The following is a 57,671-nucleotide window of genomic DNA, read 5'->3' on the forward strand; positions in this document are numbered from 1 at the left end:
AAAAGGGTGCTTTTTTATGTGCATTTTCATCGATTAATTTATCGACTTTTTTGAATAATCATGGCTTAATCAGGATTGAAAATAGGGAGAATATTGGTTTTAAGTGTAATAAACATACAAAACTGCACTTAAGTCTAATTTCGGCATTTCAAAAACTTAATAAACTACTAAAGAGCATTTTGTAAATTGATAATGCCTGGGCCTTGAGCAGTATTTTATTTGGTAGTTTGTATACTTTATTAAATAAAAAATGATCACTATTTCGCACGGTGATATTACTATTCAGCCAAGTTTAAATCGGTATACTAGAATCTCTTGTATAAAAAGTAGCAATATCAGGAAAGACAATGACTGCACGTATTCAAAAAGGCAAGTTAGCGATTGCTAAAGAACTTTACGATTTCATCGAAAATGAAGCACTTCCAGGTTCAGGTTTGGACAGTGAAACTTACTGGAAAAACTTTGAACAAGTCGTTGTCGATCTTAGCCCAAAGAACAAAGCACTATTGGCTAAGCGTGACGACATTCAAGCGAAGATCGATGAATGGCACCGCAACAACAAATTTGAACTTGGAGCTTACAAAGCTTTCCTTACTGAAATTGGCTACTTAGTACCAGAAGTAGAAGATTTCCAAATCAGCACAGAAAATGTAGATGAAGAAATCGCATTATTGGCTGGTGCGCAATTGGTAGTACCTGTGCGTAATGCACGTTACTGCTTAAATGCTGCAAACGCGCGTTGGGGCTCTTTGTACGACGCACTTTACGGTTTTGACGTGATCCCTGAAGACGGTGGCGCGGAAAAAGGTAAAGGCTATAACCCTGTACGTGGCGACAAAGTTATTGCATTTGCGAAAAACTTCTTAAATGAAACCTTCCCATTAGCAAATGGTTCGCATGTTGATGCGACAAAATATGCAGTTGAAGGCAAAAAGTTAGTCGTGACGTTAAAAGACGGTTCGACATCGACTTTGGCTAAAGAAGCACAATTTGTTGGTTTTAATGGCGAAGAATCTGCTCCAACAGAAATCGTACTTTTAAACAATGGCCTACACGTTGTAATTGAAATTGATGCGAACAGCCCAATTGGTAAAACAGATGCCGCTGGCGTAAAAGATTTAGTTCTTGAAGCTGCTGTAACGACTATTCAGGATTTAGAAGATTCGATCGCTGCTGTAGATGCAGAAGAGAAAGTTGAAGGCTACCGTAACTGGTTAGGTTTGATGAAAGGTACACTTTCAGAGTCTATCGAGAAAAATGGTAAAACCGTTACGCGTACTTTGAATAAAGACCGTACGCACAAAAACTTGATTGGCGGTGAAACAAAACTTCATGGTCGTTCATTGATGCTTCTTCGTAACGTGGGTCATCTCATGACCAACCCTGCGATTCTTGTAGATGGTGCTGAAATCTACGAAGGTATCATGGATGCATTAATCACTCCGCTATTGTCTTTCGCAGACATTAAAGGTGAAAACGAAAACAAGAACTCTCGTAAAGGTTCAATGTACATCGTAAAACCTAAAATGCATGGCCCTGAAGAAGTTGCTTTTGCTGTTGAGTTGTTTGAGCGTTCAGAACAAGCGCTTGGCTTGCCTGCAAAAACTTTAAAAATCGGTATCATGGATGAAGAACGTCGTACTTCTGTAAACTTGAAAAACTGTATTGCTCAAGCGAAAGACCGTACGATCTTCATTAACACGGGTTTCATGGACCGTACTGGAGATGAAATCCATACCTTTATGGAAGCAGGTCCATTCGTTCGTAAGGGCGAAGTGAAATCACAAATTTGGTTCCCAGCATATGAAAACCGTAACGTGATGATCGGTCTTCAAGCGGGCTTACGTGGTAAAGCACAAATTGGTAAAGGCATGTGGCCAAAACCAGATATGCTTTTAGACATGTACAAAACCAAGATTGAACATCCAGAAGCGGGCGCAAGCTGTGCATGGGTTCCTTCTCCATCTGGTGCTGTCATTCATGCGATTCACTATCACCAATGCAACGTGTCTGAGCGTCAAAAAGAATTATTGAATACAGAGCCTTTATCATTAGATGATTTGTTAACACCACCTTTAGCGACAGATACCAACTGGACTGAAGAAGAGAAAACCAAAGAGCTTGAAAATAACCTTCAAGGGATCTTGGGTTATGTTGTGCGTTGGGTTGACTTGGGTGTAGGTTGTTCGAAAGTTCCAGACATCAATAACGTGGGTTTAATGGAAGACCGTGCAACTTTACGTATTTCATCTCAACACGTTGCAAACTGGTTACGTCATGGCATCGTATCTGCGGCGCAAGTTGAAGAAGTGATGCAGCGTATGGCGAAAATCGTTGATGAACAAAACGCAAACGATCCGCTTTACACGCCTATGGCACCAAGCTTCGATGGTTATGCATATAAAGCAGCGTATGACTTAGTGTTTAAAGGTGGTGAGCAGCCATCAGGTTATACAGAGCCACTTCTGCATGCTGCACGCTTGAAGTTAAAAGGTTATACAGGTGACTAATCTGTAAATCTAAAAAAGCCTCTTCGGAGGCTTTTTTATTGGCTGAAATAAGTCGTACTGCGTTTATATAGGAAATGAATAAGACTGATTTAATTTTGGGTAATGGTGATCTATAGATTGGGCTTACTCAAGGCTATGAATGGGCTTAAGAGTCGGGCTAAATCAGTATCTCAACTAGACGATGCGGATAAAAGCCTTATACAATTCGCTATATAAATCTCGTCATACTATTGTTAACCATCAAGTTAGATGAAAATCCATGTGTGCTAATTTTAAACCTCTAACCCTTGCTCAAGTACAACAGTTTGGTCTACCTGAAATTCCGTTTGATTATGTCGAAGAAGTCTATCCTGGTTATGAGCTGCCTTTATTGTTCAAATCAAATATAGGTTTTGAGTGGCGTAAGGTACATTTTGGTTTAATACCGAAATGGGCCGAAGATAAGAGTATTGCAACGAAAACCTATAATGCTCGAAGTGAGACACTCTTGCAAAAGGCTAGTTTTATTGAGGCCACTTCCAAATATCAGTTTGGTGTGATCCCAGTTTTTGAATTTTATGAGTCCAAATATATAGAACAAAAGCCGCAGAGATGGGGTGTTAGACGACAGGATAGTCAAGTGATATTTGTTGCTGCACTTTATGAAATCTGTCGTATAGCAGGCGAGGTAGTGCGTTCAGCAACCATGCTTACAATGGATGCTATAGACCACCCAATGATGCGGGAGTTTCATGAGCCGGGTGATGTGAAGCGTTCAGTAATCGTGATTCCACATGAACGCTTAGAGGAGTGGCTCAGCTGGAAATCACCAAATATTCAATCCTTTGTACAAGGCTTTCCTGTTAAAGAGTTTGAATGTTCACATGTGCCGAAAATAAAAGTCGAAAAAGAGAGTCCCCAACTCAACTTTTTCGACTTTTAAGCGGTTTAGCGAGCTAAATTTTTAAACACGTGTTTTAAGCTTTCCATCATTTTTTCAATTTGCAAAGGTGTTAAGCCTTCAAATGATTGCTCAAGGACAACACTGGTGAGATCATTAATCTTATTGGTCATTTCAACACCTTTTTCGGTGAGAAGGACGCGGGTGATACGAGCATCGTCTTCACAAGAATAAGTTTCAACCAATCCTTCATCTTTTAAACGATAAACAATTTTGGTGGTTGTCGACATTTTAGAGACCACCATGTCAGATAAATCAGAAACACTGGCATGTGGCTTTGAATCTAGAGCTAGTAAAATACGACGACGTGAGTTATCTAAACCATACTTTTTTAAAGCGTGATCGACATTGAGTACATACTGTGCATGTACTTGTGTTACCCAGTAAAATGGAAAACTTTCTAAAGAAAAATCTTCAGAACCTGGTAGGAACTTACTGTACTTTTTGGTCATGTGACGGATTCCCCGTGAATCGTATTTTTATTTTATAGATCATTTGAACACATTTTATGTGAACACTCATACACTTATCAATACAAAATTACTGGATTTATCACCATAAACGAAATTTGTTAATGGATAACCTTGGCCAGTAATCAAGAAAATTTAAGCGTGGCTGTTTAGAAGAGACAGGGCATAACTGTCTTTATCCTGATGGAAGCTCACAATACTTTGCGCAAATTGTACAACTTCATCTTCGACTTCAGCATTCTGGTGAGAATCCAAAGAAAGTTTAGCCATCGGAAAACCGTCCTGTAGAACGATAGGCAAGTGCATTTCAAACTTTTGGTTATTATGCGAAACCACAACTTTAACTTGATGCTGATCAAATGAGGAGTCTAAATGCAGATATGCGCCTTCATAGCTAGTATTGGCAAGCATTTTTGACGTTTTATTGAAGGTCAATGCTTTTTCATTGTTCATAGCGATGAATCCTGTCTTCGATTACTTTGATCGGATTGTCAATCCGCGCATCCTTGGTTTGGGTAATTGACCACTTTTACATTAATGCTGGTCGTGTTTCATTTTAGTGAAAAAAATGGATTTGTGAACTAGTGTTTTTAACAAAAAGTGTCATTCTTGGAAATCATAATTGTAGTGAATTGATATTTTTTAACTATTATTAAAATAAATAATTAAATAAAAACAATAATTTGAGTTTTATTTAAGATGTGTTTTATTAGAAAAACTAAAAAATGACCGCCGCGTCTAATCTTTATAGAATGCGACAATTGGCATTAAGTGACAAAATTTCGAACAGAGATTTCGATATTTTTATGTATTTTTTGCATAATAAGTGGTCGAATATTAAAATTTTGTTAAAAACTATAAAAAAATTATTACAACCCAAACATCTCAGGCATAATTATTTCATCTTTAGTTGAACAGGTCACAAATATGGATCCGTCGCCGTGCAGGTCTATGCTTTTAAAACAGAAACATAATTCTGGGGTAATAAAATAATGGAATTTTTATTAGATCCGGGAATATGGGTAAGTTTACTTACACTGATTATATTAGAAATAGTTTTAGGTATTGATAACCTAGTCTTTATTGCCATTTTGGCCGAAAAACTTCCTCCTGAGCAACGTGATAAAGCGCGTGTCATTGGTCTGTCGCTTGCACTTTTAATGCGCTTGGGCTTGTTGTTTATCATTACTTGGTTAGTCACGTTGACTCGACCGCTGATTACGGTATTGGATTGGACATTCTCTGGGCGAGATCTGATTCTTTTATTTGGTGGATTATTCTTAGTTTATAAAGCCGTTACCGAATTGCATGAAAAAATTGAAGGTAAGCCCGAAGTTAAGCTGACCACCAATGTAGTCTATGCAGGTTTCACCGCAGTTGTGGCACAGATTGTGATCCTTGACGCGGTGTTCTCACTGGATTCGGTGATTACCGCGATTGGTATGGTCGACAACATTAATGTGATGATGGTGGCTATGGTCGTTGCCATGGTGGTGATGCTGTTAGCGTCGAAACCATTAATGACTTTTGTAAACCGTCATCCGACTGTGGTCATCTTGTGTTTAAGCTTCTTACTGTTGATTGGTATCAGCCTGATTGCGGAAGGTTTCGGCTTCCACATTCCTAAGGGTTATATCTATTCAGGTATCGGCGTTGCCATTGCGATTGAAGCCTTTAATCAGTTTGGTGAGCGCAATGCGGCAAAACATGAAGCGAAAATTCCACTGCGTCACCGTACTGCAGATTCTATTTTAAAACTCATGGGTGGCAAGATCCAAGCAGAAGACCCTGATCAGCTTCAAGCGCAAGAAACTTTTGCGGATGAGGAACGTTATATGATTGGTGGTGTACTGACATTGGCCGAACGTTCAGTCGCGTCGATCATGACACCACGTAGTCAAATTTCATGGGTCAATCTTGATGATTCACCTGAGAAAATTCGTGAGCAGGTATTGTCTGTGCCGCACAGTTTATTTCCTGTGTGCCGTGGTAGCTTGGATAAAGTGATCAGTATTGCGCGCGCCAAAGAATTGCTCGATGTTTTAGATGATGAAGAGCAATTGAAAGACTTGATCAAACGTCATCGTCCAATTTACATTTTTGAAAAAATGAAAGTCATTGATGCGATTAATACGTTAAGAACGTCTAAAGGTTCATTGGTTTTGGTGAGCGATGAGTTTGGTAATGTGCAAGGACTCGTTTCACCGCTTGACGTATTTGAGGCGATTGCTGGTGAATTTCCCGATGCAGATGAGCAACTTGATTTGGTGAAGGTTGATGATCAGACGTGGAAGGCAACAGGCATGCTGGATTTATATCAGCTGGAACTGGAACTTGGCATGATCGATTTGGTTGAAGAAGATGCAGGCTATATCAGTGTTGCCGGTTTAATCCTAGATAAAACTCATGGTGATGTACACGTTGGAACTCAACTGGACTACCGTGGTGTTCACTTTGAAGTGCTTGAGTTGGATTCAAATCGAATTAAGACAGTCAATATCACCTATCGTACTGCTTAATCCTTGCAAAAATAGATTGTGAGAAAAATGTCAGCCTCGTGCTGGCATTTATTTCTGCTTATAAAATAAGCGCTATGCACTTAAATAAAAAGCAGTTATTCTATGCCCGCAATTGGGGTGTTGTATTTGGTTCTTGACGTTATCGGTTTGGTGAAGACATTTTTTCTATACCTATGGTGGTCAAAGCATTGCATTTAGACCATGACAGTAAAACAAATGATTAAAATAAGAATGGAAACACTTCATGCAACTTATGGAAAATGTCGTTGATTTTAATAAACTTTCAGTAGAGAAAAAACAAGTTCTATTTGAAGAGCTTGAAACTTTTGATCGACAAATTTTCCCAAATGCAATCCCAGCAGAACTGCATCAATTGTTGTATAACCCTGATGTAGTGGCATTGCCAATTATTCGTTTTTATCATCGCGGAAAAATAGTTGGGCAAAATATTATTGCCATTTTGAAGCTTAAGACAGCGCATCAACCCTTATATATTATTAGCTCGCGAGCAGCTTTTTTACCTGACTACCGAAATCAAAACAGAACACTTTTATCCGCAATTCGAGTGACCTTGGGTTATCGTTTAAAATATCCTACGCGTCAGTTATGGTTTGTTTCGAGTTTAATGCAGCCAAAAGTGTATCGGCTGTTTGCTTCACGTTCAAAACGTTTTTATCCGCGTGCAGAAGTGTCAATGCCTGAGGATCATTTACAGGTTCTTGATCTCATGCAAAACCGTCATGTGAATGTGCAACAGCGCAGTGATGATGTGTTTGTGCATCCTTGTGTACTGCCGCAGACCACGCCTGAACAATTGATTCGACTTCGAAATCGAGCCAGTCGTCATATCAACTTTTATATGCAACATACGCCTGATTATTTTATTGGTATGGGCTTAATGTGCATTTGTAAATTAGATTTGTTGACTCTGCTAGAAGCGGCGATGAACGTGTTTTTAGGGCGAGAAGTTGCCTAAGCAGAAACTCTCGCTATACTTTATTTAGGCTGAGGTACGGATAAGCTGTATATCCGCATATTCATAAATGGTTTCAGCTTTCATTTGATGAATGTGATCCATAAACGCTACATTAAAACTTCCTGTACTTTGGCTTCGAGCATAAGCAAGCTGCCCCGCAATGGCAAAGTGGACATGCGCAGACAGCGCTGCAATGACAGGATTGGTGACTGCGCTATAGGCTGCAATTAATGCACCTAGGGCACAACCCGTAGCAGTAACTTTAGGTTGTAAATGCGAACCACCATTGACTTGGATTACAGCATCAAGCTGTTTGGAAAGGATGTAGTCAGACTCACCAGAAATGGCAATGACTTCAGCCTGCGCTAAAAGTGTTTTTGCTTGATGGTAGACATCGGCACTGCTTGCTGTACTGTCAACGCCTTTGGTTTCGATCTGATTACCCGCAAGTGTACTGATTTCCGATGCATTACCACGAATAACGGTAGGTTGAAAAGCTAATAGCTGATCGACCATTTCAGAGCGCCATTTTAAAAATGGCCCATATCCTACAGGGTCTAATACCCAAGGTATGTTTTGCTGCTGTGCGGTTTGTGCCGAGATTTGCATGGCTTGCATTTGTTCAGAGGTTGGTGTACCTAGGTTAATACTGAGCGCTGCACTAATACGGGTGAAACTTTCCGCCTCAAAGGGATTATCAATCATGGCAGGTGAGGCGCCCGCAGCTAATAAAACGTTGGCTGCATAATTGGCAGCCACACTGTTGGTGATACATTGCACCAAAGGTTGTTGCGTTTGCAGGGCAGTCCAAGCTTCAGCAACATATGCCACCAAGACATCGGTTTGGTCTTGAATCGATTGTTTTGTGTTAAGCAAGGACAGGTCTAAAAGCTGGGTCATAGTGGGTGCCCTTATTTGGTGAAATAGTGGTCTTGGTGCTTACATTTGCGACAAAATAAAGTCACATATTGATCGGCATCATAATCTACGGTAAGCTCATTTGAACCGCAGTACATACAGCGTTTTTGCGAATAGAAGCTTAAGCGCGGCTCAATTTTTTGCCATGAACGAGAGACAGGTTGGAAGAAAATGGCTTCGTCATAACCTAAAAAGCGGAAAAATAAGACTTCGCTCATTTTGCTGAATGGTAAGTTTTGCGGTCGAGGCAGAGTTGATGTTTCCCATTTTTCAACCACACTGCGTTCACGGTATTGTTGTAAAGTTTTTTTCAACAAGTTGGTGTTGATGAAGTTTTCATTTCTGGGTTGTAAGGCTTTACGTTCATATAAATACTCCAATGCAGTTTGGATTAAATAATAAATTTGTCCGACTGCGAGTACATCGAGTAAACGATAACAAAACACTTGGAAACTGTTATTTCCCGCAATTTGAATGCCCCACGTACGGCAGTAAAACTGCATAAATTGGATAATTTCCTGATAGAGCAATTGGTACAAGGCATTTTTGACTTCATCCGCGGTCTTAAAAGGCACACCAAGGCTAAGATTTTCATAAAACCAATAACGTAATTGCTGCGTAACACTAAATAGGCTAGGTTCAGAATAGCCGTCCAAACGTACATTAATATAATACTGATGGGCTTCACTGGCAAAATCTTTGGCAACGAGGATTTGTTCTTTTACCAGTTGTTTGACGAGACTATTTTGAAACAGATAATTGGGGGTGATACTAAAATATTTGATCTGTTCCCAATCAATAAACTCTTGATGCTGTGTATGTTCTTGTGCGTAGTCATCTAACAGGGCCAATAAAAATAATTTATGCATAAAACTGAGTTGACCCAGTTCAAACTCATAAATGTCCTTGGTTTTGGTTTTACGCTGTTCTTGCTGACGAGTTTCTTTCAATATTTTTTTGCGCTGGGCTAAACAACTGTCGCAGTGGCAATTTAGATTGGAATTGCTAAAAACACGATGTTGGCAGTGGCTACATTCATGAAAGTTAATTTCTTTGTCGTATTGTTCAGCATCCACCCAAAACATGGCCGCCTGACAAAGTGGACAAGGCGTGCTCTCATCAAGTTGTTTGTGCAAAATTTGAAGCGACATAAGTTGAATTTGAAACTCAGGATTTTCTCAAATTATACACGCTAAAATTTCAGAAAGGCGTTGTAAATTGCAGTGTAATTGAACAAGCAGAGGTGCTTTGTAAACGCTAGATGGGTAAAGTAACGCAGTGGCGAATATAGGGCAAAAAAAATACGGCATGCACCGTATTTTTTGGACTAGTAGAATTTAAACGGGGCAAGGTAGAGAGTCATCTTCCATACCTAGTTTTTTAGCTTCAATCATGGCTTGAACTTTTTTGCTCGGCAACTTTTTACTCCCTAGTGTGTCGTAGTGATTTAGAATGCTGCTGACATCATGTGCTTGTAAAGGCATTCCTTCACAGCTCATGAACAGGGCAATGACTTTATGATCAATTTTTGCAGCATGCATTGCTTGCAGCATTTTTATATTTTCGACGCGGATGATATGGTCTTTTAAGTACATCTCACACCTCTATTTGTTTTGCTTAGGTTTTATCATGCGCTATGCATATTTAGATACAAGCAAAAACTGTGCACAAAATGTAGCCGATTTGAAAATTAAGTTAGATATTTGAAAAGAGCTGGCTTTATATCTTATCGATGTCTTTAAGTTTCTCAGCGTTAGAATGGTAGAGAGCTAATGGCACTGTGTAAGTGTAAAGGGTGGTGCAAATATTGCTAGACAAGGACGGCACGATGTGAGGAGTTGTCTGTTTCTTATTCACTTGGCGCAGTCATATGAGCGGGATAAGACAAATAGAATTGAAAAGCTTGTTCAACGTGCCCATATAAATATCATTCAACATACACAGACAGCATGGCAAACTTGTCGTATGATCAAAACATACACAATATAAAGCTGTAGACCAATAGCATTAGGACATGACATGAATATTGCGGCAAATCCAATTATTGAAGCAGATCAAACCGTCTATTTAAAAGATTACCAAAAACCATCTTTTTTAGTAGACAGCATTCACCTCGATATTCAGGTCTATGATGAGCATAGCAAAGTTGATGCTGTACTGGAGCTGACGCGCCAAACTGAGGGTGATTTGGTTTTACTTGGGCGTGATTTAGAGCTGAAAAGCTTAGTGCTGAATGGTCAGCAACTCAGCCAAGAGCAATATGTGCTTGATACTGAGCAGTTGGTGATTCGTAATGCACCAAATCAGATCAAGCTTGAGACATCGGTGATCATTCATCCTGAGTCAAATACACAACTTGAAGGTTTATACCAAGCCGCATCAGATTTGTTTGTTACCCAAAATGAGCCTGAAGGATTCCGTAAAATTACCTTTTACCCAGACCGTCCTGATGTCCTTTCAGTCTTTACCACACGTGTAGAAGCTGACAAAAAATATCCAGTGCTCCTTGCCAATGGTAACTTGATTGAAGCGGGCGAGGCGGGCGAAGGTCGTCACTATACCATTTGGCAAGATCCAACCAAAAAACCAGCGTATTTGTTTGCTTGTGTGATTGGTGATTTGGCTGTTCTAAAAGATCGTTATGTGACCTCTGAAGGCCGTGATGTGGCTTTGGAAATTTATGCTGAAGAAAAAGATATTCCGAAATGTCATATTGCAATGGAAGCCTTAAAGCATTCAATGCGTTGGGATGAAGAACACTATGGTCGGCCCTATGATTTAGACAACTATATGATTGTGGCTACCAGTGCTTTCAACATGGGGGCGATGGAAAATAAAGGTCTAAACATCTTTAATACGTCATGTGTTTTGGCGGATGAAGAATACACGACAGATGCCGCGATCATGCGTGTACAGTCGGTAATTGCCCATGAGTATTTCCATAACTGGACAGGTAACCGCATTACTTGCCGTGATTGGTTCCAATTGTGTTTAAAAGAAGGCTTAACGGTTTTCCGTGATCAATCTTTCTCAGAAGATTTGCAGTCTGCTGCGGTTCAACGTATTGATGACGTTGCGGTACTCAAAGCGCATCAGTTCCCAGAAGATTCAGGCCCATTGTCTCATCCACCGCGTCCTGACCATTTTGTGGAAATCAATAACTTTTATACTGCAACGGTCTACGAAAAAGGTGCGGAAATTAACCGCATGATGGCTACCTTATTGGGCAAAGAAAAATTCCGTAAAGGAACTGATGAGTACTTTGAACGCCATGATGGTCAAGCTGTGACCGTTGAAGACTGGGTAGCCGCTTTAACCGCAGGTTCAGGCGTAGATTTATCCAATTTCTTAACATGGTATAACCAACCTGGTACACCAAAGTTAGAAGCGGAAGGTCATTATGATGCTGCTGCGCAAACCTATACTTTAAACTTTAAGCAAAGTTTAAAAGCACATCCTAAGTATCCGAACCTAAAAGCTGTTCCAATTCCTGTCGCTTTAGCACTGTTCGATGCTGCAACAGGTGAGCAATTGGTTTTAAACTCAGACAGTTTATTTGAAAATGCAGTCAAAGACGGTGTGTATCTTTTTGACCAAGACCAAGCCAGCATTGTGTTTAGTGGTTTAAGCACGAAACCTGTCGTGTCATTACTGCGTAATTTTTCTGCGCCCGTCAACTTAGAATTTAACTATACCGATGAAGAGTTGGCGTTCCTGATTCAATACGAAACCAATGGTTTTAACCAATGGCAAGCAACGCAAACACTGCTTGAGCGTATTTTACTCAATGGTCATGATGCGCATATTTATATTCAAGCTATTAAAAACACACTGCCAGATCTCGTTGAACAAGATCCACTCTTGGCATCACGTTTATTTGATGTGCCAAGTGAAGGTTATTTAGGTAGTCGCATCGACACCGACTACGAACCAGCGAAGATTCAAGAACAACGTAATGCTTTAATTGAAAAACTGGCACGTGAGTTAGGTGAGTTCTGTAAAGACACTTATTTAGCTTTAGACCCAGATTTGCAAAAAGAGTTCTCACAAGCCATGGGTGTCCGTGCACTGAAAAACATCATGCTCAGTATGATGGCACGTCAAGGTGATGAAACCGCTTTTGAACTGGCGTATCAGCAATACGAAGCTACAGGCAATATGTCTGAGCGTTTAGGTGCACTACGTGTCTTGGTGTGGAACGATGCACAGCAAGCAGAAGCGGCTTTACATGATTTTTATCAACGTTTTAAAGATGAGGCTTTGTCACTAGATCAGTGGTTCACACTTCAAGCGGCACATCCTTGTGCTACGACGGAAACCATTCAATACCTCACTTCACATGCCGATTATGATTTGGGCGTGCCGAACCGCATTCGTTCAGTGAGTGGTGGTTTAAATGCAAACCCAGTGAACACATGGAGTTTTGGTGTGGATCATTTCATTGGGCTGGCAAAATATTTAGATGAGAAAAACCCAATTGTTGGTTCTCGTTTACTTCAAGTTTTGTCTCGCTGGTATAGCTTGGCAGAGCCACAGCGTAGCGAAGTGAAAGCAAAGCTTGAGGCTTTAAAACCACAAGTGAAATCTAAAAATGTCAGTGAAACTTTAAGCAGTATGTTAAGTATTTAACTCATCTACGCATAAAAAAAGCCAGTCTATTGACTGGCTTTTTTTATGTAAACTGAAGAATGACAGCATGAAGAGTGCACATTAGTATTTTTATAAATAATGAACATTCATGTGAATAGTGTGAAATAAATCGCATTTTATGGGTATAATGTTATGGCATAACAGATGATTAGCTCAATATTCTGTATTTTTTTCGGCTTATGTATACAGGCTATTGGGTAGACAAACATGTAGAGTGTAAACAGATATGTTAGTTAAAATTGAAGATGGGTTTTATTTAAATACCGTTCATATTATTGCTATTCGTATTGCGAAAAGTGCTGAACTGGGAACATTTCAAGTCAATGTTGAATATAGTCCGCATAACCATCAGGCTTCGGGTTTATTTCAAAAAACTTTTATGCAACAGTCGGCAGCAGAGCATTATTTGCAAAATTTGCATCAGCAGATTAGTAAAAGCTAATAAAGTGAACAAGTTCTGCCAAACAAAAAAAGACTGCTTCGGCAGTCTTTTTTGTTTAAAACAATACTTAAACTTTTACGATCAGCACAGGTATTGGAGACTGTGTGAGAACATTTTGCGCCACACTACCTAACATCATCTTTTTAAAACCTGTACGGCCATGTGAGCCCATCAAAATTAGGTCTGCACCGACTTCATCGGCCACATGAATAATACCTTCAGAAGGAGAGATGCCGCGAATCACTTTGGTATCCACCTCAATTTCATCACGGTCAAATGAGAGCTTTACTTCGGCTAAACGGTCTTGAGCGACTTTTTCAGCATGTAGGAAATAGTCGGTGATGGCTGGTGCAACTTTATAGAAGTCGACACCGACAAATGGATCGACTGCAATCACGCTCATGAGCGTTACACGACTGTTTAAATCTTTGGCCAACTCAAGTGCTTGTTCAACAGCAGCATAAGACATCGGTGATTCATCGACGGCAACCAAAATGTGTTTGTAGCTCATTATTTTCTCCTTAAGGGTACGTCTTTTTGCGGATCATTTTGCAGTACATGCGAAATCAGCTCACATAAAGACGCGTTATAGTTGATTAAGCTTTAACAATGAGGACTGGGAGTTCAGTAGACTTGAGAACATCTTGAGCAAAGCTGCCTAATAGGAATTTTTGAAAGCCTTTACGGCCATGTGAACCCATCACAATTAGGTCGTTTTTTAGTGAAGCGGCCGCTTCGACCACAGCATCTTCAGAGACTTCACCTTTGATGATTTTAGACTGTGCTGTTATACCTTGTTCTTGTGCAATTTGAACTGCATCCTGAAGGGCTTTCTCAGCATTGTTGTAGGCTTGTATGAAATAGTCTTTCATGATTGGAGAAGTATAGTAAAAATCAGCATCTTTGAGAGGGTCTTCAGCAACTAAGCTAATCAATGTGAGTTGACTGCCAAAAACTTTGGCAATTTCAGCCGCTTGCTTAACCGCAGAAAAAGAAATTTGTGAACCGTCAACAGGGACTAAAATATGTTGGTAAGCCATCAGAGGGACTCCTTTTTGTATAAGATTTAGTTCTTAATTTATTGATAACACACTGCCATTAAATGTTCAATTTTGATCGGGCTAAAAATTGAAAATTCATGAAATTTAAAGAAAATAATTCAAAAAAAAGCCGATTTACGTGTCCAAAATGTTGAGTGAAAAACTCAAGTTTCAGATTTAAAGCAATATTTTTTAAAAGATGCTTCTAGTGTTTAAATGAGGCTGAAATGTGACCTGTTTAATCATGCGATGTGATAGAGATTGTATTAGAATCATTTGAAAAAAGGGTGGGGCCGAACAGTATGATTTTTCAATCAATAATAAAAGTGCTTAGTACTGTTTTCATGATTGTGCTTTTGAGTGCGTGTCAAAGTGTAGAAAAGAACACCAAACTGATTGCGGGAACGTTCAATACAGCAACCAATATTCAAATGAAAATGCTAGATCGCTTTGCGCCTCCCGATGTCATCATACACAATAATATTACATATCAAGCTAGTCCTGAGCTGAATGTTGATATCTATCAACCCAAAAATATTGAACAACTAAACGCAGTGCCCACGGTGGTTTGGATTCATGGCGGCGGATGGGTTTCGGGCTCAAAAGAGCATGCGCGAGGTTATTTTAAGCTTTTAGCTAATCAAGGCTTTAACGTGGTCTCGGTAGAGTATCAGTTTGCACCTGAGGCTATTTATCCCACTCAGTTACAGCAAGTCGATCATGCACTGAATTTCTTACAATTGAATGCTGCTCAGTATCATATTAACCCGAACCAACTGTATTTAGCAGGAGACTCTGCTGGAGCCAATATTGCCAGTCATTATGCTGCACTTTTGACTAATCCCGCATTTGCTCAAGCATCCAATTTTAAGCCGAGCATTCAGCCGAAACAGCTTAAAGGGCTAATTTTCCATTGTGGTATTTATGACTTATATCGCTTTGTGAACACCGCTCCTGAGGAACTCAGGCTCATTGAATGGGGCGTTTATAACTTGGTTCAAGCTTATACAGGGGAGCGTAAAGAGGATGCAGAGTTTTTAAAGTCAATTTCAACCAGTGAACATATTACGCCACAGTATCCATCTGTCTTTATCAGTGGAGGAAATAAAGACTTTTTAACCAAGAGCCAGTCTTTACCTTTCGTCGAGGTGTTGAAGCAGCATCAGGTTGCAGTCACGGAGGCTTTTTATCCAGACTCTAAGGAGTTTTTGGTGCATGAATATCAGTTTATGATGAGTAAACAAGCCAGCCAGCTCACCTTTGATCGAACTATTGATTTTATAAAACAGACCTCAATGCCGACTGAAACAAAATAAAAAAGTATACAGAAAGACTTGTTTAATTTTTAGTATTTAAATAACATACCGACCGATTGGTATGTTTATTATTGAGTTCCTGATGAATCCTATATTAATGGCTTATGCATTGCTGGCGATGGCAATTATTTCTGAAGTGATTGGTTCGACTTTTTTGGTAAAGTCGGAAGGTTTTACCAAGCTATTGCCTTCTCTGGCCGTAGTGGTTCTATTTTCGTTGGCATTTTATTTATTGTCTCAGGTGATTAAAGTGATTCCATTGGGTATCGCTTATGCGATTTGGGCGGGTGTTGGTATTGTTTTAACCGCTCTGATTGGTTACTTTGTTTTCCGACAAAGTCTAGATCTCGCAGCAATGATCGGTATTGCACTGATTGTTTCTGGTGTGGTCGTAATTAACTTATTTTCAAACTCAACAGGGCATTAACTTCGATGCAACAAGCAAGTCCACGTAAAAAGGCACCGGAACAGGTTCGCCAAAGTATTCTACAACATGCGATCTGTTTGGCTGCTGAAAAAGGCGTGACTGGGGTTTCCATACAAGCTGTGGCTGATTTGGTTGGTGTGAGTAAGGGCGGGGTTTTTCATCATTTTCCAAACAAACAAAAGCTACTTGAAGCGATGGTTGTGGAACAGCTTGAACAATTAGATCGTGTTGTTGATGAGTTGATTAGCCAAGACCGAGATCGTTATGGTTGCTTTACCCGAGCCTATATTGAAATTACTCTAGAAAAGCAGGTGCTAGGCTTGGAGCATTCTTGGTCAGCTATTTCGATGATTATGCTGACGGATCGTACCTTTAATGAGTATTGGATTGAGTGGCTGGAAAAACGTTTAGCACGACATCAGGATACAGACAATGATTTGGAGCTTAAAATTTTGCGCTATGCTGCAGATGGCATTTGGCTCACGGCATTTACTGAGGTGGAAAATTTGTCTGAGACCATGCAACTTAAGCAAGAATTGATTCAACGAAGTTATCAGCATTAATTTTTCAAGTTAGCAATATTTAAAAATAAAAAAGCACCCATCGAGGGTGCTTTTTTATATGAGGGCTTAAACTTTTTTGGCTTTAAACTTAAATATAAACATAACCGCAAAACCAAAGAGTAGTCCCCAAAAGGCAGAGCCAATGCCAAAGAACTGTACCCCAGATGCGCTGAATAAGAAGGTCATGAGGGCTGCCTCACGCTCTGATACCGCTTCAAATGCAATCGCGATGTTATGACTAATGGTGCCAAACAAAGCAATACCAGCCAAGGCTGTAATAAAAATCGCAGGGAAAGAAAGCAAAAGACTGGTCAGGGTGGCTGCGAATAGTCCCATTAAGATGTAGAAGAAACCACAACTCATCCCAGCAATATAGCGTTTCGATGGATCAGGGTGAACTTGTTCATCTAAACTGACGGCTGCACTAATTGCTGCGGTATTGACACTATAACAGCCAAAGGGTGCGAGTAAGGCTTGAGCGGTACCCGTCCAACCAATCAGTTGATTGACGTGGGGGTTATAGCCATAGCTTTTAATCATGGCAATACCCGGTAAGTACTGCGATGCCATATTGATCACAAACAAAGGTAGTGCCAAACCTAAAATAGCAGACATGCTGAACTCAGGTGCCATCCAAACAGGTTGCGCTAGGCTCCATGTGATTTGAGGAGTATGAAAGTCTAAGAATAACGGGCAGAGTAACAAGCCTGCAATCACTGTAATGACAATGCAATAACGTGGGGTAAGTCGCTTAGAAACAATATAAGCCGCCAGCATGGATAAAATAAAGCCCCAATGGTCTTGCATACTGGCGAACAATGAAATACCAAACTTCAATAACACACCAGCTAGCATGGCACTGGTCAGGCTTTGTGGGATATACGTCAGTACTTTTTCAAAGATACCGAAAAAGCCCAAAATGGCAGTAACTAAACCACAGACCAAAAATGCACCAATTGCTTCATGCAAACTATAACCACTGCCTGTAGCAATAATTAAGGCCAGTGCTGCCGTAGACCATGAGGTCGATACAGGATATTTAAGTTTCCAAGATAAAAGCAGGCCACTCAAACCAATACCCAGACCTAAAGCCCAGAACCATGAGTTGATTTGCGCGATATTTGCACCTAAGACTTGGGCGGACTGAATGACCAAGACTGAAGACACACTAATGCCAATGAGGAAGGTAATAAAACCTGCGAATACTGCTGGAACTGAGAAATCTTGAAATAATTTTTGCATGAAGATCAAAACATAATTTGAATGAGTGAAAATTACTATTGTTCAAGGATCATACGCTGGTTCTTGAAAAAGAAAACAGCACACGATGGATTTTTTATCGAAAATAATGAGATTATTCACGAAAATTACAGTGTAGAAAGTGCCAGTTTTAAGCCGAAGCCACAAAACAGCAGACCGACGGTCGCCACCGCAACGGCTGCAACTTTAAACTGACGATTGAAATAGCTCGCCAGCTTAATACCTGAAAAAATCAGGATACTGAGATAAGCCATACTGATGATTTGTAGAATAATGGAAAGTAAGGCAAAGCTTAGTGCTGGGTAGGCATAATTTGGGTCGACAAACTGCACAAAAAAAGACAGATAAAACAAAATAGCTTTTGGGTTTAAAAGGCTAATGGTCAGCGCTGAGCGAAAAGGATGCAAGGTTTGTAAAGTGCTCTGATCTGTACTTGCTGCAAGCTGTTGTGGGCTAGAGCTCCAGGTTTTGACTCCTGCAATCAAGAGTTTTATACCTAAATATGACAGATAGAGTGCACCTACAATTTTTAATAAAATAAACAGCCAAGGAAAAGCATGTAAAAGAGATGCTGCACCCAGCACGGTACATAGAATGAGGATCAAATCGCCTGTGAAAACACCTAATGCACCCCAGTAACCTGTCTTAATACCAAATCGTGAGGCAATGGACATCACATAAAGAGAATTTGGGCCTGGCAAAATCACAATTAGAATTGTACCGATGATATAAGTACCGATGTCGATAATACCAAACACAACGTATTCTCAATAAAAAAGCCGATGTTGCATAATAACAAAATCGGCTTTTAAAAGAAGAAAAATCAAGTTAAGCTGAAATTTCTTCATCTAAGCCAAAAGACTGACGTAACAGTGTGTTCAGCTGTTGACGAGCTTTAATAAATCCATCAATCCCCCCTTGTAGCAGTTGCGTTGCCATGAGGTCATGTTCAATTTGATCTCTAAACTCAGTTTCACCGAGTGCGTTAAGTGCAGTTGTTGCTGGTGCAATATCACTTGCAGACAGCTGCGCTTTGACTTCACGCGTATCTTGCTCAAGTGCAGCCAATAAATTAGGTGCAACAGTCAGCAGGTCACAGCCAGCTAGTCCCAACACTTGGTCAATACTTCGGAAGCTTGCGCCCATAATTTCTGTTTTAACCCCATGTGCTTTATAGAACTGGTAAATTTGCTTCACAGAGAGTACGCCAGGGTCTTTTTCAACGGGATAGCTGTCCACGCCTTCGGCCTTTTTGTACCAATCTAAAATACGTCCAACAAAAGGTGAGATTAAAGTGACATTCGCTTCCGCACAAGCATGTGCTTGATGTACACCAAACAAAAGCGTTAAGTTGGTATGGATACCTTCAGCTTCCAGCACTTTCGCTGCTTGAATACCTGCCCATGTCGAAGCAATTTTAATTAAAATACGATCTTGATCTACGCCGTAGTTTTTATATAGCACTAGCAGCTCTTTGGCTTTTTCGATGGTGGCATTGGTATCATAAGACAGCGCGGCATCCACTTCTGTGGAAACACGACCTTCGATTAACTTGAGAATTTCAACACCAAATTTGACGGTAAGAATGTCGATTGTGCGTTCAATAAGTAAGTCATCTTCGAAGCCTTCCGCTTTGGCTTGAGCGAAAGCGTCTTCAATCAACTCTTTATTTTCAGGTTGACTTGCAGCAGCTGTAATTAGAGAAGGATTGGTGGTTGCATCGAGCGGGCGAAATTGGTTAATCGCCGCTAAATCGCTACTGTCGGCAACAATAGTGGTTAAGCTTTTTAATTGGTTTAATGCGGTTTGTGTCATTGATCGTTCGTTCTTAAAGTTATTACCCGTAAAATATTTATAACACAAACTGCTTTTAACCCAAGTAGATTCGGACGTTTTAACAGCAGTAATTATACTTTTTTACGCTGATTTCGGATGTATTGGATTAAAAAACGTGCAGCCGCACCCAATTCACTTTCACGACTCCAGACCAAGTCCACAAAATATTCAAACTTTGGTGTGAAATCTAGCAGATCTAATATTTTGAGCTGCTTTTTGAGCTGAGGGCTTTCATTCAACATTTCTAAGGGTAAAACACCCCAGCCAAAATTTTGCATGATTAAGGCGCAAGCCGAGTGATGGTTGTCTGTCCGCCAATACTGTTTGGAATAGAGCAATTCTGGCTTAATGCTTTTATCGCGACTGGCAACCACGATTTGACGGCTGTGTTGAATTTGTTCAAAACTGACTTGTGGAAATTGTGCCAGAATAAAGTCCTTATTGGCGACGGGAACTAAAGTTTCGAGTTTTAATTCTACAAACTGTTCGCTGCTTTCCAGTTGCTCACGTTCAAACATCAGCGCCAGTTGTGCTGTGCCATTGAGTAACATTTTCTGTGCATCTTCTTGGGGTGCAGAAAAAATATTGATTTGTAGACTGGGAAATTCGGCCTCTAATATTGCGATGTAGTCGATCCACTGCATATGCAGCAGTTCAGATACCACTACGATATTCAGCGATGACTCTAAACCGTGGCTTAGGGCATAGGCATGCTGTTTCCATTGATTCATTTCAGTCAACAGTTGCTCGGTCTTTTCATACAAGGTCAGGGCTTGCGCAGTTGCTGTGGGCTCACGTCCTTCGCGTAAGAAGAGCTGTAGGTTTAAGTCTATTTCCAAGTTAGCAATTGACATACTCACGGCCGATGGTACTTTACCCAACTTGCGTGCAGCAGCTGAAAATGAGCCTGACTCAATTACGGTTTTAAAAATAATCAGTTGCTCTTGATTGATATTCATAATTCCCTATCTTTCAATTTTATTGAAAGAACCTAACTCGATTAATCAATATTATAAAAATAAAATAGCCAACATCCAATCATGAAAGAGTAATTAAAAATGTTGATTTCCAAAAGAAGGATTATTCATGCGCTCAGCTATGAAATCATCCTATTGGTGATCATTGCTGTTGCCTTAAGTTTCATATTCCATATGCCTTTAGAAGTCACAGGTGTACTCGGTATTGCCATGGCTGTCACTTCGGTCATATGGAATATGGTGTTTAACCATTTTTTTGAAAAGTTTGAATTGAAAAGAAAGCTAAAAAGAACCATCGGTGTGCGTGTTCTTCACGCGATTGGTTTTGAAGGTGGTTTGATGCTTGCAACCATCCCAATGGTGGCATATGCAATGCAAATGAGTATTTGGCAAGCCATCGTGCTCGACTTCAGTTTAACCATGTGTATTTTGGTTTATACCTTTATTTTCCAGTGGTGTTATGACATGCTGGAAGCGAAATTGGGTATTCAACCTGAAGCGCAATATTCAAATTAAAAAAAAGCCACGCAATGTCGTGGCTTTTTTAATGTGCAGCGATTCTTATGTGAATTTTCTGACATTGAAAATATAAGGGATCATCAAGGCAAAAAGAACCGTGAGGGCATAGTGTAAGCTATTCACTACAGCGCTAATATACGGATGAGCAAAGCCTTTTAGATAGACCATGGTTGCGCCTTTCTTTGTACTGGAATCTGTGTATGGGATTTCATCACTGATCAAAAACCAGCTTAAGCAGAAAAAGAGCAACATAAAAATAAAAAACAATAAGCCTAACGGGCTAAACATTGAACGTTTCTGTGTATTCAGTTTTGCGTAGTGTGGTTTAATGTGCTGGATTTGTTGTCTGTTGAGCTGTACGCGAAAATAATTGATAAAAATAACGACAATACATATGAAAGTACATATAGCAAAAAAGTCATTGAGAAATTTATGTGGACTGGATAAGTTGGATGCGATAGTACTTGGAAACATGCCTTGAAAGTGAACATCAAAACTGACTATAAGGAGTGCTAGTCCTAAGGGAATGAGGTAAAAATAATAATAGCGAATGGGTGTATTGAGATAAGCCAACAATGGGGATGAATTTCGCATAGCTTTGTATTTGGTTATTTTATATTTTTATCTATAGAGCAAATTGATTGTTTTGACCAGTTAAAAAGCACCCCAAAAGAGGTGCTTTTTAACGGCGAAGGTGAGATTATTTTTCAATAATCGCTGTTACACCTTGGCCACCAGCAGCACAAATTGAAACCAGTACGCGACCTGAACCTTTTTGGTTAATCAACTTCGCAGCAGTAGCAATGATACGGCCACCAGTTGCAGCAAATGGGTGACCTGCTGCAAGTGAAGAACCTTTTACGTTGAGTTTAGTGCGGTCAATTGAACCGAGTGGAGCATCTAAACCTAAACGGTCTTTACAGAATTTTGGATCTTCCCAAGCTTTCAACGTTGAAAGAACTTGCGATGCAAATGCTTCATGAATTTCGTAGTAGTCGAAGTCTTGAAGTTTAATGCCAGCACGCTCAAGCATACGTGGAACTGCATAAGCAGGTGCCATCAATAGGCCTTCTTTTTTCTCAACGAAATCAACCGCAGCTGTCTCTTGGAAGGTTAAGTAAGCAAGCACTTCGTGACCGTTTGCTTTTGCCCATTCCTCAGATGCTAAAAGCACACAAGACGCACCATCCGTAAGTGGTGTTGAGTTACCCGCGGTCATGGTACGCGCATCACCTTTACCAAAAGCTGGTTTGAGTTTAGCAAGTTTTTCAACAGTAGAGTCAGCACGTAGGTTGTTGTCACGCTCTAAACCTAAGAATGGTGTGATTAGGTCATCGAAGAAACCTTCTTCGTAAGCCGCAGCCATTTTTTGGTGTGAAGATGCAGCAAGTTCGTCTTGTGCTTCACGTGCAATACCCCATTCAAGCGCAGTAATAGCTTGGTGATCACCCATAGAAAGACCAGTGCGTGGCTCACCATTTTTCGGCGCATCCATCAAGTCTTTTAAGTTGATTTTGGTTAAAGCTTTTAAACGGTCTTTACCCGTTTTTGCAATGTTGAGTTCAAGCAATGCTTTACGTAAACCATCACCAAACGCAATTGGTGCATCAGAAGTCGTATCTACACCACCAGCAACACCCACTTCAATTTGGCCCAGTGCGATTTTGTTGGCAACTAAGAAAGCTGCTTGTAAGCCAGTACCACATGCTTGCTGAATATCGTAAGCAGGTGTTTCTGGTGCAAGTGCAGTGTTTAGTACACATTCACGGGTCATGTTAAAGTCACGGCTGTGTTTAAGTACCGCACCAGCAACCACTTCACCAAGGCGTTGACCTTGAAGGTTAAAACGTTCAACAAGACCGTTTAGCGCTGCTGTGAACATATCTGTATTCGAAGCGGTGAAATATGCGCCATTTGAGCGAGCGAAAGGAATACGGTTACCACCGATAATAGCCACGCGGCGAACAGTGTTTTGACTCATGGTTTGATCCTGTTGAACAGCAGTTTGAGTTTTTGATTTTGAAGCATTTGTAGAAGAAGCGGGGCTTTTACTACGAGTTGACGCAGCACGGGTGCGAGTCGGCTTAGTCGTGTTATTTACTGATTGGGTTGTTGTGCCAGTACTTTTAGTTCTACGAGATGTACTTTTTGATGTATTTGACACAGTTTCCGTAGCAGAATTTTCCACTGCTGGATTTTCTTGAGTTGTTTTGCTCATAAGGCTTTTCCAAGCATGTTAATCTATTCTTAGGGTGTACATTAGCATATTATAAAAAGGGCTGAATTGACTAGAATGACATTGCAACAGGCTTTCAGGTCAAGACATATCATCTATAACTCAAGTATGATTCTATAGAAACCGATGGAACTATTGAAATATAAGACTCTAGACATCACTTTGAAGTTAAAAGGATATCTTTGAATCCATCAACAATTAATTTGTATGAGAGATAAAAAACATGACTGATCAATACCAAACATTCGCAAAATCTCCGATTGGTAAATTTGTCATTAAAAATTTGGGTTTACCTGCACCAACTTTTTTAGACCGTTTTGAGTCAGCAACGCCTGTGATTAAAGGTGCTGTTTTACTGGGTGCAGCAACAAACAGTTCATTATCTGGTGCAATTGCGCAAGTGTTGGCAAATGTTCACGCCAATAGCTATGCAGGTAACAATGCACAGTTACAGCAAGCTGCGGCTCAAGTGGGCTTAAATTTAAGTGCATTTAATGCAGGAGACAAAGAGTCTAAATTCAAAGTTGTTATTTTTGATGCATCTGGCATTGAGTCATCAGAGCAACTCAATGAGTTATATAACTTCTTTAATCCTATCGCACGTCAAGTGGCTGCTTCTGGTCGTGTGATTGTGGTAGGTACTACCCCTGAAACTGCGGGTAGCGTGAAAAAAGCGATTGCACAACGCGCGCTTGAAGGCTTCGTGAAGTCTGTCGGTAAAGAATTTAAAAAGGGGATTACAGCACATTTGATTTATGTGGATGCAGGTGCAGAAGCAAATCTTGAGTCAACTTTACGTTTTGCAGCATCTCCACGTTCTGCTTATGTCTCTGGTCAAGTGATTCGCGTTTCTAAAGCTGCTGTTGTAGATGTAGACTGGGCTAAACCACTGGCAGGTAAAACTGCTGTAGTGACAGGTGCGAGCCGTGGTATTGGCGAAGCGATTGCACATGTCTTGGCACGTGATGGTGCGCATGTGATTTGTTTAGATGTACCACAGCAACAAGCAGATCTTGACCGTGTTGCAGGTGAGATTGGTGGTTCAACACTGGCAATTGATATCACAGCAAACGATGCTGGTGAGAAAATTAAAGCTGCAGCAGCTGCTCAAGGTGGTTTAGATATTATCGTGCATAACGCAGGTATTACCCGCGACAAAACTTTGGCGAATATGAAGCCTGAGCTTTGGGACTTGGTGATTAACATTAACTTGTCTGCGATTGAACGCGTGAATGATTATTTACTTGCGAACGAGGGTTTAAATGCCAATGGTCGTATTGTTTGTGTATCATCAATTTCAGGTATTGCGGGTAACCTAGGTCAAACTAACTATGCTGTGTCGAAAGCAGGTGTAATTGGTGTAGTTAAATTTACTGCACCAACGTTGACGAATGGCATTACCATTAACGCGGTTGCGCCAGGTTTCATTGAAACCCAAATGACTGCTGCGATTCCATTTGCAATCCGCGAAGCGGGTCGTCGTATGAACTCGATGAGCCAAGGTGGTTTACCTGTAGATGTTGCTGAAACCATTGCTTTATTTGCAGCGACAGCATCGACTGGTTTAAACGGCAACGTTGTACGTGTTTGTGGTCAAAGCTTGTTGGGTGCTTAATTTAAAAGCTTGAATTTATCTCTCCTTTAGAGGGGGAGATAAACTCTTTATATTATAAATGGGATGGCATTTTCCCTCATCCCAACCTTCTCCCTGAGGGAGAAGGTGCTTTCAAAAAATATTGAAATAAAAACTTCTCAAAGGTTCAGTATGAAGACTCGCCATTTTAGTCAACTTCCAAAACCATATATGGCTTATCCGAAAGTCATTCAAGGTTTGATCTTTAAAAAACCAAAAGGTGAAAAAGTCTTACCGCAGGTTGAGTATGTGGTGGATTCTTTTAACGTCGATCAAAAGCATTTGAAAGCCTATAACGAAGTATGTGGCTTTAAAAATAATGGTTATATACCTGCGATTTATTTAGCCGTATTATCGCAAAGCCTACAAATGCACATGATGGGGCAAGAGCCGTTTCCATTTCCTGTGCTAGGTTTGGTACATATTCGCAATCAAGTCAAACAAATGCGTAAAGTTGGTGTCAATGAAACCCTCACTTTATCATGTAAATATGGCGCGCTTGAGCCACATGATAAAGGTGTTCAGTTCGATTTTATTACCACAGTGAAAGTTGGCAATGAAGTAGTCGTTGAAGCATTAACCACGTATTTAGCACGTCAAAAGACCGATGGTAAAACAGCACCAAAATTAGTTGAAGCAACGACTCCAGATTATCAGCCGAATGCAGTCTGGGAAGTCTCTGAAAACACAGGTCGTCGTTATGCAATGACATCGGGTGACTTCAACCTCATTCACATTCATGCGATGACAGCAAAAGCCTTTGGTTTCAAACAAGCCATTGCGCACGGCATGTGGAGTAAGGCGCGAGCGTTGGCTTCGATCACATTGCCTGATGCTTATGAAGCAGATGTTTGGTTTAAACTTCCGATGTATTTACCGTCAACTGTCGATTTTATGACTGCTACAGATGGTATAAATACCGCTTTCTTAATTCGAAATAGTAAGAATCAAAAACCGCATGTGACGGGACAGGTCAAAGCACTATAATTTTAAAAAGCCCAGTTTAGATTACACTGGGCTTTTTTATGCCAGCTTAAAAATACAAGGATGTGTAAATGAAAATTTTAAAACAATATTTACAAGCGAATCCGAACCATTACCAAGGCTATGTTGACCCACGTTTTCAAAGTGTTGCCCATCTGTTTAGCCGCTTGCAGGATGCTCGTTCAGCATATGGCGGTGCAGCTTGTGTTTTATATTTTCAAGGTGAAAAAGTTGTCGATATCTATACGGGTTTAGCAGCGGTAGATTCTCCTTGGCAGGCCAATACCATGTCGGTGTGTTATTCGACAGGCAAAGGCGTGCTCGCAACCTTGGCGCATATTTTAGTCAGTCGAGGTGTGCTGAGCTACGACCAACCGATTGCGGATTATTGGCCTGAATTTGCCCAAAATGGTAAAGGAAAGATGACGCTAAGACATGTGTTGAGTCATCAAAGTGGATTATTTGATATTCGTAATAACATTGCCGATGCAACAGAGATGTTGGACTGGGCACATATGTTAGACGTATTTGAAAAGGCACAACCACGCTTTGCAATTGGTGAAGATGCCGCCTATCAACCTTTGTCATTTGGTTGGCTAGTCGGTGGTGCTTTGGAAAAAGCAACGGGGAAACCTTTAACTGAACTCTTCCAAACCTATTTAGTTGAGCCACTTGAGCTAGATGGGGCTTACTTTGGTGCACCCAGTGCTGAATTAAAACGTATTGCGAGGCCCATTACTCGTCCTGTATCTATCCAACCAAATCAAAAAAGTCCAACGAAGGTGCGTAAAGTCTCATTGCTAGATAAAGCGATGCAGTGGTCAGGGCAAGATCCACAAGATTTTCAGGATGGCATGATTCCCAAAGGCATGAAAAAGGTCAGCTTTTACCATGATGATGCGATTCAGGCGATCATTCCCGCAGCAAATGGTGTATTTACAGCCAATAGTTTAGCTAAAGTGTATGCGATGCTATCTCAAAAAGGGATTTGGAAAGGTCAGCAGTTGATTCGTCCAGATGTATTTTCTGAATTGAGTCGAGTGCAATATAGCTATCGAGATCGCGTGATGCCGATACCTATGCATTGGCGCTTGGGGTATCACCGTATATTAACCTTAGGAAAAACCGCAGAGCAGGGTTTTGGTCATATGGGCTTTAATGGTTCAGGGGCTTGGGGCGATAGTGAGCGAGGCTTAAGTTTTGCCTATACACATAACTTTGCTACAGGTTCTTTGACTGGGGATTATCGACTTTGGGCTTTGAGTCAAGAAAGTCTACGCTGTGCAGATGCGGTCTTAAAAGGCAAAAAAGGCTGGTTTTGACAGAACTGAGATTTAGTCAGCGTCTAAGATATGTTATGTTCGTCGCGGTTTAGATTTTTGAATATTTGTGACATGAAGGCTCCCATTCTTATCCCGCTGGTCGCTACAGGATTACTCTTAGGCTGTTCCGAGGCAAATCAAACGCAACATGATCAGTCTAAACTTCAAGTGGCAGAACAAAAGCAGATTATTCCTGCGTGGGTTGGGAGTTATCAGGGGACAATGCCGTGTATGGGATGTTTGTCCCGTTGTGAAGACTGTCCGGGTATGGCAGTTGCACTAGAGCTGCATGAAAACATGACTTATACCCTAAAACGAGAAAGTTTGAGTGGCCATAACGAAATCGAAACTTTGACTGGAGCACTTCGTTTTAATGCTCAAGATCAGCACAAGGTAGAGTTAGTGAATATGACAACGCGAAACTTGCTTTATGTCGATTTAGAAGATCGTGTTTTAGAAATACGTGAAGATGTGACTGGAAAAAAATATCAAATGCAGAGTGATTTTATTTTAGTGAAACCAGCTTAATTTCCTAAATAGCTGTATTTTAGAAATTCATTTTAATATTTACACCTTTTTACTTTTCCAAAGCTCTCACTTTATTTCAAATCCATAATCTAAATACATAAATAGCTTGAGATAGAGAGTGGGATAAAAATGGAGCTAATGGTTTTTGGATTATTGATCTAAATCAGGTTTATAGCTTAGAAATGCGAGAACGGAGTGAAGTAATTCATTCACTCTTTGGCAAAAAAACAGTATGCTTAGGCCTATAAAAAGGAGCATACATGTATCAGGTACTTGCACGGAAATATCGTCCTCGCAATTTTAATGAGCTAGTGGGGCAAAACCACGTTTCTCGAGCACTAACCAGTGCTTTGGAGCGCGGACGTTTGCACCATGCTTATTTATTTACAGGAACGCGTGGGGTCGGAAAAACCACCATTGCCCGTATTTTGGCGAAGTGCTTGAACTGTGAAACGGGTGTGACTTCGACGCCGTGCGAAGTTTGCCCAACCTGTACCGCCGTGAATGAAGGCCGTTTTATTGATTTAATTGAAATCGATGCGGCATCACGGACTAAAGTTGAAGATACGCGAGAACTTTTAGACAATGTTCCTTATGCGCCGACACAAGGTCGTTTTAAGGTCTATTTAATCGATGAAGTACATATGCTGTCTACGCATTCTTTTAATGCTTTACTCAAAACATTGGAAGAACCACCTGAACATGTGAAATTCCTTTTTGCAACGACAGATCCGCAAAAGCTCCCAATTACCGTGATTTCGCGTTGTTTGCAATTTACATTACGCCCGTTGGCTGTCGATGAAATTACCGAGCATCTGGGGAATATTTTAAATAAAGAAAGCATCCAAGCCGAACAAGATGCGATTTGGCAAATTGCAGAGTCTGCCCAAGGCTCATTACGTGATGCACTTTCTTTGACAGACCAAGCGATTGCTTACGGTCAGGGTGCTATCCAGCACCAAGATGTCAAAGAAATGTTGGGTTTAATTGATCGTACTATTATTTATGATTTGATCCTTGCAATACATCAAAATCAAAAACAATGGGTGAGTGAGTTGCTGATGCAATTCCGCCAGCAAGCACTGGATGTATCTTTAGTTTTGGATCAGCTGATTTCGACTTTACATGAATTGGCATTACTACAATATTTGCCAGAACTTAGTCTTAAATATAGTGCTGAAATTAATAAAAAAATCATGCAATTGTCTCAGCAAATTGCTGCGCAAGACTTGCAACTTTATTACCAAATTGCATGTAAAGGACGTGCTGAATTACAGCTAGCAGTCACGCAAGAGCAAGGCTTTGAAATGTCGGTGCTGCGTATGTTGGCGTTCCGTCCATTACAACCGAATGAAGTGCTGGTGGCTCAGACGAATAGCGCTGTAGTTGAATCCGAATCTGTACAACAAACGGCAATACCGACTTCTTCTCCAGAAACGGCTTTGCAGCAAGATGCTCAAACTGTAGATGTTGAAGTGGCATTTGAAGATGCTACGATAAATCAGGACGTAGAGCCTGAGTTTAAGCCTGGACTTGATGATGTCGATCTTTCAGAAAGTGCTGAAGATAATAAACCACCAGTGGACTCATCTCAGCAATCTGATCAAATCGTTTTTGATCCTTCCAGTGATGAAGTGCTATTCGACTTAGATGAAGCAGACGAATTTAATGCGCAAAGCAATGATGATGAACCGAATAGTGATGATTTCTTATTTGATGAAATTGTACCGCTAGAAATAGAAATAGAAACTCAAAATCAAGCACACATTGAACCTGCTGCAGTAATAGCTAAACCCGCTGTGCGAGCGGAGTCGTTTGATTTAGCAAGCGAAGTATTTTCAGTTGCTAATGTTGAGGACTCTCAAGTTGTAGAAAATGAAAGCCAGCAAACTGTTACTGCTATTGTAGAGCCTGCTCAACCTGAACAGGTTTCATCTGCATCAGTCGATTTAATGCCACAAGATATTTTGCAGCTACAACCGCAGCAGTTGGTCGGTGAGTGGACGGTGGAGAAGTGGGAATACTGGTTTAGAAGTAGCGGCTTATCACCCGCGGTACAAGAGTTGGCTCAGCAAGGTTTAATGGCTGGGCAAATTAATGCCGAGTCTGTGTTTATGATTCCACAGCGTTATGAGCAGCTCCTCACCCAATTACGTCATGTCTTAGAAGATGCGCTCAAAGCTGAATGGCCGCAGACGCGTTTTGATGTGAAATATGTAGAAGTTGAAACGATTACGCCTTACACCATGCAGGCGCAGCGCAAGCAAAAAGCATTTCAACGTGCGCATGAGTTACTGCAAAATGAAGATACGGTCAAAGGTCTTGTACAAACTTTTGAGGGTGAATTACATAATATCCAACTTAAGTAATGTCATGGCTTAAGTAGTGGCGCAAAGCACTCCGCATTTCAGAGGGAATCGGGGTGCTTTTTCGTGTTTCACGGTCTACAAAGACATGAATAAAATGTCCTTGAGCTGAAGCAGTTTCTTGACCAAATTTGAAAATGGCAAGTTCGTATGTGAGTGAAGAGTTTCCTATTTTGGAAATAGTCACACCAACATCAATAATCTCAGGATAAGACAACTCATGTAAGAAACTGCATGCTGAGTCGACCACTAAACCAATAATAGGGGATTGGTGAATATCAAAATTTGCTTTTTCAATCAGTAAGGCATTTGCCGCAGTATCAAAATAACTATAGTAGGTGACGTTGTTGACATGGCCATAGAGGTCATTGTCCGACCAACGTGTCTGAATCGGTAAAAAATAATGAAATTGGTCACGTGTCTTTGCAGCTTGTCTCATCGATATCATCCTTAAAATTGTCTTATAAATAGCCTAGTTAATTGTATGGCTTAGCTGTAAATGGCTTGATAAATTTCGCGTGCCTGTTGCCATTCTAGTTCTCTTGGGTTGTTTTGTAGTAGGCGTGTTTGCAACATGGCATCGGTTGCAAGCTGGTCTAGACTGTGTTCAGAAACATTCAATGCCTTGAGTTTTAAGGTTAAACCACTACGGTCCAAATGGTTTTGCATATGATCGACGAAAAGATCAGAAAGACCATCGGTACAGCCTGTACTTTTTGGGTCGAGCCAGCAGATCAGTTCCGCATAATGTTGCTTAGCTAGCGGAAGATTAAACTTTAAAACCTCTGTCAGCACTAAGGCATTACTGTGTCCATGAGAAATGTGAAAATGTCCGCCTAATGGATAAGCAAGCGCATGAACAGCACCTACTGGGGCATTAGCAAAGGCTTGTCCTGCCAACATCGAACCAACCAACATATTTTGTCGTGCTTCTAAATTTCGACCATCTTCTAGCACCAAACTGAGGTTTTGATTCAGTAGTTTTAAAGCCTGTTTCGCCAACATGTCGGCATAGGGGTTTTTCTTGATTTTAGAGGTATAAGCTTCAATCGCATGTACCATCGCATCAATGCCTGTAGCAGCACTAATATGACGCGGTAGGTTTTCAGTAAAAGTCGCATCCAAAATCGCCACATCAGCAAAAAGAACGGGTGCTACGATGCCAGTCTTTGTCGTTTCACCTGTGGTAACGATCGAAATTGGTGTGACCTCAGAGCCTGTCCCTGCAGTGGTTGGGACCAAAATTAAGGGTAGGCGAGGTGCTTGGGCATGATTCATCCCATAAAGATCTGACAAGTGTTGCTGCTGTGCAGGATGGCTGAGGATGGCAATAATTTTTGCAACATCCATAGAGCTGCCGCCACCAAAGCCTAAAACGATATCTACTTTTTGCTGTTTGGCATAATCAACCGCATTTAAAACAATTTGCTCACTTGGATCTGCTTCAACCTCACTGTAAATACTGTAAGTGAGCGAGATATCTTCTAAAATTTCTAAGATGGGAAGGTGAAGATGATGCTTTAACATACCTGCATCAGTAACCAATAACAGATGTTGATAAGGACGTGCTGTTAAAATGTCTCTGAGCTGTTGAATGCTGCCTAAGCCAGAAATAATATTCGGCACAGTTTGAAATTGAAATTGGTTCATATCAGCATCCTTTTTTATATATTATCCAACAATATTGTTTTGTACTTCTATAGGATTCATCCTCTAAATAACTTAACATAAGACACTTGAAAATAAAGCTGTTTCGAGGTGGTTATGTCATTCACAGCGCCCTATAAGGTGTTATGTGTCTGTTTAGGAAATATTTGTCGTTCTCCCACGGCAGAAGTGGTTCTCAGACATTTTTGTGATGCACATCAGCTCAACATCGAAATCGATTCGGCGGGAACCAGTAATTACCATCCCAAGAAAGCACCTGACTTGCGTAGTCAAGAACATGCTTTAAAACGGGGCTATGACTTATCCAGCTTACGCGCACGACAGTTACAGACCTGTGATTTTGTCCATTTCGATTTAATTTTGGCGATGGATCATCGTAATTTTGATGATATTCAAGCGTTGTATCAAACAGCGCAAACTGAATTTGGTACTCAGCCTCTCCGCGCTAAAGTTGCACTCATGTCTGAACATGACGCGCAGTATCCACAGCAAGCTTTACCTGATCCTTACTATGGTGGCTTTGATGGTTTTGAACGTGTTCTTGACCAATGTGAGTCGAGCAGCCAAGCGTGGGTCAGTATTTTTAAACAACAATTTGAACAGTAATTAAGGTTCGTGCATGCAAATCGAAACACAAAAACAGCTTAAACCTTTTAATACGTTAAGCTTAAATGCGATAGCCTCTCATTATGTTCAAATTCACAGTCCAGATGAGCTTGTAGAAGCATTGGATTATGCACAGCAACACGCTTTGAATGTCATGATTCTATCTGGTGGAAGTAATATGCTGCTTCCCGCACAAATTAATGCTTTGGTTGTGCATATGAACATTCTAGGCGTAGAAAACCTGTCTGAAGATGCGAATACCAAAACTATACGGGTCGGTGCGGGTCAAGTTTGGCATGACTTTGTGCTTTGGACGACAGAACATCATTTATTTGGCTTGCAGAATTTGGCGTTGATTCCAGGGCTCGTGGGTGCATCTCCTGTACAAAATATTGGGGCTTATGGTGTAGAGGCCGGTGAGTTCATCGAAAGCGTGCAAGTCTATGACCGACAGTTGAAAACATTTAGCGATATTCAAGCTAAAGACTGTGCATTTAGTTATCGTCATAGTATTTTTAAAGATGATCCAAATCGCTATGTGATTACACATGTGACTTTCAAGTTATTGAAAAAAGAAGATTTGAAAATTAGCTATGGTGACTTAAAACAAGCCGTGGGGGATGAGCTCACTGCTTTTAATTTACAACAACAAGTGATTCAGATTCGTCAAAGTAAATTGCCTGATCCGAAAGAATTTCCTAACGTAGGCAGTTTTTTTAAGAACCCAATTATTAGTCAGCAAGCTTATGACCTTTTAGCCCAACAATTTGAAAAATTGCCACATTATCCGCAGGTGAATGGTGATGTTAAAATTGCAGCAGGTTGGTTGATTGATCAATCGGGCTGGAAAGGTAAGCAGCTCGGTGTTGTCGGGATGTTTGCCAAACAAGCCTTGGTTTTAGTGAATTATGCCAATGCAGATTTGAACGATGTACAGAGTACATACCGTGCAGTACAGCAGGATGTGTATAATAAATTTAAAGTTTTGTTGGAACCTGAGCCTGTGCTATTTAATTCGGCGGGTCTCATCCAATCTCATCAGGATCGTTAAAAGTATGAGTAAAACCCATAAAATGGTGCGTTTAATGCAAATCACTTCGGTGCTGTTTGCATTTTTCGGCTGTTTAATGATTTTTATTTATACGCCTTTTTATTCTAAGCTGATTGTGGCGACATTAAATGCCTTTGTCCCTGTAGACGTCAATGAAGTCGCAGCACAAAGTCAAAAAATGGCAGCACTCAGTGAGCAAGAAAGCTTAGAACCGGGTTCTGATTTGTGGATTGCCCGTCAAGCGTACTTACAGTTGATGGAAGAGCAAATCAAAGAACATAATTCGCAAAACCTAACCACGATTCAGGCACGTTATAAAGCACTGCAAGAGTTGATTATTTCTGAACAGCGTGAAGAACAAGAAAAAGAGCAAAAGCCTCAAATTCCTTTGGTGGTTGAGGAGGCAAGTTCTGAGGTTGATCCGACCGAAAATGTTAAAGAACTCTTAGAACTGAATAGCAAAGAAAATAAAGCCCTGATGGAACATTATCTCGACTTTTTAAAAACACATAAAGTTGAGACTGTAGAGGAAGAGCCGATAGATGAACAAATCTATCAGGACATCGCACAAATACATGCACAAAATGAAGAGAGAAAAGCGGCATTAAACATGCCGAATGCCATAGTCGTTTTGGGTGGTGGATTAACTTTAGACAAAAACCGTAAAGATATTGTGGTGAATGAATATACGCGACTACGTCTTGAAACCACTTTACAAGTAGAACAACAGTTCAAGCTCCCCATTGTGCTTAGCGGTGTCGAAGCCCCGTATATGCAAAAATGGTTAAAGGCACGTGGCGTCGATGCGAAACTATTGGAAGATCGTAGTATGAACACCTGCGAAAACTCGCGCTTTAGCTCTTTGCTTTTACAGAAAAAAGGTGGTGCGCCTAGAGTGATTTTAATTACAGATCAATATCATATGCCACGTACACGCCGTTTATTTGCTTTAAATGGTATCGAAACACAGCCGATTGAGGCACCTATGCCGACCCAATTAACCCAATGGCGTCCAAGTGAACAAAATTATGATCATAGTCGCCGTGCCAATTATGAAATGCTCGCAACGATACGCGATGTACTGTTGGGTTCGAGTGACTGTCGGGAGATTCCATAATGCCTGAACTTCCTTTTTTAAATCCTTCGGTACTCAAACAGCTTGAACTTCCTGTGCCGAGTCGTGAGACGACACCACAGCTTCTAATGCCTTTGAATCTAAACCAGCCGTATGAGGCATCGGTGGAGATGGTGTCTTATCGTCGTTTATACGGTTTAGATACGTTGGACTGTGATCACTGGCAAGGTTATGTTCAAATGCCTTTGTTTAAGCTGCATGTCCAAGTTTTTGCACCAAAAATTGAAAAAATCAAAGGTTCAGTCTGTCTGTTGCATGGCTATTTAGAGCATAGCGGAATTTACCAACCCATTATTAAAGAGTTGCTTGAACAAGGCTTTAGTGTACTGACCTATGATCTTCCGGGGCATGGACTCAGTGATGGATCACCTGCGAATATCCAAAACTTTGATCATTATCAAGATGTGTTACATGCTGTGGTACGTTATGTTAAACATGCTGAGCAGTTGCCACAACCGTGGCTAGGCATAGGGCAGAGCACGGGTGGTGCAATTTTGATGCATCATTTGCTTGAATTTGCCGAACGCCGTGAAAACCCTTATGTACAACGTGTTTTGTTGTTGTCGCCACTCATTCGACCTGCAAAATCTGCTTGGTGGCATAATTCGGTTGGATTGGGTATTATTCGACGGATTAAACGCCAAGTGCCGCGCCATTTTAGGCGGAATAACCATAACCCTGAGTTCTTACGTTTTGTCCGTTTAAAAGACCCACTACAACCTCGTATGATGGGTATGGATTGGATTTTGGCTATGTCCAAATGGATGTTGGAAATGGAACAGCGTCCAGCCTGTCGCATTCCAGTCTGGTTAGCTCAAGGTGCACTGGATCAGACGGTAGACTGGCGTTATAACATTGAGTTTATTCGTGAAAAGTTTCGCTTACAGACCTTATTGATGTTGGAGGAAGGTTCGCATCAATTGATCAATGAGCGTTCGGATATTCGTGCGGCATTAACAGGTCTAATCCCAGCCTTTTTACATGCGCAGGGTTCATCGAGTGGATATTACTAACATTCTGTGATTTCTGTTATCGAAAATAAAAAGGAGGCTTTATCAGCCTCCTTTTTATTTAGAAATGTTCTAATTTGGACATATTCCACATACGGAAATAGAAGTTCTCTTCATCTTTATTTTCACAAGACAGCAGCTCACCATCTTTTAACCAAAAATGTAGCTGCGCATAGTTTCGAATTTCTCGGTCATTAATGCGTTGCGCTAAATGGCGTGCTTTAATTTCTGCTGGATGTTTTAAGCCTGCTGAAGCAATCATTTCCGAAAGTGCTTTTAATGTGTTGTCATGAAAATGCAGCACACGTTCGGCTTTGGTGGGCACATGTAGTGCTTTTTGACGCTCTTTGTCTTGCGTTGCAACACCAACAGGGCATTGGTTGGTATGACAACTTTGTGCTTGAATGCAGCCCACCGCAAACATAAACCCTCGTGCAGAATTGACCCAATCTGCACCAATTGCCATGGTACTAGCAATATCAAAGGCACTAACCAATTTGCCGCTGGCACCAATTTTGATCTGATCACGTAAACCCGCACCGACCAGTGTATTGTGTACAAAAAGTAAGCCTTCACGTAGTGGTACGCCCATATTATCTATCAGCTCGATAGGCGCTGCACCAGTCCCGCCTTCGGAGCCATCTACGACAATAAAATCAGGAATAATTTGGGTATGCAGCATGGCTTTGACAATGCTCATAAATTGCCAAGGCTGACCAATACACAGCTTGAAACCGACTGGTTTGCCTTCAGATAACTCACGCAGTTTTTGAATAAAATGCATCATCTGAATTGGCGTTTTGAAAGCCGAGTGACTTGAGGGGGAAACACAGTCATGATCACGACTGACGCCTCGTATTTCAGCAATCTCTTCAGAAATTTTATCTTTCGGTAGAATCCCGCCATGACCGGGTTTTGCTCCTTGAGAGAGCTTGATTTCGATCATTTTGACTTGAGGTCGTTTGGCTTGAACAGCAAATTTTTCAGGGTCAAATTGACCATCTAGAGTACGGCAACCGAAATAACCACTGCCTAACTCCCAAACAATATCACCTCCATATTCAAGATGGTACGGACTTAAACTGCCTTCGCCAGTATCATGGTAAAAACCACCCATTTGCGCTCCTTTGTTTAGAGCGCGAATGGCATTGGCACTCAGGCTGCCAAAACTCATGGCTGAAATATTGAAAATAGAAGCACTATAAGGTTGTGAGCATTGCGAATTGCCCACCAGAATACGGAAGGTTTTAGGGTTAGCAGGTGTGCATGGGCTCAGTGAATGAGTCATGAAGCGGTAGTTGTCTGCATAGACATCGATAATGGAGCCGAATGGTTTATCTGCATTCTGGTTTTTTGCACGTTGATAGACCAAACTACGTTGCATACGTGAAAAAGGCAGTGCGTCTTGATCGGCCTCAATAAAATACTGGCGAATTTCAGGGCGGAAATCTTCAAAAATAAAACGAAAATGCCCCATGATTGGGTAGTTCTTTAAGATCGAATGTTTATTTTGTAAAACATCATGCAAGCCAACAAGACTCAGTAAACCTGTGATCAGCCAAATACTGTTCAGTAAAGTGTCTGAAATAAAATAATTAATATAGATAGGGGTGCGGCTATAATTAAAAAAAGAAATGCTCAAAAAAATAAAAATACACAGTAGCCAAATGGAGTGCCGTGAAAAGAAAGTATTCAGTAATTTATGACGTATGGATTGAGCAGGGCTAGACATATGGCTGGGCATCCTTCCAGATTGTTTAGACCTAATGTGCCAAGTCTCTGTTTCATCTACAAGTAATAAATTGTTGTTACGCCCGTTATTATTTGCTGTGGGAATTCAATATTAAAATTATGGATAAATTTTATACAGATTGATATCTTTCAGAATTTAAAGTATATAAAATGAATATGAATAAGCGCTTATTGTTCAAAAGAAAAAATTATAAATTACTTACTTCTAGGGATAGGTTAGGCCAAGTTTGCATCGGTATAGTGTGGTTGAAGAATGATAAGAAAAAGGGGAAGCTTCAGTGAAAAATAAGGAAACTGTTTTGCCTGCACCTGTTTTAATCGTGGAAGATGAAGCCATGATTCGCTCGCGTCTAGATCTGATCCTGTCGGAACTGGGCTATAGTCAAGATATGCTGATTTTTGCTAAAAATTTAGCTGAAGCCATGCAAATCATTGCCTCACAACCCATTTCTTTAGCCTTAGTCGATTTAGGGTTGCCTGATGGAAATGGCATCACTTTAATTGAAAAACTCAGAGACATAGATGAAAGCGCATTAATTCTAGTGATTTCGGCATGGAGTACACAGCAAAGCTTATTTGCCTCGATTAAGGCTGGAGCGAATGGTTATGTACTAAAAGAACGTGATGATGCTGAAGTACTGATGTCGATACGGAGTATTTTGCGCGGTGGTGCACCGATTGACCCATTTATTGCTCGTGAAATATTAAATCAAATCTCGACCTCAAATACCCCACAAACTGAGCGGGTAGAGCAGTTAGATGGTCAGGACTATGACCAACTCACCAATCGAGAAACTGAAATTCTTAATTTAGTGGCGCAGGGTCTGAGTAATCGTGAAATTGCTGAGCAATTATTTGTATCACGTTATACCGTTGAAAGTCATATTAAGCATATTTACCGGAAGCTTTCCGTCACAAAAAGAACTAAAGCAGTCAGTACTGCACGTTCTTTAGGTATTTTATGAGAAATGGTTGGCTGAGTATTTTTATCACACTATGCTTGTGTGTGATTAGCTTTGCCAGTTCCGCGCAAACGAACTTTATTGTTAGTCCAACCTGTAAAGTAAATATCGATAAAATTTCTGCAGTGAAAACAAGGTCTATTGATGTTGTTCCAAAGATTGGGTGGGTCGAGGTCAAAAACCCTGATGTGTGGACAGAGCGTTGGCCATACTATGATGGTGGCGTTTGGTACCATTTTAATTGGCATTGGAGTTGTAAGGATAGTAATGAACTGAAGCAGCCTTTAGCATTTTCTGTGGAAGGCATGAGTAGCGCAGGCGCTGTTTTTTTTAATCGAAATTTACTTTGGAAAGATAAGCATTTAGTTGAGCCTCTATCCAAAAGTTGGAATACCCCGCGTTTTTGGATCCTTCCTGTCGAAAGCTTAAAACAAAAAAACAATGACATTTGGGTGTATGTGGTTGGTAATAGTTATGAAAGTCCGGGTTTAGGTAATCTAGAATTTTCTGATATCACAACAGCATATGATAAACAACAAAAACGAATTTGGAACAAGAGAGCACTGTTTCAAGTTAACTTAGTTATTTCTACTACCTTAGGGTTGGTGTGTTTTGTCATTTGGTTTTTTAGACGCAATGAAACGACATTTTTGTGGTTTTCTGTTAGCTGTTTGTTTTGGGTATTGTTTATTTGGAATGTCATCAATCGAGAAGTGTTTCCATATCCAAACTCCCTGTGGGTCATGAAAACTAATCTGACTTTTTTTGTTTTATACAATGTTTGCTTTTGCATTTACCTGCTGCGTTTTGTAAGAACAAAGTTTGCTGAGTTAGAAAAAACCTTATTTTTAGTTGCTGCGGTGTGTATTGTTACCATCTTATTTATCCCGAGCTTGATGGTTAATATCGTAACTGCGGTGATTTTCTTATTGTGCATTGTGCTCTTTATCGCATCATTCTTTTTTGTGATTTATCGTGCTTATAAAACGAAGCGCCCTGATTATATTTTATTGGCTGTTTGTTTAAGCGTGATTCTTATAGTTATGCTTTATGATATTTCACTACTTTTTGATGGTCATATTAATGACCATCAGCCCTTGTCACCGTATACCTCACCGGTGATCACATTTTTTATCGTGATTATTCTCGCAACGCGTTTAGATAGAAATATCAAAAAAATACAAAGATTTAATACTGAGCTTGAGCAGAGGGTAAGCTTTGTGACCAGTAATTTGTCCTCTAGTTTATATGCACGACACCAATTAGAGATTGAAAATGTTCGTCTACAGGAGCGTATTCATTTAGCGCATGATTTGCACGATGGTTTGGGGGCATCTTTGGTTCGTTCCATGATTTTGGTGGATCAGAGCGCTAGTACCATGTCGAATCAACAATTTTTATCCATCCTCAAATTGCTTCGAGATGATTTAAGACAAATTATTGACAGCGGTTCTTTAATCAATAACAAAACGCCAGATAATCCTGTGTTATGGATTGCTCCTGTTCGGCATCGGTTTAGTCAGATCATGGATGAGCTAGATATGGAGGCGACTTGGAGCATTCCGGAGGCATGGGAAATACAACCGACGGCACTACAATGTTTGACTTTAATTCGTGTGCTTGAAGAAAGTCTGACCAATATTATGAAGCACAGCCAAGCACGGCATATTGATGTAAAAATGTATTATCCAAGTACAACTCACTTGGTCATGATTATTCAGGATGATGGCGTAGGCTTTAATGTGGAGTGTGTGCTTAACCACGGGATGGGCATTGGTATGCGCAGTATGAAAATGCGTTTAGAAAAAATTGGTGCTGAGCTCAATATCGAATCTGAAAAAGGCTGTACCAAAATTATTGCCAGTTTAAGGTTTGGTGAGGGAGAAAGTGCTGAGTAGATTAGATTCCTCAGCACTTGGTTTGCTTAAGCTTCGTCAGGTGGGAGTAGCATTAAGACGGATTCGTTCATCAGCATTGCAATGTCTTCTAGAATATCGGCATCATATAAGCTTTCATCAAGTAACAGTGCTTCACCATCTGCTAAATTCTTAAGTAATGGTGCAAATTGCTCTGAAATGCATAGCCCTTCACCATTGGCCCAAAATAAGAATGCACCTTCATCGTGAGTATATAGTAGGCGAGAAGCGGGTTCTAAGATCAATTGATAACCTTGGTCTAAAATACCTTCTAAATCTCCTGTGCCAATTTCTTCAGCATCAGGAATGTTTTCAGGGTACTTTGGCTCTGACATCAAGGTCATAATAGCATCTTCAAGCAAAGTTGAATTTTGTAGCTGAGCCAAAATTTCTGCCTTTAAATAATCCAATTCGTTTTGTGTTAGTTGACCGATCGGACTTTGTTGGTCACGGACAATATCGAGCAAAGGACTACGCAGTAGCGCGTTATCAGACAGTTTGTCGCCTACACGGTCTACCATGTCGGTGACGTTTGGCATACGGAAGCCAAAAGAGAAGGTCAGACAGTCATCTTCAGCTACACCATAATGTGATAAACCCGGGGGTACATAAAGTAGATCACCTGGTGCTAATACTTCGTCAAAATGTACGTCAATTTCAGGCAGTAATTTTAAAGGTTGGCCTGCAACAATCTCAGATTCAGCATCGCACATTTGACCCAACTGCCAACGACGATGACCATAACCTTGAACTAAAAAGACATCGTAAAAGTCAAAATGCTTTCCGACAGAGCCACCTTTAGGCGCATAAGACACCATGATGTCATCACGGCGCCACTGCGGAATAAAAGGAAATTTTTTCCACAGTGCTGCTAAGTCAAAAGAGTAGTGATCTACGGCTTGAACCAATAAAGTCCAGAGTTTTGGCATCTTTTGGAAGTCAGCTTTTAACAGCGGTGAAGACTTTACCGACCACTGATTTGGGTCACGGTCTTTTTGTTTGATGAGACGAGCTGTGACATTTTCATCTAAAGCCAGTTCCATAATATCGCTAGGTTCTAAAATATTGATAATTTCAGGCAGCGCGTTGCGGACCAATAATGGCTTTTTTTGCCAATATTCGGCAAGGAATTGTTCAGCTGTAATACCGCCAAGAACATCAATAGATTGGGACATGGAAATAGCCTAAGTAAATTTAAAACAATATTGTGACTATTGTCTTATGATCGAAGGTCTATGTGCAAGTATCGTTAGATTTATTTAAATAAATTGAGTTTGTCTCAGTCGTTATGATTTCAGGAATCAAAATTTTTACAGCTGGACTGCTCCCAGTATCCTAGACATTGAAGTAGCCTCATTTTGCAGCTGCCTCGAATGCTTCTGGACTCATCCCATCAAGATGCGAATGGCGCCTGATTCGATTGTAAAGCATCTCGATGTAATCAAACACATCCGCACGCGCCATTTCGCGTGTTTTATAGATTCTCTTTTTAATTCTTTCCTTCTTTAAGCTACTAAAAAAGGATTTTGCAACGGCATTATCCCAGCAGTTTCCTCTGCGGCTCATGCTAGGTATTAAGTTATGCTTCTGACAGAATTTTAACCAGTCTCCGCTACTGTATTGTGAGCCTTGGTCTGAGTGTATGATCACAGGTTCATTAGGTCTGCGTCGCCATACTGCCATGAGTAGAGCATCAAGTACGATATCTTTGGCAAGCGTAGATTTCATTGACCAACCGATCACTTTCCTTGAATATAAATCAAGAACCACAGCCAGATATAACCAGCCTTGCCATGTGCGAATATAAGTAATATCAGTCACCCACGAAGTATCAGGTGTATTTACAACAAACTCTCGATTTAAATGGTTGAGTGGCACAATCTGAGGACGGCCTCGACCATAGCTTTTATGTTTCTTATACCCTCGTATAGTTGTAATACTATTGTTTTTCATGATCTTTAGTACACGATTAGGTCCACAACCCTCACCTAATTCTTTAAGGTCTAAAGTAATGCGTCTGTAACCATAGATACCATAGCTGGCATCATAAGAAGAACGAATGAGCTGTAATAAACGCTTGTCTTCAATGGTTCTACTTGATTCAGGTTCATGTAGCCAAGCGTAATAACCAGCGCGAGCGATCTTTAATACCCGACACATCGTTTTAATCTTAAATTGATGGCTGTATTCAAGGATGAATTGATACTTCACTCGGGCTGGCTTGCAAAGTACCTTGCGGCCTTTTTTAAGATATCTCGTTCCTCTTCTGTCTGTTTAAGCTGACTTTTAAGGCGGAGGATTTCTTTCTTTGCTTCAAGCAGTTCATGTTCATCATGATTGTTGTGTAATGGATGTACAGCTTTAAGCCATTTATAAATACTGTGCTGTGATACACCTAAACGTTCTGCCACATCACTGACAGAATATCCTCGTTCAGTAATCAATTTTACAGCTTCATCTTTAAATTCTGGGGTATAACGTTGTCCACTCATAATGTTTTCTCCTATGCAAAAAGAATAGACCATATTTGTCTAGGAGAGTGGTGGCAGTCCAATTACGCTATACCGTAGTCTATTCATTCGAATCTACTTTAAACGAGTCATTCAAGCTTATCTCTCAGCAAATTCATCTAAAAATCTTTGAGCGATTGGCTATATATTTTATTCATGTTGTTGTTACATTTAATGCTAAGAATTGAACAGCGACATTTGCTGCTGTTCAATTTATTGGGGAAGTAACTAAAAATACTGCTACAGAATTAAGGCACAAGCACTTTTAATTCACGCAGAATATGACACAACTGAATCATAGGCATACCCATCAACGTGGTTTGATCTTGTCCTATCATTTGTTCAAATAAGCTGATACCAAGGCTTTCACACTTGAAGCTTCCAGCACACATCAGTGGTTGTTCAACTTCAACATAACGCTGAATTTCAGGCAGTCCCAGTTTACGGAACTTAACTTTATAGTGCTCAACCAGACTACGTTCAAAACCTGTTGAATGTTGCTGCACGCTGAGTGCGGTACTGAAGTAGACAATTTTGTCCGAATTGGCCTGTAGCTGTTTAATGGCTTTTTCAGTACTCAATGGCTTCCCAATAAAAATATCGGGTGCACCTTCACGCCATGCCACTTGATCTGAACCAATCACGATTGCTTCAGGGTTTTGTGACGCAATGACATGCGCTTTTTCATAAGCCAATCGTTTGGCTAAATCATCGGCATGGCTTTCACCACGAGGCGATTCGTCTATATCAGGCACAACGCAGCGGTAGTCTAGACGTAAACGATTCATGAGGTCTTTACGAGTTTGACTGCTTGATGCCAAGATAATTTCTGAAGTATTCATTCGACAGCATATTCCATAAGCACATTTAGTGGTACGTAAGACAGTACAGCTTGATGGCAAGCTTGAACTTTAACAGGAGGTGCAAAACCGGCCTGATATGCTTCTACCCAACGGGTCACACAGATACACCAAAAATCACCAGGTTGTAGACCTGGAAAGTCAACTTCAGGTACAGGGGTAATGAGATCATTACCCACTCGCTGAGAAAAATTTAAAAACTCAGAGGTCATTTCGACACAGATTGTGTGTTGTCCCAAATCGGAAGGTGCAGTATGACAAAAACCATTACGGAAATATCCCGTGATCGGGGAATAACAACAGCTGGCTAAAGGTTCACCCAAAACGTTTAAACGGTTTAGATTTGGATCAGGATGAATAGACATAAATGCTAAATCTAGTGAGACTTTTCACTATGATAGCAAAACTTTGCCTTTCGTTTGCTTTTCTGCAAAAGAAGCTAACCTTTTTCTGCATAATCATTTAAAATCGACGCGATTTTTATATATAGAAAGAGAGCTCTACATGAATTTTCAGCGTATGACTGACCTCGATTTAACGGGTAAACGTGTTCTTATTCGCGAAGATTTAAACGTTCCTGTTAAAAATGGTGTGATTACAAGCGATGCACGTTTACGTGCCGCTTTACCAACAATTAAAGCAGCGTTAGCACAAGGCGCAGCACTAATGGTTTATTCTCACCTTGGTCGTCCAGTTGAAGGTGAGCCAAAACCAGAACAATCATTAGCGCCTGTTGCTGCGTATTTGACTGAAGCATTGGGTCAAGACGTTCAATTAGTGACAGATTACCTTGATGGTGTTGAAGTTGCAGCAGGTCAAGTGGTACTCCTTGAAAACTGCCGTTTTAACGCGGGTGAAAAGAAAAACAACCCAGAACTTGCAGCAAAATATGCAGCACTTTGTGATGTATTTGTGATGGATGCATTCGGTACAGCGCACCGCGCAGAAGCATCAACTGAAGGCGTGGCACGTTTAGCGAAAGTTGCGGCGGCTGGTCCTTTATTGGCGGCTGAGCTAGATGCACTTGGTCGTGCATTACAAACACCTGAAAAACCAATGGTTGCTATTGTTGCGGGTTCTAAAGTATCGACTAAGTTAGATGTGTTGACATCACTTTCTGATATTTGTGATCAATTGATCGTGGGTGGTGGTATTGCCAATACGTTCTTGGCAGCAGCAGGCTTCAATGTAGGTAAATCATTGTGTGAAAATGATTTGATTGACACCGCAAAAGCAATTGCGGCAAAAGTTTCTGTACCGCTTCCAACGGATGTTGTAGTAGCAGATGCTTCTGAAATCGATTTTGCAGACTTCTTAGGTTCATTGGCTGCTGCTAAAGCTGTCGTGAAAAAAGTTGAAGATGTGACTGACAATGACATGATTTTGGATGTAGGTCCAGAAACAGCAAAAGCATTTGCAGACATTTTAAAAACGTCAAAAACGATTCTTTGGAATGGTCCAGTGGGCGTATTTGAAGTTGATCAATTCGGCGAAGGCACAAAAACTTTATCTTTAGCGATTGCTGAATCTGCTGGCTTCTCTATTGCAGGTGGTGGTGACACTTTAGCTGCTATTGATAAATACGAAGTTGCAGATAAAATTGGTTATATCTCAACCGGTGGTGGTGCTTTCCTTGAGTTTGTCGAAGGTAAAACACTTCCAGCAGTTGCAGCGCTGATAGAGCGTGCACAATAATTATTGTGTACTAGTGCTGTTGTAAAAAGGTTGACTTCGGTCAACCTTTTTTTATGAACTTAACAAATCTATTCATCATTCAGTCATGAAAATGAAATAATGCTGAAATAAACTACAGGGCATTAAATCATCTGTTCTAGGAAAACATTATGAATTTAAAAATGACCCTTGCTGCACTTTTGTTAGCACCATTGGCACTGACTGCTTGTAAGAAAAATGAAGCACAAGAGCAAACTGCTGCGGCATCTGAAACAGCAGCAGTTGAAGAAGCTGTAACGGCTGAACAACAAGCGGCAATTGATGCGATTGATCAGCCAGAATTGGATGAAAAGAACAAAGACATTCCTGCTGAAGTTGCAAATGCACCAGCAGATGCTGCAACAGCAGATCCTGCGGTAGAGGCTTCGGCAGCTACAGCGCACTAAATACACGCGAATTTCGTAAAAAGTCCCTGCAATTGCGGGGATTTTTTTTAAATAGTGTTATTTGTTGCTGAATTGAAACCTTTGAGCATGTAGAATATGTCGCATCAACTGGGAGGACATTATGGCTCTTATTTCATTGCGCCAGCTCTTGGATCACGCCGGCGAACATGCTTACGGCGTACCAGCATTCAACGTAAACAACTTAGAACAAATGCGCGCAATCATGCTTGCAGCAGATGCGACAAATTCACCTGTTATCGTACAAGCATCAGCGGGTGCGCGTAAATATGCAGGTGCTCCATTCTTACGTCATCTTATTTTGGCTGCAATTGAAGAATGGCCACACATTCCAGTGGTAATGCATCAAGACCATGGTACAGATCCAGACGTTTGCCAACGTTCAATTCAATTGGGCTTCTCATCTGTGATGATGGATGGTTCATTGGGTGCAGACGGTAAAACACCAACAACGTATGAATACAACGTTGATGTAACTCGTCGTACAGTACAAATGGCGCATGCATGTGGTGTTTCAGTTGAAGGTGAAATCGGTTGTTTAGGTAGCCTTGAAACGGGTATGGCCGGTGAAGAAGATGGTGTAGGCGCTGAAGGTGTTCTTGATCATTCTCAACTTCTCACTTCAGTTGAAGAAGCACGTCAGTTCGTTGCAGATACCAATGTAGATGCACTTGCAATTGCAGTGGGTACTTCTCACGGTGCGTACAAATTTACGCGTCCACCTACAGGCGATATTTTGGCAATTGACCGTATTAAAGAAATTCATGCGGCGCTGCCAAATACCCACCTTGTGATGCACGGTTCAAGCTCTGTTCCTCAAGAATGGTTAGCGATCATTAACCAGTACGGCGGCGACATCAAAGAAACTTATGGTGTTCCTGTTGAGCAATTGGTTGAAGCAATCAAGCACGGTGTTCGTAAAATCAACATCGATACAGACTTGCGTTTAGCATCGACTGGTGCAATGCGTCGTATGATGGCTGAACAACCAAGCGAATTTGACCCTCGTAAATTCTTCGCGAAAACTGTAGATGCAATGAAACAAATTTGTGTTGACCGTTATGAAGCATTTGGTACTGCGGGTAATGCCGATAAGATTCGTCCAATTTCTTTAGAGAAAATGGTTGATCGTTATAAATAATTCTTTTTGAATAATCTATATTGGAAAAGCCCACCCTGATGTGGGCTTTTCTATGTGTGTTTATATTCGAGGCGACAATAATAAGAGTGTGCTATGGAACTGATATTTGCTGCGGCCTGTTGTAGTGTGGTGGTCTCCATTCTTTTAAAATGGGGCAAAAACAAAGGATTTGATCCGATCCAGATGATCAGCTGGAACTATGCTTCAGCCAGTTTACTGTGTTACGTCTGGTTTAAACCTGACCTAAGCCACGTTTCTGTTTCAAATACTCCGTGGTGGCTGATTATAGCGCTTGGTGTCTTGTTACCGAGTGTATTCTTATTTTTGGCCAAGTCTTTACAATATGCAGGCATTGTCAAAACAGAAATTGCACAGCGTTTGTCGGTGATTTTATCCTTATTGGCAGCATATTTTATCTTTCAAGAACAGTTTAATCAGCTCAAAATTCTCGGGGTAGTGTTGGGGCTTGCCGCCGTGATGTGCATTTTATTTACCAATGCCTCTGGTGGTGGAGAAGGTCAAAAACAGGCCGTGTGGTATTTAGCACTGGTCTGGTTTGGTTATGCGCTGATTGATGTCTTACTCAAATATACAACAGGGCTGGGTGTGCAGTTTTCCGTTGCGTTAAACCTGATGTTTATTTGCGCGTTTTTATTGTCAGTCGGTTATGTTGCTGTGACCACGAAAAATATCGGCTTAACCAAGAACGTCGTGGCAGGTCTATGTCTTGGGGTGTTGAACTTTGCCAATATCGCACTTTATGTCAAAGCTCATCTGCTACTCAAGGATAGCCCAGCGGTGGTTTTTGCGGGCATGAATATTATGGTGGTGCTGTTAGGCGTATTCAGCGGACTACTTTTCTTTAAAGAAAAGCTCAAACTCCCAACAGCCATCGGATTGGTGTTGGGTATTACAAGCGTGGCTTGTTTAGCTTATGCAATGTCTGTTTAAAAAAGTTCTGCACAAAGGAGAAAGGGTGTTTGAGTAGATCCTCAATCACTGCAATTCCCAATAACAGCCCTGGTTGCTCACAACTGGGGCAATTGGGATAGTGAGGGCGCATGATATGTTGATACTGACCTAAATAGATTTTATTACAGTGTGCACATTCAAACTTCATCGGCATATTTGGCTTAACAGACATCAGCAACCTCACTATTTTTGTTTTGACATTGAGCATGATGAAGCAATTTTCAGGCCCAAAATATAAAAGGGACTGAAGTCCCTTTTATAAACAAATAGCATTACAGCTGCGTGAAAATATCTTCTTTGCTTAAGCGAGACTTTGGCAATTTTGCATTGAAGTCAGCATCACTACGATAGCCTAGTGTGAGCAATACAGAAGGGATTAGACCTTGTTCGGCTAAACCTAGCTCTTCACTAATAATGGATTCATCAAAACCACCAATTGGCGTCGCATCAATTTTTTCAATACCTGCAGCCAATAGAATTTGACCTAAAGCAATAAAGGTTTGGTTTTCGGCCCAACGCTGCACATCACCTTTTTCATTGCGGTAATAGTTGACATAACCTGAACGACTGTCTTTTTGGCCTTGCTTAGCGGCATCATCTTTAAAACGACCATGTAGGTCATCTTGATGCAATAAATTTTCCAAATGTTGCTCAGAAATATCGGTTTTGGTGCAAAATAAAATTGTATGTGATGAATCTAGCACTTTGGGAGCATTGTATGCGTATTTACCTACTAGCGCTTTTGCAATTCGTTCTTTGGCGTTTGTGTTTTCTGCAATGAAAAAATGCCAAGGTTGGATGTTGATAGACGATGGCGTTAAGCGGAGAATTTCTAATAATCGAGCAAACTGTTCATGAGGGATCTTTCTATTTGGGTCATAAGCTTTGGTGGTATAACGACTTTTTGAAATATTTAGAAGATCCATAATCGCACTCGATTTATTGTTGATGTCTCATTCTAACCGATGAAAGGAGACTTGTGATCACGCTACAACTCGAACAGACATAGATTTTAGTTGAATATGTGTGCCGGGTGAAAACTCATTTAAGCGCCTGTGAATAAAGTATTTATATGAAAAGTTTTTTATTTCAAACAGATAAAATAATAAAGAAGTCATTCTATTAAAAAATGGGCTACTTTTGCTTAAATCTTGACAACCTAGTATAATGCAGACTACGAGTAGGTATTGTTCCTACTTTTCTATGATATAGCTGATTGTGATCTATCTGAGTTCAGGCATATGACTTGAATATCATCATTGTAACTACAGAATTATTATTCAAAACCCGTTTTATTAATCTCTTTGTTCCATCACAAAAAGCTCACTTAGTGAGTTAAAATTTTGACAACTTTAAATACATGGCGTGTTGCTACAGCCGTAAATGGTAGTGAAATCAATGTAAAATTGGTGCCACTTAAACGTCAACAGAATACAAATCACGGTTTAATCTGGGTTGAAGTGGGGCATATGATTCAACTTGAATCTGGCGAAACTCTTCCAATGAACTTAGATGGTTTGAGCTTTTATACCGGTGTTAATCAATTGTATCGTCTAAATGAGTTGAACTAAGGCGATAAGTACTTGAGTTAGCAATATGTATAATATTGATTGGTATAGTAAAAAAATGGCATTAATACTGCCATTTTTTTAATGCCAAATTTTGTAGATGACCATTCGCATTAATTTCTAAAATCTGAGCGGAATCTTCTTTCCAGTCACCGAGTACAATTCTCTTTTTCCCATCAATATCATGAATATTGGCACGATGGGTGTGTCCGTGAATCAGTAAATCAGCATTGCTTAATGCTGATTGAACAGCATCTTGATTCACATCCATGACTTCATAGCTTTTAAACTGTTGCGCTTGATGGCTTTTTTTACGGAATCCATTGGCCAATTTTTGTCTAAAGCCAAGCGGTGTACTTTTTAAAAACTTTAGCAGAAGTGGATTACGGATGATTTTACGAAAACGTTGATAGGATACGTCGTCCGTGCAGAGCAAATCACCATGTTCAATACGTATGATGTGATCTGAAAGTTTGAGTGTGTAAACTTCGGCTAACAGTTGACCATTAAATTGGTCTAGGAACTGTTGTCCTAGGGCAAAATCACGGTTACCTGTTAAGAAATAGATGTGATTGCCTGCATTTGAAAATTGTTTTAAGGCGCGAATGATTTCATCTAGCCAAGGGGCTGTGTAGTCGTCGCCAATCCATGCATTGAACCAGTCGCCTAAAATATACAGCTGAGTGTTCTTGTTTTTATAAGCCTCTAATAAATCTAAAAACCCCCGAACGAGTCGAGGGTGATCTGGTGACAAGTGTAAATCAGCGATAAACAAATAGGTCACGGAAGTTTCCATTTTAATTTAATCTCTCTAAGTCCCTCTTTTAAAAGAGGGACTTCCTCCCTTTTTTAAAGGGAGGTTAGGAGGGATTCTTATTCAGAAATGATCTTAGCAGATTCAATCACAACGTTTTCTAGTGGAACGTCAGCGTGGTAGCCACGGTTACCAGTACGAACACCTTTAATTTCGTTTACTACGTCTAGGCCTTCAGTTACTTTACCGAAAACTGCATAACCCCAACCTTGTGCATTTTTGCCAGAGTGGTTAAGGAAAGAGTTATTACCCACGTTAATAAAGAACTGAGCAGATGCAGAGTGAGGTGCTTGTGTACGCGCCATTGCAATTGTACCAAGGTCATTGGTTAAGCCGTTATCAGCTTCGTTTTCAATTGCATCACGTGTTGCTTTTTCTTTGAAGTTTTCATCCATACCACCACCTTGGATCATGAAACCATCGATCACGCGGTGGAAAATTACGCCGTCATAGAAACCGTCACGTACGTATTCTAAGAAGTTAGCAACAGTGATTGGTGCTTTTTCGTTGTTAAGTTCAAGAACAATACGACCTTTATTGGTGTTTAATTCGACTTGAGGAAAACTCATTGTGTAATCTCCTAATCATGGACATCAAAGCCATGGGTTTTTTGGTTGTGAGAAGCATAAGCAAACTGTAAACTACAAGGCAAGTAAAAACGTTATTTTCTTTGTAAAATAGATCAAATATCGTTTAAGGGGCTGTAAAATATTCATAAATCGACTGATAGATCAGTTAGAATTATGCTCGTATAGCAGGACCCTATTTTTCCTTAATTTTTTTCATCAAAGTGATTTTTAAACTATGAAGCCGAATGATGTTGTTTCAACACTGCCAAATAACCCGACACCAAGTAACAATGCCTCTGTCGCAGCGCAGCAAGAACAACAGCCAGGCTTAGACTTTGTTCGCCAAGTGATTACCGAAGATTTGGCTGAAGGTCGTACGCAAAAAGTAGTCACGCGTTTCCCGCCAGAGCCGAATGGTTATTTACATATTGGCCACGTGAAAGCGATTTGCTTAAACTTTGGTATTGCCAACGAGTTTGATGGTTTTTGTAACCTACGTTTTGATGACACCAACCCAGATGCAGAAGAACAAGAATATGTAGATGGGATCGCCAACGACGTTAAATGGTTAGGTTTTGAGTGGAATGGCGAACCGCGCTATGCATCAAGCTATTTCGATCAACTCCATGCATGGGCGATTCAACTGATTAAACAGGGTGATGCTTATGTTGATTTGCAGTCACCTGAAGAAATTCGTTTGAACCGTGGTAACTTTATTGAGCCAGGTAAAAACTCGCCTTACCGCAATACTTCAGTTGAAGAAAACCTTGCGCGTTTTGAAAAAATGAACAATGGTGAATTTGCCGAAGGTGAAGCTGTTCTGCGTGCCAAGATTGATATGGCATCTCCAAATGTGCATATGCGTGATCCTATTTTGTACCGTGTACTCCATTCAGAGCATCACCAAACAGGTGATAAATGGAAAATGTACCCAATGTACGACTATGCGCATCCATTATCCGATGCAATTGAAGGCATTACTCACTCACTGTGTACTTTGGAATTCCAAGATCACCGTCCGTTTTATGACTGGGTGGTTGAGAAAGTTCACTCGGAAGCAGTACCACGTCAGTATGAATCTAGCCGTTTAAATATCGACTATACCATTACCTCTAAGCGTAAATTGCGTAAATTGGTTGAAGGTGGTTATGTCAATGGATGGGATGACCCACGTATGCCAACCGTTGTAGGTATGCGTCGTCGTGGTTTTACCCCAGAAGGCCTACGTGACTTCTGTAAGCGTGTTGGTGTGTCGAAGTCAGATGGTATTGTTGATGTTGCAATGCTTGAATACTGCATCCGTCAGTCTCTAGAAAATGTTGCGGCGCGTGGTATGGCGGTGTTGAACCCACTTAAAGTTACGCTCACCAACTTGCCTAACGATATGGATTTAACCCATTCACGTCATCCAAATGTAGACATGGGTGAGCGTGTGATTCCGTTAACCTCTGAAATTTACATTGACCGTAAAGACTTTGAAGAAGAACCACCAAAAGGCTTCAAGCGTTTAATTCCGGGTGGTGAAGTTCGTTTGCGCCATGCTTATGTCATTAAGTGTGATGAAGTGATTAAAGATGAAAACGGTGAAGTGGTTGAGTTGAAATGTTCAATCGACCCTGAAACTTTGGGCAAAAATCCAGAAGGGCGTAAAGTTAAAGGGGTGATTCACTGGGTATCTGCAAGCAAGGGCATTCCTGCTGAAGTGCGTATTTATGATCGCCTGTTTACAGAGTCGGACCCTGAAGTGGGTGATGATTTCTTAGCGAACTTGAACCCTGATTCATTGAAAATTGTACGCGCGGTGATTGAGCCTGCATTAGCGCAAGCACAGCCTGAAGACCGTTTCCAATTTGAACGTGAAGGCTATTTTGTTGCAGATCAGTATGACCATACAGCAGAGAAACCTGTGTTTAACCGTATTTTAGACTTAAAAGACAGTTTTAAGCCTAAATAAGCGCTGTTTGCTTGATGTGGATAGATATAAGGCTCAACTTCGGTTGAGCCTTTTCGTAGCGAAACCAATAGGAATACACTGTGATTGTTCGAGATAAAACCAATAGCTTTGCATTACTTTTTGCTTGGCGCGGCACCATTTTACCGAAAGTGTTTCCGGCACTGATGGTCGGTGTTTTAATTTCAACACTGTTGGTTTATCTAGCGACTCAACATTACGTGACAGCTCCTGCAGTGCCTGTCATTGGTTTTACTGTATTTGGTGTGATTCTTTCGATTTTCTTAAGCTTTCGAAATACAGCGTGTTATGACCGCTGGTGGGAAGGGCGTAAGCTATGGGGAGCAATGATTGCCAACGCACGGCATATGATCCGTGATAGTTATGTCTTAAATGATGCAGAGCGTACAGTTTTGATGTATCGCGTGATGTTATTTAGCCACTTGCTTCGAGATCGTTTACGGCAGCATAGTCATACCTATGACCACTATCAAGCCAAAGTACAACTGACAGTAGAGCAGTGGGAGGTATTGGCTACGCATATTAATCCACCGCAATATCTATTAGAGCTTACGCAGAAAGATCTGGCGGTGTTGTATAAGCGTGGTGAGATTAGCGATATTATTTACAGTATGTTGACTAAGCATACGGTGGCAATGGGCGATATTCACGCTGGTTGTGACCGTATTTCATCTACACCTCTGCCATTTTCTTATTCGGTTTTGTTACACCGTGCCGTGTATTCTTTCTGTCTCATTTTACCTTTTAGTTTAAGTTCCAGTCTTGGTTTTTGGTCACCTGTGATCGTGGCCTTAATTGCCTATCTCTTATTAGGTTTAGATGCGCTAAGTGCAGAGTTAGAAGAACCTTTCGGGCTTCAGGAAAATGACTTGCCTTTAGATGCTATTGTACGTGGCATAGAGCGTGAAATGCTCAGTTCTTTAAATGAATCCTTGCCAGAACCAGTAAGTGCGCATAGAGCCAATTTAAGTTAAAGCATTAAACAAATCCATAACAGAAAATGAGCGGATTGCCTGAGCCATAACAAATTTTCGATATGATTGGTTTGTTGAGATGTGCTATCACTAAGTTTAAAAGTGATAGGGATATAACAATGACTACCGTGATCGAAACTCAGATGCTGATTCGGCGTTCTGTCAATATTGTGTTTAATGCTTTTGTTGATCCACTCATAACCACCAAGTTTTGGTTTAGTCAGTCTTCGGGCTATTTAGAAAAAGGTGCAATGGTCGATTGGACATGGGATAAATACCAAATTACGCACTCGACTCATGTCCTACAAGTCGTTGAAAATGAGCTGATCTGCATCGAATGGGGCACGCCTAAAACTAAAGTTGATTTTGTATTTGAAAAAATCGACAGCATGAATACCTATGTGATCATTCGAAACTATGACATTGAGTTACAAGGTAATGAGCTGATTCATTATGTGATGGATGCAACAGGTGGCTTTACTACAGTGCTAGATGGTGCCAAGGCATGGCTTGAATACGATATCCAGCTCAACTTAGTTGAAGATAAATTTCCGCCTTTTCAGTTACGTTCACATCAGTGATCTTTTTTAGAGCGTTCCTCTTTAAACTCAAAATAGTTGCCGAGCTGCTGTTTGGCCTTATCACGTAATTTCTTTTTGATATAAAGCACCAAGGCAAAACAGGTGGTGGTCAGCGTTAACATTAGGCTGTTCATGAAACTCATCATAGAGCTAACATAGCCAATGGTAGTGAGTCGGTTCATCATTTTGATGACTTGTGGGCTACTTTCTACGCCTGTAATGGCCCACGTGCACAAGTGTTCACAGTTATTGATAATAAGATGGTAGTTGTTTTCATGCATGCGTGAGCGCATCCGGCGAACCACTTTACGGCCTTTATATTTGGGGGCTTGGTACTGATTGACTGTGATTTTACGTCCGTGGCTGAAGTTCTCGATAGAAGTGATTTCAATCGGATGCTTTTTAAAAAGATGCGCAAAACCTGAATAATGGATTACACGTCCACGCCCAGCATATATGCCGTGATGCGTATAGCCAAAATGTTTGACTATGAGATGAGCCCCCAAGGGGTAGTGGACTTTTTGTTGTTGCATGCCTAATACGTGCTAATTCATTACAGTTGTCTTTTATCTGTATTTTAAAGCTTCTGTTGGGAATTAGCGACCGTTTAGTGGGTTTCGGTTATTTGAGTTTACGATGATAGAAATAAAAAGAGACCGATTGGAAAGGAGTATCTAGCTTTTGTGATCTCATTTAAAAAGGATGCAAGCATCCCTTTTAGAGAGAAGACGATGTTTATTGGTCCACTAGACCTAAAAGTGAGTTTTGGGTACTGCACATGCGTGTTGCTTCTTCAGTGTTCATCGCTTTCACATCGTCTTCAAATTTCTTTTTTTGTTCTTTGAGTTGTTCTTCAGGTAAACCCATCTGCTCGGCAAGTTTTTCCATTTTCTCCCAAGACTCAACACAAGCTTTCGGCATCTTGCTACATGCTGTTAAAGATAAAAGGGTAATACAGGTGCTGACCATAAGTAATTTTTTCATTGCTTAAACCTTTAATTTTCAAACATTATTGATTTTTATATTGAGCCTGTAAGGTAACAAAAAAACTAGACTTTGTATAATATTTAAACGTGCAAAGTGTACTGTGCTTCATATACCGTGGTTTTTTATACGCAGAATGATGTACAGCCATTAAAAAAGGCACTTAGATTAATCTAAATGCCTTTTTGATGAATATTCAGTGACTCTACTACTGTAGAGGTCGATGCTGAAGTTCATTTAACTCCTTACGGCCATAGCCACGAGAAGCTAATACCTTTTTAATCCCAACAATCACGTCTTCATCGGTCGCTGTTTTAAGCTTTTCGATGAGCTGTTCATTGGTTTTACAAGAGCAGTCATTTTCAACACAAGCAATTTGATTTTTATGCTCGTTTTGCTGTTCATTTGAAAACAGCTTTTGCCAAAAACTCATATAGACTTCATTTACAACCTAACATAGGGTGAAATATAACCAATCTGGAAAATAATGCAAGTCAGCGTGAGAGATAAAAGCAGCGATCGATGTCGAAAAATTCCGATTATAGCGCAAGGTATTAACGTTATTATGACAGTTGAAATACTTGCATTTTATATAAGCTTATATTTTTTCATGAAAATTAAAAAAGAAGCTCATTCGAGCTTCTTTTTATACGGTTTAAGTTGCAACAAATTGTTTAAATTTTTTCCAGCAAAACCCCAGATTCGACATGGTGGGTATAGGGGAATTGGTCAAACAGCGCAAACTGTGAAATTTTATGGGTTTGGCTGAGTGTTTTTAAGTTGTCATGCAAGGTGTCAGGATTACACGAAATATAGATGATCCGTTCAAAACGCTGAATCAATTTCAAGGTTTCATCATCAATACCTGCACGCGGTGGGTCAACAAACACCGTATCGAACTCATAGCTGCTCATATCGATATTTGCTTCTTGTAAGCGACGGAATTCGCGTTCGCCGTTATAGGCTTGTGTGAAGTCTTCTGCTGATAAACGCGCGACTTGAATATTATCGATGTGGTTTTGTTCGATGTTCCACTGTGCTGCATACACCGAGGACTTAGCCAGCTCAGTGGCTAAAACACGGTTAAAACGGGTGGAAAGCGGTAGGGTGAAGTTACCATTGCCACAGTAAAGTTCTAACAAATCTTTATTTGATTGCTGCGCAGCATTGCAGGCCCATTCGAGCATTTTTTGGCAGACTTGCGCATTGGGCTGCGTAAAGCTGCTTTCAATTTGTTTGTACTGATATTTGCGCTCAAAAACTTGCAGTTCTTCCACCACAAATTCATCGGTGAGTACCACTTTTTGACCACGGCTACGACCAATCAACTTAATATTTAATTTTTCTGAAAGTTGTTTGGCTAAAACCTGCCATTGTTCATCGAGTGGGCAGCGATAAATCAGTGAAACCAGCATTTCACCTTTTAATGTTGCTAAAAAATGCACTTCAAATAGGCGTTTTGAGAGGAGATCATTGCTTTTTAATTCTGCCAATAAAACAGGCATGAGCTGATTAATACTGGCATCAGCGATTGGGAAGTCATCAATACGAATGACTTTCTTCTGATTGTCTTCATCGCGTTCAAACATGGCATAAAACATATCATCTTCGGTATGCCAAATACGGAATTCTGCACGCATGCGAAAGTTTTTTTCAGGAGATTGAAAAACTTCAAGCGAAGGTGGAGTGAATTCAGCAAATTGAGCTGTAATTCGTTCAATTTTGGCGTCAAGTTGTTGTTGATAAGAAGAAGTCATATGCAGTAAAAATCGCAAACATATTGAAAAAAGAGATGGTAACAAAGTTTGCCGAATTAGCCTAAAGATATTCAGCAAAAGCGTGGGGTTTATTCATGCTACAAGTGGTTTGATGCTGTGCTACATCGGAAATTTTTGAGCAGATTAAGTCAAACCGAGTCGCATAAAAAATGCCAAGTAAACAGACCAGGAGATGTTGACTTGGCAATAGAGGAAACATAGTAATAAACCTGCAGTCCTGATGAGGACTGCAGGTTTAAATTGGGCTTAATTCAAAGTCATGAGACTTGCATTACCAC

General features: G+C 40.6%; 58 protein-coding genes (1 of these 58 cut by a window edge). 29 read left to right on the plus strand and 29 right to left on the minus strand.

Annotated elements, in window-relative coordinates; all coding sequences use genetic code 11:
- The first annotated feature begins 347 nt into the window (after positions 1-347).
- On the plus strand, positions 348-2,510 hold the full coding sequence (locus KVY11_RS06260) for a malate synthase G (RefSeq protein WP_218288443.1): 2,163 nt from the start codon (positions 348-350) through the stop codon (positions 2,508-2,510).
- Positions 2,511-2,769: 259 nt separating this feature from the next.
- Positions 2,770-3,432 carry an SOS response-associated peptidase family protein gene (locus KVY11_RS06265; protein WP_218288444.1) on the plus strand — a complete coding sequence of 221 codons (663 nt, stop codon included), beginning with the start codon at positions 2,770-2,772 and terminating at the stop codon, positions 3,430-3,432.
- Between the two features lie 5 nt (positions 3,433-3,437).
- Here the strand turns inward: KVY11_RS06265 and KVY11_RS06270 are convergent, their stop codons facing one another.
- Together KVY11_RS06270 and KVY11_RS06275 are read right to left on the minus strand one after the other, a co-directional pair.
- On the minus strand, positions 3,438-3,902 hold the full coding sequence (locus KVY11_RS06270) for a MarR family winged helix-turn-helix transcriptional regulator (RefSeq protein ID WP_004696885.1): 465 nt from the start codon (positions 3,900-3,902) through the stop codon (positions 3,438-3,440).
- Between the two features lie 153 nt (positions 3,903-4,055).
- On the minus strand, positions 4,056-4,373 hold the full coding sequence (locus tag KVY11_RS06275; RefSeq protein ID WP_125274462.1) for a hypothetical protein: 318 nt from the start codon (positions 4,371-4,373) through the stop codon (positions 4,056-4,058).
- Positions 4,374-4,912: 539 nt separating this feature from the next.
- Here KVY11_RS06275 and KVY11_RS06280 point away from each other — a divergent pair.
- On the plus strand, positions 4,913-6,439 hold the full coding sequence (locus KVY11_RS06280) for a transporter associated domain-containing protein (RefSeq protein ID WP_168159241.1): 1,527 nt from the start codon (positions 4,913-4,915) through the stop codon (positions 6,437-6,439).
- A gap of 244 nt (positions 6,440-6,683) precedes the next feature.
- Positions 6,684-7,415 (plus strand): hypothetical protein, encoded by a 732-nt coding sequence (locus tag KVY11_RS06285; RefSeq protein WP_218288445.1) that lies wholly within the window; start codon positions 6,684-6,686, stop codon positions 7,413-7,415.
- Between the two features lie 24 nt (positions 7,416-7,439).
- Here KVY11_RS06285 and thiM read toward each other — a convergent pair whose 3' ends face one another.
- From thiM to KVY11_RS06300, 3 genes are all read right to left on the minus strand, one after another.
- Positions 7,440-8,315: a hydroxyethylthiazole kinase gene (gene thiM, locus KVY11_RS06290; RefSeq protein WP_078425032.1), complete on the minus strand. Its 876-nt coding sequence runs from the start codon at positions 8,313-8,315 to the stop codon at positions 7,440-7,442.
- Between the two features lie 11 nt (positions 8,316-8,326).
- Positions 8,327-9,484, minus strand: coding sequence for a hypothetical protein (locus tag KVY11_RS06295; RefSeq protein WP_218288446.1), 1,158 nt, complete (start codon positions 9,482-9,484; stop codon positions 8,327-8,329).
- 186 nt (positions 9,485-9,670) lie between these two features.
- Positions 9,671-9,928, minus strand: coding sequence for a hypothetical protein (locus KVY11_RS06300; protein ID WP_218288447.1), 258 nt, complete (start codon positions 9,926-9,928; stop codon positions 9,671-9,673).
- 424 nt (positions 9,929-10,352) lie between these two features.
- On the opposite strand from KVY11_RS06300, the gene pepN reads away from it, so the two are divergent.
- Both pepN and KVY11_RS06310 read left to right on the plus strand, forming a co-directional pair.
- Entirely contained in the window at positions 10,353-12,962 is a 2,610-nt protein-coding gene (gene pepN / locus KVY11_RS06305; protein ID WP_218288448.1) for an aminopeptidase N, read from the plus strand.
- A 247-nt stretch (positions 12,963-13,209) separates the two neighbouring features.
- On the plus strand, positions 13,210-13,425 hold the full coding sequence (locus KVY11_RS06310) for a hypothetical protein (protein ID WP_004696898.1): 216 nt from the start codon (positions 13,210-13,212) through the stop codon (positions 13,423-13,425).
- A gap of 67 nt (positions 13,426-13,492) precedes the next feature.
- Here KVY11_RS06310 and KVY11_RS06315 read toward each other — a convergent pair whose 3' ends face one another.
- Together KVY11_RS06315 and KVY11_RS06320 are read right to left on the minus strand one after the other, a co-directional pair.
- Positions 13,493-13,936, minus strand: coding sequence for a universal stress protein (locus tag KVY11_RS06315; protein ID WP_004696899.1), 444 nt, complete (start codon positions 13,934-13,936; stop codon positions 13,493-13,495).
- Between the two features lie 85 nt (positions 13,937-14,021).
- Complete coding sequence (locus tag KVY11_RS06320) at positions 14,022-14,465, minus strand: universal stress protein (protein ID WP_058869721.1); 444 nt, start codon at positions 14,463-14,465, stop codon at positions 14,022-14,024.
- Between the two features lie 302 nt (positions 14,466-14,767).
- Between KVY11_RS06320 and KVY11_RS06325 the strand changes: the two genes are divergently transcribed.
- From KVY11_RS06325 to KVY11_RS06335, 3 genes are all read left to right on the plus strand, one after another.
- On the plus strand, positions 14,768-15,781 hold the full coding sequence (locus KVY11_RS06325) for an alpha/beta hydrolase (RefSeq protein ID WP_218288449.1): 1,014 nt from the start codon (positions 14,768-14,770) through the stop codon (positions 15,779-15,781).
- Positions 15,782-15,863: 82 nt separating this feature from the next.
- Entirely contained in the window at positions 15,864-16,208 is a 345-nt protein-coding gene (locus KVY11_RS06330; protein ID WP_218288450.1) for a multidrug efflux SMR transporter, read from the plus strand.
- Between the two features lie 5 nt (positions 16,209-16,213).
- Positions 16,214-16,771, plus strand: a complete 558-nt coding sequence (locus KVY11_RS06335; RefSeq protein ID WP_125274980.1) for a TetR/AcrR family transcriptional regulator — start codon at positions 16,214-16,216, stop codon at positions 16,769-16,771.
- Positions 16,772-16,837: 66 nt separating this feature from the next.
- Here the strand turns inward: KVY11_RS06335 and KVY11_RS06340 are convergent, their stop codons facing one another.
- The 4 genes from KVY11_RS06340 to KVY11_RS06355 all read right to left on the minus strand — a co-directional run bounded on the left by KVY11_RS06340 (position 16,838) and on the right by KVY11_RS06355 (position 20,826).
- The gene (locus KVY11_RS06340) at positions 16,838-18,013 is read right to left on the minus strand and encodes a benzoate/H(+) symporter BenE family transporter (RefSeq protein WP_218288451.1); all 1,176 of its coding nucleotides are present in this window, start codon (positions 18,011-18,013) and stop codon (positions 16,838-16,840) included.
- Between the two features lie 125 nt (positions 18,014-18,138).
- A complete protein-coding gene (leuE, locus tag KVY11_RS06345; protein WP_005401179.1) occupies positions 18,139-18,789 on the minus strand; it encodes a leucine efflux protein LeuE in 651 nt (216 codons plus the stop codon).
- Positions 18,790-18,859: 70 nt separating this feature from the next.
- The gene (gene tal / locus KVY11_RS06350) at positions 18,860-19,846 is read right to left on the minus strand and encodes a transaldolase (protein ID WP_218288452.1); all 987 of its coding nucleotides are present in this window, start codon (positions 19,844-19,846) and stop codon (positions 18,860-18,862) included.
- A 92-nt stretch (positions 19,847-19,938) separates the two neighbouring features.
- A complete protein-coding gene (locus KVY11_RS06355) occupies positions 19,939-20,826 on the minus strand; it encodes a LysR family transcriptional regulator (protein ID WP_218288453.1) in 888 nt (295 codons plus the stop codon).
- Between the two features lie 99 nt (positions 20,827-20,925).
- On the opposite strand from KVY11_RS06355, the gene aceI reads away from it, so the two are divergent.
- On the plus strand, positions 20,926-21,360 hold the full coding sequence (gene aceI / locus KVY11_RS06360; RefSeq protein ID WP_218288454.1) for a chlorhexidine efflux PACE transporter AceI: 435 nt from the start codon (positions 20,926-20,928) through the stop codon (positions 21,358-21,360).
- A 45-nt stretch (positions 21,361-21,405) separates the two neighbouring features.
- Here aceI and KVY11_RS06365 read toward each other — a convergent pair whose 3' ends face one another.
- Positions 21,406-21,957, minus strand: a complete 552-nt coding sequence (locus tag KVY11_RS06365; protein WP_218288455.1) for a hypothetical protein — start codon at positions 21,955-21,957, stop codon at positions 21,406-21,408.
- A gap of 106 nt (positions 21,958-22,063) precedes the next feature.
- Positions 22,064-23,581, minus strand: coding sequence for an acetyl-CoA C-acetyltransferase (locus tag KVY11_RS06370; protein ID WP_218288456.1), 1,518 nt, complete (start codon positions 23,579-23,581; stop codon positions 22,064-22,066).
- Between the two features lie 241 nt (positions 23,582-23,822).
- On the opposite strand from KVY11_RS06370, the gene KVY11_RS06375 reads away from it, so the two are divergent.
- From KVY11_RS06375 to dnaX, 5 genes are all read left to right on the plus strand, one after another.
- On the plus strand, positions 23,823-25,214 hold the full coding sequence (locus tag KVY11_RS06375) for a 3-oxoacyl-ACP reductase (RefSeq protein WP_218288457.1): 1,392 nt from the start codon (positions 23,823-23,825) through the stop codon (positions 25,212-25,214).
- Positions 25,215-25,364: 150 nt separating this feature from the next.
- A complete protein-coding gene (locus KVY11_RS06380) occupies positions 25,365-26,219 on the plus strand; it encodes a MaoC/PaaZ C-terminal domain-containing protein (RefSeq protein ID WP_218288458.1) in 855 nt (284 codons plus the stop codon).
- Between the two features lie 68 nt (positions 26,220-26,287).
- Positions 26,288-27,538, plus strand: a complete 1,251-nt coding sequence (locus KVY11_RS06385) for a serine hydrolase (protein ID WP_218288459.1) — start codon at positions 26,288-26,290, stop codon at positions 27,536-27,538.
- Between the two features lie 72 nt (positions 27,539-27,610).
- A complete protein-coding gene (locus tag KVY11_RS06390; RefSeq protein ID WP_218288460.1) occupies positions 27,611-28,066 on the plus strand; it encodes a copper resistance protein NlpE N-terminal domain-containing protein in 456 nt (151 codons plus the stop codon).
- A 260-nt stretch (positions 28,067-28,326) separates the two neighbouring features.
- Positions 28,327-30,435 carry a DNA polymerase III subunit gamma/tau gene (gene dnaX, locus KVY11_RS06395; protein WP_218288461.1) on the plus strand — a complete coding sequence of 703 codons (2,109 nt, stop codon included), beginning with the start codon at positions 28,327-28,329 and terminating at the stop codon, positions 30,433-30,435.
- Here dnaX and KVY11_RS06400 read toward each other — a convergent pair.
- Positions 30,428-30,871, minus strand: a complete 444-nt coding sequence (locus KVY11_RS06400; RefSeq protein WP_058869707.1) for a thioesterase family protein — start codon at positions 30,869-30,871, stop codon at positions 30,428-30,430. The genes dnaX and KVY11_RS06400 overlap by 8 nt on opposite strands.
- 50 nt (positions 30,872-30,921) lie before the next feature.
- Positions 30,922-32,082, minus strand: coding sequence for an iron-containing alcohol dehydrogenase (locus tag KVY11_RS06405; RefSeq protein WP_218288462.1), 1,161 nt, complete (start codon positions 32,080-32,082; stop codon positions 30,922-30,924).
- A 114-nt stretch (positions 32,083-32,196) separates the two neighbouring features.
- Here KVY11_RS06405 and KVY11_RS06410 point away from each other — a divergent pair, with 114 nt between their 5' ends.
- From KVY11_RS06410 to KVY11_RS06425, 4 genes are read left to right on the plus strand one after another with little or no spacing between them, the layout of a single operon-like run.
- Positions 32,197-32,706: a low molecular weight protein-tyrosine-phosphatase gene (locus KVY11_RS06410; protein WP_218288463.1), complete on the plus strand. Its 510-nt coding sequence runs from the start codon at positions 32,197-32,199 to the stop codon at positions 32,704-32,706.
- Positions 32,707-32,719: 13 nt separating this feature from the next.
- Positions 32,720-33,757: a UDP-N-acetylmuramate dehydrogenase gene (gene murB, locus KVY11_RS06415; protein WP_218288464.1), complete on the plus strand. Its 1,038-nt coding sequence runs from the start codon at positions 32,720-32,722 to the stop codon at positions 33,755-33,757.
- A gap of 4 nt (positions 33,758-33,761) precedes the next feature.
- On the plus strand, positions 33,762-34,874 hold the full coding sequence (locus tag KVY11_RS06420; protein WP_168159219.1) for a YdcF family protein: 1,113 nt from the start codon (positions 33,762-33,764) through the stop codon (positions 34,872-34,874).
- Positions 34,874-35,905, plus strand: a complete 1,032-nt coding sequence (locus tag KVY11_RS06425; RefSeq protein WP_218288465.1) for an alpha/beta hydrolase — start codon at positions 34,874-34,876, stop codon at positions 35,903-35,905. The genes KVY11_RS06420 and KVY11_RS06425 overlap by 1 nt, the downstream gene beginning before the upstream one ends.
- 58 nt (positions 35,906-35,963) lie before the next feature.
- On the opposite strand, the gene KVY11_RS06430 is transcribed toward KVY11_RS06425, so the two are convergent.
- Positions 35,964-37,634: an FMN-binding glutamate synthase family protein gene (locus KVY11_RS06430; RefSeq protein WP_218288466.1), complete on the minus strand. Its 1,671-nt coding sequence runs from the start codon at positions 37,632-37,634 to the stop codon at positions 35,964-35,966.
- A 298-nt stretch (positions 37,635-37,932) separates the two neighbouring features.
- On the opposite strand from KVY11_RS06430, the gene KVY11_RS06435 reads away from it, so the two are divergent.
- Entirely contained in the window at positions 37,933-38,619 is a 687-nt protein-coding gene (locus KVY11_RS06435) for a response regulator transcription factor (protein WP_148825979.1), read from the plus strand.
- Complete coding sequence (locus tag KVY11_RS06440; RefSeq protein WP_218288467.1) at positions 38,616-40,514, plus strand: 7TM diverse intracellular signaling domain-containing protein; 1,899 nt, start codon at positions 38,616-38,618, stop codon at positions 40,512-40,514. Before KVY11_RS06435 ends, KVY11_RS06440 begins: the two co-directional genes overlap by 4 nt.
- A 26-nt stretch (positions 40,515-40,540) precedes the next feature.
- Here the strand turns inward: KVY11_RS06440 and KVY11_RS06445 are convergent, their stop codons facing one another.
- The 4 genes from KVY11_RS06445 to KVY11_RS06460 form a co-directional block, all read right to left on the minus strand.
- Positions 40,541-41,707, minus strand: a complete 1,167-nt coding sequence (locus KVY11_RS06445; RefSeq protein ID WP_218288468.1) for a cupin domain-containing protein — start codon at positions 41,705-41,707, stop codon at positions 40,541-40,543.
- Between the two features lie 178 nt (positions 41,708-41,885).
- A protein-coding gene (locus tag KVY11_RS06450; protein ID WP_218288469.1) for an IS3 family transposase occupies positions 41,886-43,024 on the minus strand; the annotation gives its coding sequence in 2 pieces (ribosomal slippage) (positions 41,886-42,766 and positions 42,766-43,024; 1,140 coding nt in all).
- A gap of 266 nt (positions 43,025-43,290) precedes the next feature.
- Complete coding sequence (locus KVY11_RS06455) at positions 43,291-43,884, minus strand: nucleoside triphosphate pyrophosphatase (protein WP_004984727.1); 594 nt, start codon at positions 43,882-43,884, stop codon at positions 43,291-43,293.
- The gene (locus tag KVY11_RS06460) at positions 43,881-44,267 is read right to left on the minus strand and encodes a DUF2237 family protein (protein ID WP_004984725.1); all 387 of its coding nucleotides are present in this window, start codon (positions 44,265-44,267) and stop codon (positions 43,881-43,883) included. The genes KVY11_RS06455 and KVY11_RS06460 overlap by 4 nt, the downstream gene beginning before the upstream one ends.
- A 139-nt stretch (positions 44,268-44,406) precedes the next feature.
- Here KVY11_RS06460 and KVY11_RS06465 point away from each other — a divergent pair, with 139 nt between their 5' ends.
- The 4 genes from KVY11_RS06465 (at position 44,407) to KVY11_RS06480 (ending at position 48,132) form a co-directional block, all read left to right on the plus strand.
- A complete protein-coding gene (locus KVY11_RS06465) occupies positions 44,407-45,597 on the plus strand; it encodes a phosphoglycerate kinase (protein WP_058869696.1) in 1,191 nt (396 codons plus the stop codon).
- Between the two features lie 149 nt (positions 45,598-45,746).
- On the plus strand, positions 45,747-46,022 hold the full coding sequence (locus KVY11_RS06470) for a hypothetical protein (RefSeq protein WP_218288470.1): 276 nt from the start codon (positions 45,747-45,749) through the stop codon (positions 46,020-46,022).
- Between the two features lie 121 nt (positions 46,023-46,143).
- The gene (gene fba / locus KVY11_RS06475; protein ID WP_004984718.1) at positions 46,144-47,181 is read left to right on the plus strand and encodes a class II fructose-bisphosphate aldolase; all 1,038 of its coding nucleotides are present in this window, start codon (positions 46,144-46,146) and stop codon (positions 47,179-47,181) included.
- A 93-nt stretch (positions 47,182-47,274) separates the two neighbouring features.
- A complete protein-coding gene (locus tag KVY11_RS06480) occupies positions 47,275-48,132 on the plus strand; it encodes a DMT family transporter (RefSeq protein ID WP_183173095.1) in 858 nt (285 codons plus the stop codon).
- Here the strand turns inward: KVY11_RS06480 and KVY11_RS16590 are convergent.
- Together KVY11_RS16590 and nfsB are read right to left on the minus strand one after the other, a co-directional pair.
- Positions 48,092-48,325 carry a hypothetical protein gene (locus KVY11_RS16590; RefSeq protein WP_256350688.1) on the minus strand — a complete coding sequence of 78 codons (234 nt, stop codon included), beginning with the start codon at positions 48,323-48,325 and terminating at the stop codon, positions 48,092-48,094. The two genes, KVY11_RS06480 and KVY11_RS16590, sit on opposite strands and share 41 nt — an antisense overlap.
- A gap of 100 nt (positions 48,326-48,425) precedes the next feature.
- The gene (gene nfsB, locus KVY11_RS06485) at positions 48,426-49,079 is read right to left on the minus strand and encodes an oxygen-insensitive NAD(P)H nitroreductase (RefSeq protein WP_218288471.1); all 654 of its coding nucleotides are present in this window, start codon (positions 49,077-49,079) and stop codon (positions 48,426-48,428) included.
- Positions 49,080-49,496: 417 nt separating this feature from the next.
- Between nfsB and KVY11_RS06490 the strand changes: the two genes are divergently transcribed.
- Positions 49,497-49,724, plus strand: a complete 228-nt coding sequence (locus KVY11_RS06490; RefSeq protein WP_004696967.1) for a hypothetical protein — start codon at positions 49,497-49,499, stop codon at positions 49,722-49,724.
- Positions 49,725-49,785: 61 nt separating this feature from the next.
- Here the strand turns inward: KVY11_RS06490 and KVY11_RS06495 are convergent, their stop codons facing one another.
- Positions 49,786-50,505 carry a UDP-2,3-diacylglucosamine diphosphatase gene (locus KVY11_RS06495; protein WP_218288472.1) on the minus strand — a complete coding sequence of 240 codons (720 nt, stop codon included), beginning with the start codon at positions 50,503-50,505 and terminating at the stop codon, positions 49,786-49,788.
- 89 nt (positions 50,506-50,594) lie between these two features.
- On the minus strand, positions 50,595-51,104 hold the full coding sequence (locus tag KVY11_RS06500) for a peptidylprolyl isomerase (RefSeq protein ID WP_004696971.1): 510 nt from the start codon (positions 51,102-51,104) through the stop codon (positions 50,595-50,597).
- A 235-nt stretch (positions 51,105-51,339) separates the two neighbouring features.
- Here KVY11_RS06500 and KVY11_RS06505 point away from each other — a divergent pair, with 235 nt between their 5' ends.
- From KVY11_RS06505 to KVY11_RS06515, 3 genes are all read left to right on the plus strand, one after another.
- Positions 51,340-53,058: a glutamine--tRNA ligase/YqeY domain fusion protein gene (locus tag KVY11_RS06505; RefSeq protein ID WP_218288473.1), complete on the plus strand. Its 1,719-nt coding sequence runs from the start codon at positions 51,340-51,342 to the stop codon at positions 53,056-53,058.
- An 80-nt stretch (positions 53,059-53,138) separates the two neighbouring features.
- Entirely contained in the window at positions 53,139-54,050 is a 912-nt protein-coding gene (locus KVY11_RS06510; RefSeq protein WP_218288474.1) for a bestrophin family protein, read from the plus strand.
- Between the two features lie 119 nt (positions 54,051-54,169).
- A complete protein-coding gene (locus tag KVY11_RS06515; protein WP_004696977.1) occupies positions 54,170-54,631 on the plus strand; it encodes an SRPBCC domain-containing protein in 462 nt (153 codons plus the stop codon).
- Here the strand turns inward: KVY11_RS06515 and KVY11_RS06520 are convergent.
- The 5 genes from KVY11_RS06520 to putA form a co-directional block, all read right to left on the minus strand.
- Positions 54,625-55,164, minus strand: a complete 540-nt coding sequence (locus KVY11_RS06520; RefSeq protein WP_004984706.1) for a lecithin retinol acyltransferase family protein — start codon at positions 55,162-55,164, stop codon at positions 54,625-54,627. The genes KVY11_RS06515 and KVY11_RS06520 overlap by 7 nt on opposite strands.
- 202 nt (positions 55,165-55,366) lie before the next feature.
- Positions 55,367-55,615 (minus strand): hypothetical protein, encoded by a 249-nt coding sequence (locus tag KVY11_RS06525; protein WP_218288475.1) that lies wholly within the window; start codon positions 55,613-55,615, stop codon positions 55,367-55,369.
- A gap of 208 nt (positions 55,616-55,823) precedes the next feature.
- Positions 55,824-56,048 (minus strand): hypothetical protein, encoded by a 225-nt coding sequence (locus tag KVY11_RS06530; protein WP_004984703.1) that lies wholly within the window; start codon positions 56,046-56,048, stop codon positions 55,824-55,826.
- Positions 56,049-56,289: 241 nt separating this feature from the next.
- A complete protein-coding gene (trmA, locus tag KVY11_RS06535) occupies positions 56,290-57,372 on the minus strand; it encodes a tRNA (uridine(54)-C5)-methyltransferase TrmA (protein WP_218288476.1) in 1,083 nt (360 codons plus the stop codon).
- 267 nt (positions 57,373-57,639) lie between these two features.
- On the minus strand, positions 57,640-57,671 hold the final stretch of the coding sequence (gene putA / locus KVY11_RS06540) for a trifunctional transcriptional regulator/proline dehydrogenase/L-glutamate gamma-semialdehyde dehydrogenase (protein WP_218288477.1). It continues 3,724 nt past the right edge of the window; only the last 32 of its 3,756 coding nucleotides appear in the window; its start codon lies beyond the right edge, outside the window; its stop codon occupies positions 57,640-57,642.

The organism is Acinetobacter sp. CWB-G5 (assembly GCF_019209785.1).
Classification (GTDB): domain Bacteria; phylum Pseudomonadota; class Gammaproteobacteria; order Pseudomonadales; family Moraxellaceae; genus Acinetobacter; species Acinetobacter johnsonii.

What these genes read in the sequence shown, in the direction of transcription:
- KVY11_RS16590 (WP_256350688.1), bottom strand. Translation starts at nt 48,325, where the DNA reads ATGTCTGTTAAGCCAAATATGCCGATGAAGTTTGAATGTGCACACTGT.
- KVY11_RS06460 (WP_004984725.1), bottom strand. Translation starts at nt 44,267, where the DNA reads ATGTCTATTCATCCTGATCCAAATCTAAACCGTTTAAACGTTTTGGGT.
- KVY11_RS06425 (WP_218288465.1), top strand. Translation starts at nt 34,874, where the DNA reads ATGCCTGAACTTCCTTTTTTAAATCCTTCGGTACTCAAACAGCTTGAA.
- KVY11_RS06470 (WP_218288470.1), top strand. Translation starts at nt 45,747, where the DNA reads ATGAATTTAAAAATGACCCTTGCTGCACTTTTGTTAGCACCATTGGCA.
- dnaX (WP_218288461.1), top strand. Translation starts at nt 28,327, where the DNA reads ATGTATCAGGTACTTGCACGGAAATATCGTCCTCGCAATTTTAATGAG.
- KVY11_RS06365 (WP_218288455.1), bottom strand. Translation starts at nt 21,957, where the DNA reads ATGCGAAATTCATCCCCATTGTTGGCTTATCTCAATACACCCATTCGC.
- KVY11_RS06390 (WP_218288460.1), top strand. Translation starts at nt 27,611, where the DNA reads ATGAAGGCTCCCATTCTTATCCCGCTGGTCGCTACAGGATTACTCTTA.
- KVY11_RS06445 (WP_218288468.1), bottom strand. Translation starts at nt 41,707, where the DNA reads ATGTCCCAATCTATTGATGTTCTTGGCGGTATTACAGCTGAACAATTC.
- KVY11_RS06375 (WP_218288457.1), top strand. Translation starts at nt 23,823, where the DNA reads ATGACTGATCAATACCAAACATTCGCAAAATCTCCGATTGGTAAATTT.
- trmA (WP_218288476.1), bottom strand. Translation starts at nt 57,372, where the DNA reads ATGACTTCTTCTTATCAACAACAACTTGACGCCAAAATTGAACGAATT.
- thiM (WP_078425032.1), bottom strand. Translation starts at nt 8,315, where the DNA reads ATGACCCAGCTTTTAGACCTGTCCTTGCTTAACACAAAACAATCGATT.
- KVY11_RS06420 (WP_168159219.1), top strand. Translation starts at nt 33,762, where the DNA reads ATGAGTAAAACCCATAAAATGGTGCGTTTAATGCAAATCACTTCGGTG.
- KVY11_RS06410 (WP_218288463.1), top strand. Translation starts at nt 32,197, where the DNA reads ATGTCATTCACAGCGCCCTATAAGGTGTTATGTGTCTGTTTAGGAAAT.
- pepN (WP_218288448.1), top strand. Translation starts at nt 10,353, where the DNA reads ATGAATATTGCGGCAAATCCAATTATTGAAGCAGATCAAACCGTCTAT.
- KVY11_RS06330 (WP_218288450.1), top strand. Translation starts at nt 15,864, where the DNA reads ATGAATCCTATATTAATGGCTTATGCATTGCTGGCGATGGCAATTATT.
- KVY11_RS06340 (WP_218288451.1), bottom strand. Translation starts at nt 18,013, where the DNA reads ATGCAAAAATTATTTCAAGATTTCTCAGTTCCAGCAGTATTCGCAGGT.
- KVY11_RS06530 (WP_004984703.1), bottom strand. Translation starts at nt 56,048, where the DNA reads ATGAGTTTTTGGCAAAAGCTGTTTTCAAATGAACAGCAAAACGAGCAT.
- KVY11_RS06275 (WP_125274462.1), bottom strand. Translation starts at nt 4,373, where the DNA reads ATGAACAATGAAAAAGCATTGACCTTCAATAAAACGTCAAAAATGCTT.
- KVY11_RS06515 (WP_004696977.1), top strand. Translation starts at nt 54,170, where the DNA reads ATGACTACCGTGATCGAAACTCAGATGCTGATTCGGCGTTCTGTCAAT.
- KVY11_RS06380 (WP_218288458.1), top strand. Translation starts at nt 25,365, where the DNA reads ATGAAGACTCGCCATTTTAGTCAACTTCCAAAACCATATATGGCTTAT.
- KVY11_RS06505 (WP_218288473.1), top strand. Translation starts at nt 51,340, where the DNA reads ATGAAGCCGAATGATGTTGTTTCAACACTGCCAAATAACCCGACACCA.
- KVY11_RS06320 (WP_058869721.1), bottom strand. Translation starts at nt 14,465, where the DNA reads ATGGCTTACCAACATATTTTAGTCCCTGTTGACGGTTCACAAATTTCT.
- KVY11_RS06300 (WP_218288447.1), bottom strand. Translation starts at nt 9,928, where the DNA reads ATGTACTTAAAAGACCATATCATCCGCGTCGAAAATATAAAAATGCTG.
- KVY11_RS06355 (WP_218288453.1), bottom strand. Translation starts at nt 20,826, where the DNA reads ATGAATATCAATCAAGAGCAACTGATTATTTTTAAAACCGTAATTGAG.
- KVY11_RS06500 (WP_004696971.1), bottom strand. Translation starts at nt 51,104, where the DNA reads ATGAGTTTTCCTCAAGTCGAATTAAACACCAATAAAGGTCGTATTGTT.
- fba (WP_004984718.1), top strand. Translation starts at nt 46,144, where the DNA reads ATGGCTCTTATTTCATTGCGCCAGCTCTTGGATCACGCCGGCGAACAT.
- KVY11_RS06430 (WP_218288466.1), bottom strand. Translation starts at nt 37,634, where the DNA reads ATGTCTAGCCCTGCTCAATCCATACGTCATAAATTACTGAATACTTTC.
- KVY11_RS06400 (WP_058869707.1), bottom strand. Translation starts at nt 30,871, where the DNA reads ATGAGACAAGCTGCAAAGACACGTGACCAATTTCATTATTTTTTACCG.
- murB (WP_218288464.1), top strand. Translation starts at nt 32,720, where the DNA reads ATGCAAATCGAAACACAAAAACAGCTTAAACCTTTTAATACGTTAAGC.
- KVY11_RS06335 (WP_125274980.1), top strand. Translation starts at nt 16,214, where the DNA reads ATGCAACAAGCAAGTCCACGTAAAAAGGCACCGGAACAGGTTCGCCAA.
- KVY11_RS06310 (WP_004696898.1), top strand. Translation starts at nt 13,210, where the DNA reads ATGTTAGTTAAAATTGAAGATGGGTTTTATTTAAATACCGTTCATATT.
- KVY11_RS06280 (WP_168159241.1), top strand. Translation starts at nt 4,913, where the DNA reads ATGGAATTTTTATTAGATCCGGGAATATGGGTAAGTTTACTTACACTG.
- nfsB (WP_218288471.1), bottom strand. Translation starts at nt 49,079, where the DNA reads ATGGATCTTCTAAATATTTCAAAAAGTCGTTATACCACCAAAGCTTAT.
- KVY11_RS06525 (WP_218288475.1), bottom strand. Translation starts at nt 55,615, where the DNA reads ATGAAAAAATTACTTATGGTCAGCACCTGTATTACCCTTTTATCTTTA.
- KVY11_RS06385 (WP_218288459.1), top strand. Translation starts at nt 26,288, where the DNA reads ATGAAAATTTTAAAACAATATTTACAAGCGAATCCGAACCATTACCAA.
- KVY11_RS06520 (WP_004984706.1), bottom strand. Translation starts at nt 55,164, where the DNA reads ATGCAACAACAAAAAGTCCACTACCCCTTGGGGGCTCATCTCATAGTC.
- KVY11_RS06285 (WP_218288445.1), top strand. Translation starts at nt 6,684, where the DNA reads ATGCAACTTATGGAAAATGTCGTTGATTTTAATAAACTTTCAGTAGAG.
- KVY11_RS06315 (WP_004696899.1), bottom strand. Translation starts at nt 13,936, where the DNA reads ATGAGCTACAAACACATTTTGGTTGCCGTCGATGAATCACCGATGTCT.
- KVY11_RS06455 (WP_004984727.1), bottom strand. Translation starts at nt 43,884, where the DNA reads ATGAATACTTCAGAAATTATCTTGGCATCAAGCAGTCAAACTCGTAAA.
- KVY11_RS06370 (WP_218288456.1), bottom strand. Translation starts at nt 23,581, where the DNA reads ATGAGCAAAACAACTCAAGAAAATCCAGCAGTGGAAAATTCTGCTACG.
- KVY11_RS06440 (WP_218288467.1), top strand. Translation starts at nt 38,616, where the DNA reads ATGAGAAATGGTTGGCTGAGTATTTTTATCACACTATGCTTGTGTGTG.
- KVY11_RS06260 (WP_218288443.1), top strand. Translation starts at nt 348, where the DNA reads ATGACTGCACGTATTCAAAAAGGCAAGTTAGCGATTGCTAAAGAACTT.
- KVY11_RS06465 (WP_058869696.1), top strand. Translation starts at nt 44,407, where the DNA reads ATGAATTTTCAGCGTATGACTGACCTCGATTTAACGGGTAAACGTGTT.
- KVY11_RS06480 (WP_183173095.1), top strand. Translation starts at nt 47,275, where the DNA reads ATGGAACTGATATTTGCTGCGGCCTGTTGTAGTGTGGTGGTCTCCATT.
- tal (WP_218288452.1), bottom strand. Translation starts at nt 19,846, where the DNA reads ATGACACAAACCGCATTAAACCAATTAAAAAGCTTAACCACTATTGTT.
- KVY11_RS06270 (WP_004696885.1), bottom strand. Translation starts at nt 3,902, where the DNA reads ATGACCAAAAAGTACAGTAAGTTCCTACCAGGTTCTGAAGATTTTTCT.
- KVY11_RS06265 (WP_218288444.1), top strand. Translation starts at nt 2,770, where the DNA reads ATGTGTGCTAATTTTAAACCTCTAACCCTTGCTCAAGTACAACAGTTT.
- aceI (WP_218288454.1), top strand. Translation starts at nt 20,926, where the DNA reads ATGTTGATTTCCAAAAGAAGGATTATTCATGCGCTCAGCTATGAAATC.
- KVY11_RS06405 (WP_218288462.1), bottom strand. Translation starts at nt 32,082, where the DNA reads ATGAACCAATTTCAATTTCAAACTGTGCCGAATATTATTTCTGGCTTA.
- KVY11_RS06325 (WP_218288449.1), top strand. Translation starts at nt 14,768, where the DNA reads ATGATTTTTCAATCAATAATAAAAGTGCTTAGTACTGTTTTCATGATT.
- KVY11_RS06295 (WP_218288446.1), bottom strand. Translation starts at nt 9,484, where the DNA reads ATGTCGCTTCAAATTTTGCACAAACAACTTGATGAGAGCACGCCTTGT.